The 57671-nt window shown below is 48.7% G+C and carries 52 protein-coding genes (2 of these 52 only partly in view); 31 read left to right on the top strand and 21 right to left on the bottom strand.

Annotation, left to right across the window (positions count from 1 at the left end; genetic code table 11):
* A protein-coding gene (locus tag FH974_RS22450) for a GGDEF domain-containing protein (RefSeq protein WP_047886370.1) crosses the window boundary here: on the bottom strand, positions 1 to 140 show its beginning. The gene continues 967 nt to the left of window position 1, outside the view; the window shows 140 of its 1107 coding nt (coding positions 1-140); its start codon is at positions 138 to 140; the stop codon falls past the left edge of the window.
* Between the two features lie 311 nt (positions 141 to 451).
* Here FH974_RS22450 and nrdD point away from each other — a divergent pair, with 311 nt between their 5' ends.
* The 4 genes from nrdD to FH974_RS22430 all read left to right on the top strand — a co-directional run bounded on the left by nrdD (position 452) and on the right by FH974_RS22430 (position 6403).
* Positions 452 to 2572, top strand: coding sequence for an anaerobic ribonucleoside-triphosphate reductase (gene nrdD, locus FH974_RS22445; RefSeq protein WP_207103781.1), 2121 nt, complete (start codon positions 452 to 454; stop codon positions 2570 to 2572).
* Between the two features lie 287 nt (positions 2573 to 2859).
* A complete protein-coding gene (nrdG, locus tag FH974_RS22440) occupies positions 2860 to 3351 on the top strand; it encodes an anaerobic ribonucleoside-triphosphate reductase-activating protein (RefSeq protein WP_047886018.1) in 492 nt (163 codons plus the stop codon).
* Between the two features lie 685 nt (positions 3352 to 4036).
* Positions 4037 to 6094 carry an EAL domain-containing protein gene (locus tag FH974_RS22435; protein WP_047886017.1) on the top strand — a complete coding sequence of 686 codons (2058 nt, stop codon included), beginning with the start codon at positions 4037 to 4039 and terminating at the stop codon, positions 6092 to 6094.
* 48 nt (positions 6095 to 6142) lie between these two features.
* Positions 6143 to 6403: a DUF2960 family protein gene (locus tag FH974_RS22430; RefSeq protein ID WP_047886016.1), complete on the top strand. Its 261-nt coding sequence runs from the start codon at positions 6143 to 6145 to the stop codon at positions 6401 to 6403.
* Between the two features lie 209 nt (positions 6404 to 6612).
* Here FH974_RS22430 and FH974_RS22425 read toward each other — a convergent pair whose 3' ends face one another.
* The 4 genes from FH974_RS22425 to FH974_RS22410 all read right to left on the bottom strand — a co-directional run bounded on the left by FH974_RS22425 (position 6613) and on the right by FH974_RS22410 (position 9677).
* On the bottom strand, positions 6613 to 7407 hold the full coding sequence (locus FH974_RS22425) for a hypothetical protein (protein WP_047886015.1): 795 nt from the start codon (positions 7405 to 7407) through the stop codon (positions 6613 to 6615).
* Positions 7367 to 7831, bottom strand: a complete 465-nt coding sequence (locus FH974_RS22420; protein WP_047886014.1) for a globin family protein — start codon at positions 7829 to 7831, stop codon at positions 7367 to 7369. The genes FH974_RS22425 and FH974_RS22420 overlap by 41 nt, the downstream gene beginning before the upstream one ends.
* A 227-nt stretch (positions 7832 to 8058) precedes the next feature.
* Complete coding sequence (gene rarD / locus FH974_RS22415) at positions 8059 to 8955, bottom strand: EamA family transporter RarD (RefSeq protein ID WP_047886013.1); 897 nt, start codon at positions 8953 to 8955, stop codon at positions 8059 to 8061.
* Positions 8956 to 9080: 125 nt separating this feature from the next.
* Complete coding sequence (locus FH974_RS22410; protein WP_047886012.1) at positions 9081 to 9677, bottom strand: class I SAM-dependent methyltransferase; 597 nt, start codon at positions 9675 to 9677, stop codon at positions 9081 to 9083.
* A gap of 202 nt (positions 9678 to 9879) precedes the next feature.
* On the opposite strand from FH974_RS22410, the gene FH974_RS22405 reads away from it, so the two are divergent.
* The 4 genes from FH974_RS22405 (at position 9880) to FH974_RS22390 (ending at position 12535) form a co-directional block, all read left to right on the top strand.
* Entirely contained in the window at positions 9880 to 10233 is a 354-nt protein-coding gene (locus tag FH974_RS22405; RefSeq protein WP_047886011.1) for a DUF2750 domain-containing protein, read from the top strand.
* 192 nt (positions 10234 to 10425) lie between these two features.
* Positions 10426 to 10674 (top strand): hypothetical protein, encoded by a 249-nt coding sequence (locus FH974_RS22400; RefSeq protein WP_047886010.1) that lies wholly within the window; start codon positions 10426 to 10428, stop codon positions 10672 to 10674.
* Positions 10675 to 10931: 257 nt separating this feature from the next.
* Positions 10932 to 11534 carry a TetR/AcrR family transcriptional regulator gene (locus FH974_RS22395; protein WP_047886363.1) on the top strand — a complete coding sequence of 201 codons (603 nt, stop codon included), beginning with the start codon at positions 10932 to 10934 and terminating at the stop codon, positions 11532 to 11534.
* A gap of 131 nt (positions 11535 to 11665) precedes the next feature.
* Entirely contained in the window at positions 11666 to 12535 is an 870-nt protein-coding gene (locus tag FH974_RS22390) for an alpha/beta hydrolase (protein WP_207103780.1), read from the top strand.
* 273 nt (positions 12536 to 12808) lie between these two features.
* Here FH974_RS22390 and FH974_RS22385 read toward each other — a convergent pair whose 3' ends face one another.
* Positions 12809 to 13567, bottom strand: coding sequence for a 1-acylglycerol-3-phosphate O-acyltransferase (locus tag FH974_RS22385; protein WP_047886008.1), 759 nt, complete (start codon positions 13565 to 13567; stop codon positions 12809 to 12811).
* A gap of 231 nt (positions 13568 to 13798) precedes the next feature.
* Between FH974_RS22385 and FH974_RS22380 the strand changes: the two genes are divergently transcribed.
* The 3 genes from FH974_RS22380 (at position 13799) to FH974_RS22370 (ending at position 17125) form a co-directional block, all read left to right on the top strand.
* Positions 13799 to 15580: an amidohydrolase gene (locus tag FH974_RS22380; RefSeq protein WP_047886007.1), complete on the top strand. Its 1782-nt coding sequence runs from the start codon at positions 13799 to 13801 to the stop codon at positions 15578 to 15580.
* 362 nt (positions 15581 to 15942) lie between these two features.
* A complete protein-coding gene (locus tag FH974_RS22375) occupies positions 15943 to 16470 on the top strand; it encodes an NlpC/P60 family protein (protein WP_242551911.1) in 528 nt (175 codons plus the stop codon).
* Positions 16471 to 16606: 136 nt separating this feature from the next.
* The gene (locus FH974_RS22370) at positions 16607 to 17125 is read left to right on the top strand and encodes an aminoacyl-tRNA deacylase (RefSeq protein ID WP_047886005.1); all 519 of its coding nucleotides are present in this window, start codon (positions 16607 to 16609) and stop codon (positions 17123 to 17125) included.
* A gap of 200 nt (positions 17126 to 17325) precedes the next feature.
* On the opposite strand, the gene FH974_RS22365 is transcribed toward FH974_RS22370, so the two are convergent.
* From FH974_RS22365 to ylqF, 4 genes are all read right to left on the bottom strand, one after another.
* The gene (locus FH974_RS22365; protein WP_207103779.1) at positions 17326 to 17859 is read right to left on the bottom strand and encodes a protein disulfide oxidoreductase; all 534 of its coding nucleotides are present in this window, start codon (positions 17857 to 17859) and stop codon (positions 17326 to 17328) included.
* Positions 17859 to 19934, bottom strand: a complete 2076-nt coding sequence (locus FH974_RS22360) for a protein-disulfide reductase DsbD family protein (RefSeq protein ID WP_207104253.1) — start codon at positions 19932 to 19934, stop codon at positions 17859 to 17861. The genes FH974_RS22365 and FH974_RS22360 overlap by 1 nt, the downstream gene beginning before the upstream one ends.
* A gap of 100 nt (positions 19935 to 20034) precedes the next feature.
* Positions 20035 to 20448: a hypothetical protein gene (locus tag FH974_RS22355; RefSeq protein WP_047886003.1), complete on the bottom strand. Its 414-nt coding sequence runs from the start codon at positions 20446 to 20448 to the stop codon at positions 20035 to 20037.
* 265 nt (positions 20449 to 20713) lie between these two features.
* Positions 20714 to 21664: a ribosome biogenesis GTPase YlqF gene (gene ylqF, locus FH974_RS22350; protein WP_047886002.1), complete on the bottom strand. Its 951-nt coding sequence runs from the start codon at positions 21662 to 21664 to the stop codon at positions 20714 to 20716.
* Between the two features lie 418 nt (positions 21665 to 22082).
* Between ylqF and FH974_RS22345 the strand changes: the two genes are divergently transcribed.
* Together FH974_RS22345 and groL are read left to right on the top strand one after the other, a co-directional pair.
* On the top strand, positions 22083 to 22373 hold the full coding sequence (locus tag FH974_RS22345; RefSeq protein WP_047886001.1) for a co-chaperone GroES: 291 nt from the start codon (positions 22083 to 22085) through the stop codon (positions 22371 to 22373).
* A gap of 33 nt (positions 22374 to 22406) precedes the next feature.
* Positions 22407 to 24002 carry a chaperonin GroEL gene (gene groL / locus FH974_RS22340; RefSeq protein ID WP_047886000.1) on the top strand — a complete coding sequence of 532 codons (1596 nt, stop codon included), beginning with the start codon at positions 22407 to 22409 and terminating at the stop codon, positions 24000 to 24002.
* A gap of 202 nt (positions 24003 to 24204) precedes the next feature.
* Here the strand turns inward: groL and FH974_RS22335 are convergent, their stop codons facing one another.
* The gene (locus tag FH974_RS22335) at positions 24205 to 24378 is read right to left on the bottom strand and encodes a hypothetical protein (protein ID WP_169776044.1); all 174 of its coding nucleotides are present in this window, start codon (positions 24376 to 24378) and stop codon (positions 24205 to 24207) included.
* A gap of 326 nt (positions 24379 to 24704) precedes the next feature.
* Here FH974_RS22335 and FH974_RS22330 point away from each other — a divergent pair, with 326 nt between their 5' ends.
* From FH974_RS22330 to FH974_RS22310, 5 genes are all read left to right on the top strand, one after another.
* A complete protein-coding gene (locus FH974_RS22330) occupies positions 24705 to 25568 on the top strand; it encodes a hypothetical protein (RefSeq protein WP_047885999.1) in 864 nt (287 codons plus the stop codon).
* Positions 25569 to 25854: 286 nt separating this feature from the next.
* On the top strand, positions 25855 to 29037 hold the full coding sequence (gene ileS, locus FH974_RS22325) for an isoleucine--tRNA ligase (protein ID WP_047885998.1): 3183 nt from the start codon (positions 25855 to 25857) through the stop codon (positions 29035 to 29037).
* Between the two features lie 293 nt (positions 29038 to 29330).
* Positions 29331 to 29885, top strand: coding sequence for a cysteine hydrolase family protein (locus tag FH974_RS22320; RefSeq protein ID WP_047885997.1), 555 nt, complete (start codon positions 29331 to 29333; stop codon positions 29883 to 29885).
* A 33-nt stretch (positions 29886 to 29918) separates the two neighbouring features.
* A complete protein-coding gene (locus FH974_RS22315) occupies positions 29919 to 30551 on the top strand; it encodes a LysE family translocator (RefSeq protein WP_047885996.1) in 633 nt (210 codons plus the stop codon).
* 133 nt (positions 30552 to 30684) lie between these two features.
* On the top strand, positions 30685 to 31062 hold the full coding sequence (locus tag FH974_RS22310; RefSeq protein WP_047885995.1) for a SpoIIAA family protein: 378 nt from the start codon (positions 30685 to 30687) through the stop codon (positions 31060 to 31062).
* A gap of 124 nt (positions 31063 to 31186) precedes the next feature.
* On the opposite strand, the gene FH974_RS22305 is transcribed toward FH974_RS22310, so the two are convergent.
* Complete coding sequence (locus tag FH974_RS22305) at positions 31187 to 31654, bottom strand: GlcG/HbpS family heme-binding protein (RefSeq protein ID WP_047886361.1); 468 nt, start codon at positions 31652 to 31654, stop codon at positions 31187 to 31189.
* Between the two features lie 222 nt (positions 31655 to 31876).
* Here FH974_RS22305 and FH974_RS22300 point away from each other — a divergent pair, with 222 nt between their 5' ends.
* Complete coding sequence (locus FH974_RS22300) at positions 31877 to 32557, top strand: response regulator (RefSeq protein WP_047885994.1); 681 nt, start codon at positions 31877 to 31879, stop codon at positions 32555 to 32557.
* The gene (locus FH974_RS22295; RefSeq protein WP_047885993.1) at positions 32535 to 34058 is read left to right on the top strand and encodes a sensor histidine kinase; all 1524 of its coding nucleotides are present in this window, start codon (positions 32535 to 32537) and stop codon (positions 34056 to 34058) included. The genes FH974_RS22300 and FH974_RS22295 overlap by 23 nt, the downstream gene beginning before the upstream one ends.
* Before the next feature lie 101 nt (positions 34059 to 34159).
* On the opposite strand, the gene FH974_RS22290 is transcribed toward FH974_RS22295, so the two are convergent.
* Complete coding sequence (locus tag FH974_RS22290) at positions 34160 to 34963, bottom strand: MetQ/NlpA family ABC transporter substrate-binding protein (protein WP_047885992.1); 804 nt, start codon at positions 34961 to 34963, stop codon at positions 34160 to 34162.
* A gap of 650 nt (positions 34964 to 35613) precedes the next feature.
* Between FH974_RS22290 and FH974_RS22285 the strand changes: the two genes are divergently transcribed.
* Entirely contained in the window at positions 35614 to 35997 is a 384-nt protein-coding gene (locus FH974_RS22285; protein WP_047885991.1) for a hypothetical protein, read from the top strand.
* Between the two features lie 130 nt (positions 35998 to 36127).
* Here the strand turns inward: FH974_RS22285 and FH974_RS22280 are convergent, their stop codons facing one another.
* Positions 36128 to 36706: a TetR/AcrR family transcriptional regulator gene (locus FH974_RS22280; RefSeq protein WP_047885990.1), complete on the bottom strand. Its 579-nt coding sequence runs from the start codon at positions 36704 to 36706 to the stop codon at positions 36128 to 36130.
* 127 nt (positions 36707 to 36833) lie between these two features.
* Between FH974_RS22280 and FH974_RS22275 the strand changes: the two genes are divergently transcribed.
* Positions 36834 to 37877, top strand: a complete 1044-nt coding sequence (locus FH974_RS22275; RefSeq protein ID WP_047886360.1) for an alkene reductase — start codon at positions 36834 to 36836, stop codon at positions 37875 to 37877.
* A 234-nt stretch (positions 37878 to 38111) separates the two neighbouring features.
* Positions 38112 to 38678, top strand: coding sequence for a sugar O-acetyltransferase (locus FH974_RS22270; RefSeq protein ID WP_047885989.1), 567 nt, complete (start codon positions 38112 to 38114; stop codon positions 38676 to 38678).
* 57 nt (positions 38679 to 38735) lie between these two features.
* Here FH974_RS22270 and FH974_RS22265 read toward each other — a convergent pair whose 3' ends face one another.
* Together FH974_RS22265 and FH974_RS22260 are read right to left on the bottom strand one after the other, a co-directional pair.
* Complete coding sequence (locus FH974_RS22265; protein WP_047885988.1) at positions 38736 to 39683, bottom strand: DMT family transporter; 948 nt, start codon at positions 39681 to 39683, stop codon at positions 38736 to 38738.
* Between the two features lie 102 nt (positions 39684 to 39785).
* Positions 39786 to 40505, bottom strand: coding sequence for a helix-turn-helix domain-containing protein (locus tag FH974_RS22260; RefSeq protein WP_047885987.1), 720 nt, complete (start codon positions 40503 to 40505; stop codon positions 39786 to 39788).
* A 376-nt stretch (positions 40506 to 40881) separates the two neighbouring features.
* Between FH974_RS22260 and FH974_RS22255 the strand changes: the two genes are divergently transcribed.
* The 5 genes from FH974_RS22255 to FH974_RS22235 all read left to right on the top strand — a co-directional run bounded on the left by FH974_RS22255 (position 40882) and on the right by FH974_RS22235 (position 45281).
* Positions 40882 to 41394 (top strand): DUF2799 domain-containing protein, encoded by a 513-nt coding sequence (locus FH974_RS22255; protein WP_207103777.1) that lies wholly within the window; start codon positions 40882 to 40884, stop codon positions 41392 to 41394.
* Between the two features lie 165 nt (positions 41395 to 41559).
* Positions 41560 to 42324, top strand: a complete 765-nt coding sequence (gene modA, locus FH974_RS22250) for a molybdate ABC transporter substrate-binding protein (RefSeq protein WP_047885985.1) — start codon at positions 41560 to 41562, stop codon at positions 42322 to 42324.
* Entirely contained in the window at positions 42324 to 43013 is a 690-nt protein-coding gene (gene modB / locus FH974_RS22245; RefSeq protein WP_047885984.1) for a molybdate ABC transporter permease subunit, read from the top strand. The genes modA and modB overlap by 1 nt, the downstream gene beginning before the upstream one ends.
* Positions 43010 to 44095, top strand: coding sequence for a molybdenum ABC transporter ATP-binding protein ModC (modC, locus tag FH974_RS22240; RefSeq protein ID WP_047885983.1), 1086 nt, complete (start codon positions 43010 to 43012; stop codon positions 44093 to 44095). The genes modB and modC overlap by 4 nt, the downstream gene beginning before the upstream one ends.
* Before the next feature lie 493 nt (positions 44096 to 44588).
* Positions 44589 to 45281, top strand: coding sequence for a CAP domain-containing protein (locus FH974_RS22235; RefSeq protein WP_207103776.1), 693 nt, complete (start codon positions 44589 to 44591; stop codon positions 45279 to 45281).
* Between the two features lie 190 nt (positions 45282 to 45471).
* On the opposite strand, the gene FH974_RS22230 is transcribed toward FH974_RS22235, so the two are convergent.
* The 5 genes from FH974_RS22230 to malT form a co-directional block, all read right to left on the bottom strand.
* Positions 45472 to 46479: an alpha/beta fold hydrolase gene (locus FH974_RS22230; RefSeq protein WP_207103775.1), complete on the bottom strand. Its 1008-nt coding sequence runs from the start codon at positions 46477 to 46479 to the stop codon at positions 45472 to 45474.
* On the bottom strand, positions 46460 to 47533 hold the full coding sequence (locus tag FH974_RS22225) for a DUF2817 domain-containing protein (RefSeq protein ID WP_242551910.1): 1074 nt from the start codon (positions 47531 to 47533) through the stop codon (positions 46460 to 46462). The genes FH974_RS22230 and FH974_RS22225 overlap by 20 nt, the downstream gene beginning before the upstream one ends.
* A 259-nt stretch (positions 47534 to 47792) precedes the next feature.
* Positions 47793 to 48074 carry a hypothetical protein gene (locus FH974_RS22220; protein WP_047885981.1) on the bottom strand — a complete coding sequence of 94 codons (282 nt, stop codon included), beginning with the start codon at positions 48072 to 48074 and terminating at the stop codon, positions 47793 to 47795.
* A gap of 348 nt (positions 48075 to 48422) precedes the next feature.
* Entirely contained in the window at positions 48423 to 49100 is a 678-nt protein-coding gene (locus tag FH974_RS22215) for a DUF4336 domain-containing protein (protein ID WP_047885980.1), read from the bottom strand.
* A gap of 34 nt (positions 49101 to 49134) precedes the next feature.
* Entirely contained in the window at positions 49135 to 51843 is a 2709-nt protein-coding gene (gene malT / locus FH974_RS22210; protein WP_207103774.1) for an HTH-type transcriptional regulator MalT, read from the bottom strand.
* 492 nt (positions 51844 to 52335) lie between these two features.
* Between malT and FH974_RS22205 the strand changes: the two genes are divergently transcribed.
* The 3 genes from FH974_RS22205 to glgB form a co-directional block, all read left to right on the top strand.
* Positions 52336 to 54792, top strand: coding sequence for a glycogen/starch/alpha-glucan phosphorylase (locus FH974_RS22205; RefSeq protein WP_207104252.1), 2457 nt, complete (start codon positions 52336 to 52338; stop codon positions 54790 to 54792).
* An 84-nt stretch (positions 54793 to 54876) separates the two neighbouring features.
* A complete protein-coding gene (gene malQ, locus FH974_RS22200) occupies positions 54877 to 57060 on the top strand; it encodes a 4-alpha-glucanotransferase (protein WP_047885977.1) in 2184 nt (727 codons plus the stop codon).
* A gap of 53 nt (positions 57061 to 57113) precedes the next feature.
* Positions 57114 to 57671: the 5' portion of a 1,4-alpha-glucan branching protein GlgB gene (glgB, locus tag FH974_RS22195; RefSeq protein WP_047885976.1), read on the top strand. The gene runs 1596 nt beyond the window's last position; only the first 558 of its 2154 coding nucleotides appear in the window; it begins with the start codon at positions 57114 to 57116; its stop codon lies beyond the right edge, outside the window.

Raw genomic sequence — 57671 nt, 5'->3', positions numbered from 1 at the left:
TCTCGTAGTGCATTGCCTAAAAATGTCGCGACAATAATGAACAACAAGATCAGTGACAAGGTGCATACCCAGCGCCAGCCACGGGTCAGTAGTTGATATAAAGCCTCTTCCTGAAAGGCTTCTCGAGAGAGCGTAGACATAAAAATACCGTTTTTTATCCGGTTAATAAGTCTACCTGATTGCGCAAGAATTCCCGCCGAATTTTTGTAAATATTCAGATTTGATGAATGTTTAATGTTGACTTTGTGAGCCAGGTAGGAATCAAAAGCAGAATTTTGAGAGCCTGTAGGAAACATCGGTTGCAACCTGTACGGTCATGGTAAAACCCTGACTCAGATCAATGTATTCAAAACTGAATTCTCGCTTAATACCCCACATCTTGTATTCCGCTTGTTATTGAATCCACTACATTTTGTGTTTTTCGTGACAGTGTCATTTTTAGGAGCCTTGTGTGAACCCGGTTGTGATTAAGCGTGACGGATGCCGCGTACCATTTAATACTCAGCGTATTAAGGAAGCTGTACTCAGTGCAGCTGAGTCTGTAGAAGCCATGGACGAAGCGTATGCACAGGATGTCTCTGAAGCCGTGCTGGCCCAGTTTTCAGAGCAAGCACTGGTCGATATTCATCAGATTCAGGACGCCGTTGAAAATCACCTGATGATGGGCCCTCACAAAGAAGTTGCGCGCGCGTATATTGAATATCGTCACGATCGGGACATTGCTCGCGAGAAAAAAAGTCACCTGAACAATGAGATACGTGGTCTGATAGAGCAGAGTAATGCCTCGCTGCTGAACGAAAACGCCAACAAAGACAGCAAAGTGATTCCAACACAGCGCGACTTATTGGCGGGTATTGTGGCTAAACATTATGCGAAGCAGCATATGTTGCCACGTGACATCGTCACGGCGCATGAGCGAGGGGATTTGCACTTTCACGATTTGGACTACTCACCCTTTTTCCCTATGTTCAACTGCATGTTGATTGATCTTAATGGCATGCTGACCCATGGTTTCAAAATGGGTAACGCCGAAATTGATACTCCGAAGTCGATTTCAACCGCAACAGCTGTTACGGCACAGATCATTGCGCAGGTGGCGAGCCATATTTACGGCGGCACAACCATAAACCGAATTGATGAGGTGCTGGCACCTTATGTAACGGTCAGCTATGAAAAGCAACTCAAGATTGCCCGTGAGTGGGATATTCCTGAACCAGAGAAATTTGCCCGCGCACGAACGGAAAAAGAGTGTTACGACGCGTTCCAGTCCTTGGAATATGAAGTCAACACGCTGCACACTGCGAATGGGCAAACACCGTTTGTTACTTTTGGATTTGGTTTAGGCACCTCATGGGAATCGCGCCTGATTCAGTCGTCTATCCTGAAAAACCGTATCGCCGGACTGGGCAAAAATCGTAAAACGGCGGTTTTCCCGAAATTGGTGTTTGCGATAAAAGACGGGTTGAACCACAAGCAAGGGGATCCGAATTACGACATCAAGCAGTTGGCGCTGGAATGTGCGTCAAAACGTATGTATCCGGATATTCTGAACTACGACAAAGTGGTGGAAGTCACCGGTTCTTTCAAAACCCCAATGGGCTGTCGTAGCTTTCTTGGGCCGTATGAAGAAAAAGGCGAGCTGGTTCATGAAGGGCGTAACAACCTGGGAGTGGTCAGCCTTAACTTGCCTCGCATTGCGTTGCAGGCGAAAGGGGATGAAACCCGTTTTTATCGTCTTCTGGATGAAAAACTGGACTTGGCCCGCCGCGCACTTGAAACCCGCATTAGTCGTCTCGAAGGGGTGAAGGCACGGGTAGCTCCGATTCTCTATATGGAAGGGGCGTGTGGCGTGCGTCTGAAAGCTGATGATAACGTGGCGGAAATCTTTAAGCATGGCCGTGCTTCTATTTCGCTGGGTTATATTGGTATTCATGAAACAATGAACGCGCTGTATGGGGCTGAGCGTCATGTCTACGATAGCGATGAGTTGCGCCAGAAAGCCATTGCGATAGTGCAGCACCTGAGAGCGGCAACGGATCGCTGGAAGGCAGAAACCGGTTATGGCTTTAGCCTGTACAGCACACCGAGTGAAAACCTGTGTAGCCGTTTCTGTGCAATTGACACGAAAGAGTTCGGCGTCGTTGAAGGTGTAACCGACAAAGGTTATTACACCAACAGTTTCCATCTGGATGTAGAAAAGCAGGTCAATCCTTACGATAAGATTGATTTTGAAATGCCGTATCCGGAAATCGCTAATGGTGGGTTTATCTGTTACGGGGAATACCCGAATATCCAGCATAACCTTGAAGCACTCGAAAACGTCTGGGATTACAGTTACAGCCGCGTCCCGTACTACGGCACCAACACCCCAATTGATGAGTGTTATGAGTGTGGCTTTACCGGCGAATTTGCCTGTACCAGTAAAGGGTTTACCTGCCCGAAATGCGGTAACCATAATCCGGCCAAGGTGTCGGTTACACGTAGGGTCTGTGGTTATCTGGGGAGCCCGGATGCGCGCCCGTTCAACTTTGGTAAACAGGAAGAAGTGAAACGCCGCGTTAAGCATATGTAGCGACTTTTACTGTGGTGCTGTGGTGCTGTGGTGCTGTGGTGTCGTGATGGCGATATGGCAGAATAGGCCGAATCACGGCAGTTCTTGGGTACCCTGAAATTTTGAAAGCGCTGTTTTTCGGCGCTTTGTTATTTTGCTTAGTAGCTTAGTAGCTTAGTAGCTTAGTAGCTTAGTAGCTTAGTAGCTTAGTTTTAAACCCGTTTTGTTAATATCTGGTTTTTACACGTTCGTTGTTTTGGCTCAGTAGTAGCAGGCAGGGGTGACAGACGGATGGGTAGAGTAAAGTCATGCATTATCAAAAATATTACCCGGTAGATGTGGTGAATGGGCCGGGAACGCGGTGTACCCTGTTTGTTTCCGGCTGTGAGCATCAGTGTAAAGGGTGTTATAACCAGAGCACCTGGCGGACGGACTCGGGCCATTTGTTTACGCAGGCGATGGAAGATCAGGTTATTAAGGATCTGAATGATTCCCGAATTAAACGTCGTGGCTTGTCACTTTCAGGCGGGGATCCTTTGCATCCGGTGAACGTTGCCGCGATACAACGCCTGGTTGAACGTGTAAGACGAGAATGTCCGGACAAGGATATCTGGCTCTGGACTGGGTATACACTGGCTAAACTTAATGACGCGCAGCAAGCCGTTATCCGTCATGTTGATGTTGTGATTGACGGGAAATTCGAACAGGAACACTACGATCCATCGTTGTTATGGCGCGGAAGTGCTAATCAGGTTATCCACTATTTGAATGAGCCAGAATCCGCTTGGTCAAAGAGCTAAAGTCGCGGTCAAATCGCCCCCAAAACCCCAGAAGAGCCATTGACGAACTAACGGCGAAAATCCTAGTACAGTGATATCGTCATTGGCTATTGTGACGGTACAGCTGAAAGTAGAATGTGCTTTGGCTCTGAAACGGTGCTGGCTTTTAATTCCGGGTTATTGAGCGTAGCGTTTATGCAAGCTTCAAGCTGTAAACACAGCGCCTTTTTCCAGAAAGCGGCTTTTTCCTTTCTCATTTTCTGACGTACTTACTTTTCCACTTTTCCACTTTTCCACTTTTCCACTTTTCCACTTTTCCACTTTTTCGCGATTGTCATTCCCTTCATTTTTTCACATTGCTGTTCCATCGCATTGTTGTTTGATTCAGGTCGGTGTCTTTAATACTCGGATACTGATTAAGGCAGCGCTTATATTGTACTGATATAACCTATCGCTATGGATAATAAGATAATTAGCTAATCAAATTTGAAATTTGTGGCTACATTTTCAGAGGTATTTTTTATGCTGTAAAAACACTAGAAGCGTTGCGAATATGTGTTATATGACTCGCAGAGTCAGTGAATGTTCGGGATAAAACCCCATAATAAAAATGGATTTTGTTATGATTCACTAGCACGTCGGCCGTCCGTTACAACGCCATCGGAATAAGCAAAGTCGTATAAAAATAACGCCTTATGGACAGGGAATGTTAAAAAAAATAGTGTCTCTGCTTTCAGAGAATCCGTACACCGTTGCGGTCAGTCATGTCTTTATTCTGGCTTTACCCATTACTATGCTGGCAGCCTGCCTGTTTCTGATGGCAGAACTGGCGGGTGTATTCGGGTGGCAGTCGGCCAGTGTTATTCTTAATTATATGGGGGAAGTGACCAGTTATCTTTTCCCTATACTGGTCAATTTCTACTTGGCCAGTTACTACGCCTCCATGCACAGAATCCACAAAGGGTGCGCCATTTTTTGTGCGCTGCTTGGATACATGTTCGTCTCATATCAGTGGGGACTGCTGGCCATTAAAGTGCCGATACCCAACAGTTTGGTTGTGGCATTGTTGACGGCGTATGCGTCCTGTCTGATATTGCATCGGTTCAAGCGATGCGCTCAGTTTCAACGGCTGACCGGCATGTGCGATATTTGGCTGAATGAGGATGGCCAGCAGTTGTACCGATTTGTAATACTGGCGGCTAGCACTCTGACAGCCCTGCTCCTTGGCAGTACCGCTCTTTCTCTGGTGCTATCGAGCGTCATCTCCCCCTCACTCAACTTGCCGTTACTGAATCCGTTGTCATTTCATGACGGGTTGATCTACGAGTTGGTACGCGGTTTCTTGTGGGGAATGGGCATTCATGGTCATGATTTCCTGCAATCTTATCAATCAGGATTATATGATCTGAGTGTTGCTAATATGGCAGATTGGCGGAATCTGGGTGATGAACTCAATATCATCAGCACCAACTTTTATGACTTTTTCACCGGAATTGGTGGAGCTGGCAATACCCTTGGGCTGGTATTGTGTATTTTGCTGTTTGGACGTTGTGAAGGGTATCGGCTGCTGGCAAAAATCGTACTGATCTTTAGCTTGTTTAATATTAATGAGCCAATTCTGTTTGGGATCCCGGTCATCCTCAACCCGATCATGCTGATTCCTTTCATGCTGACACCTTTATTGAGTTATCTGTTGGCGTATAGCGCGATTTCTTCTGGTCTGATTGCTCCACTCACCGAAGTGCAACCCTGGATCACGCCACCGGTACTGAGTGGTTATTTTGCCAGCGGCGGAGAGTGGTCTGTTGCTTTGTTTCAACTGGGGCTGATTGGCCTGAGTATGCTGTTTTACTACCCATTTTTTAGAATCATGGACAATCAGGCGGCCGGACACAGCATCACAGTACTGATGACAAACCGGATGATGAAAAATGATGGCGTCGATAGTCTTAATCGGGTAACCGGGCACTTTCCGTCGATGCAGTTGCACATGATGGCGCAGCGCGAGATAGACATGCTCAGAAAGCAGGGACAATTTGCACTGTATTATCAGCCTCAGGTGGATAGTCACAGCGGCAGGATTGTGGCTGTGGAAGCATTGCTCAGGCATATAGGGGCGGATGGTGCTGTGACGCCTCCGTCCTTCTTATCCTCGTATGAGCGGCTGGGGTTGATGGCCGAGGTTGATGACTGGGTACTGAAACACGCAATAGCTGATTTTGTGAAATTAGGGCGGCCATCCGGTTGTCGTCTTTGTATTAATGTTTCTTCTGCCAGTCTTGCTCAACCGGCGTTTGCTGATCGGGTCTGTCAGACGGTGGTTGAAAACGGACTGATCTTTTCCGATCTCTGTCTGGAAATTCGCGAAGAAGGCTTAGTACAGGATCCGCGTGAAACGGCGAAAATGATTGCTAAATTGCGGGCGAGGGGCATTGCGATTGCGCTGGATAATTTTGGCTCAGGCTATGCCTCTCTGGCGCATTTATCCCATTTTACCTTTGATCGCATCAAGATTGATCGCTCGTTGATTGGCAACAGTGGCAGTGACAAAGGAAAGAGCCTTTTTTCTGTCGCGGTTCAGCTGGGGGCAATGAGTGAAGCAGAAGTGGTGGTGGAAGGCATTGAAAAAGCTGAACAGCTTATGTTGGCCAGGGAGCAGGGTGCCGGCTGCGTGCAGGGCTATTATTTCTTTCAACCGATGCCGGTTCAGGCATTGTCGGCATTGAAGACATGGGATGCTGGCGAAGTGGCACTTTCATCTTGAGAAGAAACAGGGTAAATTCGCCCTCTTCATTCTGCAGTCGGAGGCGTTATGTCGCGCACTATTATCTACACCTATAAGAACCAAGAGAAGACACTGTCGTTTTCCTACTCACAATACCGCACAATTCATGAAGCCGTTGCTGCAGCAGAAGGCATTGATCTGAAGGAATTTCTAAAAATGGAGCAGCAGGTGGAAGCTGTTTCGACCCAGAAGGCGGCGCGTGATTATCGCGACAGCCATTTCCGGAAGCTGGGCTTTGGCAAAATCGCATTGGCTCAGAAAGAAAATCGTGGTGTTGGCCACAAGTAAGGGCCTGGGAACCTGGCTCCCTGCTTTCTATACTTTTTCTATTATTTATGACTATGTTATTGCCCGAGTGACATTTTCAGTCGGCAGTGCATGAGAAAAGTCCTGTCCTTATTGACGGGACTTTTTGTTATCTGCTTTAATTTGCTCTTTTAATTTAGCGTTTTTAATCCGCTGTTTTATAACTGCTGCCAGCATATCTCTTTCCTTTATCAGTGTGTTCGCCGGGCTCTTATTCGCCAGCCAACATACACCAGATAGCCCGCCCCAGCCGCAAGAAGATGTTTCAGACTGTGGCCACTAAATCCCAATAGATCGTAGATTTCCCGGTCGGCTACCTCTGCCAGTTTGGCCAGCAGATATAGTCCCAGTGCCATGAAGTAATATCGTGTGGTTGCAGGTTCAGCACTCGGGTAAAACCATAAAATCATCGGTATATGAATAATGGGTAATAGTTGGACCAGAATGTACGGCGCCAGGTTGCCTTGCCCTGCAGGAATGTCTGTCATGTACCAGTAATTGACAGACAGGACACCGTAGCCAAGCAGCGGCCAGATCATCGCTTTAGCCAATTGGAGGGAAAGGTGTTCAGCCACAACAATGCCATAGAGGCTGATGAAACTGATCGCAATAGGGATACGGTCAAGGACCAACGTGAGAGGACCAGGTTGATAATGGTAAACCGCAGACCCCAGTGATGTGAGTAATAACCCGATAAAAAACAACTGATAGGCTTGTCCGAAGGTAGGAATAATTGTGAGGTGGCTTGTGTACAGGTGCCATAACCCCGTCAAGGCCACCAGGGCAAACCCGAGATTAGTGAGTACGTTCAGGAAATTGGGGATGCCAGCAAACGTGCGTTGGTCTGCATAGTCATAAAAATCAGCGGGTTGATACACAGGAGAGAAAAGCAGCGTGAGCAATCCCAGAATAACGGCAACAGAGACCAGCAGGCCGTAGCGCCAGTCATAAATCTGGGTGGATTTCGCTGGTGGAAGTTTGTTCATCGGCACGACGGCTTACCGTTTCACATTCTTCCTTCATTATAGCGATACCCGACGCAAAACAATGTCTCCAGGCTGCAGCGACCGATTCATCAAATTTGGGATCACACAGTTCCACCGTGTCAATCAGGCAGTCGAGCCAGATATCATAATCGGCGGCGGTCGCACCAATACCGCCCGGGCCACTTGAACCGTGACGGCAGCCGTATAAGCGAATCGCTTCTCTGGCATTGGCCGAGGTGGCGCAGAGCATGAGCATGGAAATGGAGAATTTCAGCATTTTGATTTGCCTTGCCATGTCCACGCCTTTGAACATCTTCCGGAACCTCTCATCCCGGCACCAGAAAATGTTATAGAACACGTCAAAAAAACGCTCGTGCTTGAGGCAGCGGCGGTAGCTGTCATTAAAAATTTGGTGAGAATGCACTTTCACTCCCTGGGAAAGCGTCAGCCCATGCTATGAGTATGGCAATGCAATAACGATATGCAACTGAATCCACTTAGTGCAACTGAATCTATTTGGTGCAACTGAATTCACTGCGTGCAACTGAACAAGTTTTATTCTAACAGCGAAATGAACCGAAAAGAGTGAGCCAGCTCCGGCCTTAAGGCCGGAGTGGGAAGGCTTAAGTAATACGCCCAATTGGCAGGTTTTTAGCTGGCGCGGAGTTTGTGGTGGAGGTGGCCACCTAAAGCTTCCAGGCTGCAAATCACAAGCCCCAGCCAGATCAAACCGAAACTGATCGCCTTTGCGGGTTCAAACATTTCACCAAAAAGCCAGACTGCCAGCATAAACTGCAACGATGGCTCAATGTACTGCATCAGTCCGACCATGGTCAGGCTGGTTCGCTGAATGGCCAGGGCAAAAAAGATCAGCGGCAGCAAAGTGACAGGTGCAGAGCCTATGTATAGCAGCAAGGTTGTGGTGTCAGACGACAGCGCTGTGCTGGTTCCCTGGAACCCGGAGAACAGCAGAAACAACAACGCAAACGGTGATAGCAGCGCGGATTCCAGGGTAACGGATGTCAGCGCATCGTACCGGATGAATTTCTTGCATAGCCCGTACAGGGCAAAAAAACTACCCATGATGAGTGACAGCCATGGCAGCTCACCGTAGTACCAGACCTGATAGCCGATGCCCGCAATAGCCAGCAGTACCGCAACGAACTGGGCGGCTGATAACCGTTCCTTGAGGAAGATGACACCCAGAGTGACGGCAAAGAGTGGGTTGATAAAGAAACCCAGGCTGGCGGCCAGAACCTGTCCGTGGGTCAATGACCAGGTGAAGGCATACCATGATATGCACATGATAAGACCGGCAAGGCCGGAAACCGCCAGTGAACGTTTGTCCTGCCATAAAGTATGGAGGCTTGGGAACGGGCGCTTTAGCATCCCCATTACCAGTAACATAAAGGGAACGGAAAACAGGATACGCAGCGCCAGCAGATCATTGATATCTGCTTCCGGTAAAAACTGGTAGTAAAGGGGAAGAATGCCCCATAGCACAAACGAAAAAGCGGCCAGCGCATTGCCGACACGTTGAGTACGCATAAACGGTGAACCAAACAGAACAGGGGGAGGAAAGTGGCGTTATTCTGACATGAAAAAAGTCAGAGACAAAGCTGTACGCCCAGAACGAAAACGCCAGAGCTGGCAAGTTTTCTGGTCAGGTGAAATCACTTTTTCATGGCAATGATAGTATGAACAAGCCACAAACGTCGTTTACCGGTCAGGTTGGCTGAGTATTCCTGTTTTTTCTTCCACGAAATGATATAGAAATCAGACAATATCCGTTCCAGCTCTTTGGTACTGTGGGTCAGGATAGGCAGTTTCTCGTTTTCTTCCAATGTATCACTACCCAGGAAATGACCGCAGAAAATCCCGTCTTTATGAAGGCTTTTACAGATGTTGCGCCACAGAATGTCAAAGTCGGCCTGTGTACTGAAAAACAGGCAGGCGCTGGCATTGATCAGATGGGCTTTAGGAAAGCGGTATTCGGCAAAACTGCTGATTTGAATATCCAGATTCGGATTGGCGCCGGTGAGTGGGTGCTCAGATAATGTTTCCAACCGAGGGATATCATTGTCAAAGGCAAAAACCCGGTATCCTTTTTCAAGCAGGTAGACTGTATCGCGCCCGGATCCACAACCACAATCCACTGCTACCTGGCCATCGCCATTCCCGCCTATGAACTCGAGTGCTTCAACCAGATGCGACCGAGGTGTTAACAGCGTTTGATTGTTCAGGTTTGTTAGCCAATCAATGGTTGCCATAGACTTACTACTCCAGCACGGCCTGAAATTGCTGTGAAATGATGTTGCCAAATCAAGTATAGCGAATTGGCAGTCTGCAACGCTGATTTCCTGCGCGATTACTATAAACAACAAAGAGTGTTGTACATGTTGAACAGGAAAGTCTGATAAACTTACACCGCATCAGGCTGTTGATGCCTATAGATTATCAAGAGAGAAGAGAATGACTAAGCTAACCGCAGATCTGAAAGCAAACGATGAACTGTTTGTGACTGAAACGAAAGAGACTCAGCAGGTGTGGGGCCTTTGTAATGAAGAAGGTGACTGGCTGTCTGTTGACTCAAGCGAGTTCGAGGAATCTGAAGTGATGCCGTTCTGGTCAAACGAAGCGGACGCTGCGGTGCATTGTGTAGATGAGTGGACAGAATTTACTGCGGTAATGATCCCACTGGATGTATTTGTTGAAGACTGGATGATCACTCTGGCTGAAGATGGTGTACTGGTTGGCCTGAATTGGACTGCTCAGCTGGAAGGTAGTGAGCATGAGCCATCAGACGTAGCGAAGATGTACCTGTAAGGTATCTGAGGCATACGTATTTCCGAATGCATGCATTCTGCAAGAGGCTACCGAAAGGTAGCCTCTTTTGTTTGCGGCGGAGAGTGAATTTTTTATCGCTATGAAGGCTGACTTCAACTAGTGAGGAACAGACCATTGCTATAATTGATCTGACTACACTAGTAATGACTAGTTTGTCATTTGGAGGTGACTATGGTTCTTTCAGAATGTCGTCAGCTTATGTCTCAGCATTCATTTGTTGAAGCACGTCTGGTGCATGATTTTCTGAGTGCGGGGTGGAGCATCCATTTCATTGATTATGAAGGGAATGATGTCCCGCTGACTGATACTTACGGTATTCCATGCAGTTTTGATTCGCTGAAACAGGCTGAAGATCAGGTAAATCAGGTTGGTGAATGTCCTGTTCGTATTGACAGCCTGTTCCGGTTTGCCGAACGCTAATCCAAAACGTTCGTAGCTAAAGAAAACGGTGGAAGAGATTCCAGACAAAGAAGCGAAAGGGTAGAGAGCATCTTCACTGTGCCGGAGAAATGTAACGACATTGGAAATGTCTCTTTTTGTAATCGCAATGCCACGGAAAAGCGGACAGCGACGGGAAGAGCATCCAGAGAATGATTATCGACACAGTGAAGATTTTTCTTGAGTTAAAAAGTACGATCGTGCTAAAAGATGCTAAGTTATTTCTGCCGCGAATGATAATGAACAAGAAGCAAGCAACACGCGAACATATCTTACAGACAGCCTTTGAGTTGGCGAGTACAGATGGTCTGGATAGTCTGACTATCGGACAACTGGCCAAAGCATCAGGAATGTCAAAAAGCGGGTTGTTCGCACATTTTAATTCCAAAGAGAATTTGCAAATCGCGGTATTGGAATATGCTGGGCAGCTTTTTGCCGAGCGCGTTATTCAACCAGCCCGACAAGCCGTACCTATGGGCATTGAGAAGAAGCTACGCTTTCTGCTCCGCCTGTGGCTGGAATGGAATCAGTCGTTTCAGGGCAGTTGCATGTTCCTTGATGCCTGGAAGGAGCGGGGGGATGACGACAACGCCGTACAGGCGGCGCTGACTCAAGTGACCCGCCGCTGGCTCGATTATCTTCACCGTCAGATTGAACGGGCTAAAGCAGAGGGAGAGTTTGTCTCGACGTTGGATAGCTGGCAGTGTGTCTATCGCTTGTATGGCGTTTATCTGAGCAGCCATTTATTCCGTTCTATGGGGCTGGAAACCGCGGAACATTTACGCTTCTGGCAGGGAATTGATGATCTGTTCGTACAATGGCGTGCCGATCGCAACGAGTGATCTGATAGATCGCGATGTAATGTTTTTCAATGCCCGTTTATTAAGCATCAACTATTAATCATCAACGGGTAATTTCATGGATTTAAAAAGCACGACCGTTCGTTTTATTTCGGTTGTGAGGAGACAATGCGATGAGCAGCAAAATCTATTTCAGTCAGCGTCAGGCTTTCAGTTTTCGCCGTCAGTTGATCAACCTGACGACACGGCTTCACCACACGCTGGCTCCCGGTCATGCATGTAAAGTGGCCAAAAAAGTGTTACTGACCCCGGATCGCAGTAAACGTAAAGTGGATGAGCCAGCAGGGCTTATCCGCCGTAAAGTAAAAACCTCAGAAGGTAACATGATGACATATAGCCTGGGTACGGGACCGACCTGGGTACTGGGCCATGGGTGGTCAGGGTCATCCAGCCAGTTCTTCAGTCTGATGGAACACATTGCCGCATCCGGTTTTACTGCTCTGGCGTTTGATAATCCGGCACATGGTGAGAGTGAAGGGCAGTATGGCCACCTGCCAGGTTTTGTGGCTGCTCTGAATGATATTCTGGCCCAGCAGGAAGCCATTGTTGGGGTGATCGCTCACAGTATGGGAGGAGCAATGGTGCTGGAAAGCCGTCATCCGTTATTGGAAGATAAACCAGTGTTGCTGGTCGCTCCTGTACTCAACTATACCGAGAACCTGTTTAGCACTGTGGAGCGCTCCGGGTATTCAATGAAATTGTTTAATTCGGTGGTCGACGACATTGCACAGGCTTACCAGTACCCACTGGATCGTATTAACCCAGCGGCTCGTCTGGAACAACGTCTGGCTGATGTGGTGATTGTTCATGATCGTAAAGACCGGTTCGCGTCATTCAGCCATTCCGAAAAGATCGGCGAGTTGGAGCATGTTACTTTGTTTCCGACCGATGGCCTAGGACATGGCCGTATTTTGCAAAGCGACCAGCTTAAACGTGGTTTTGATCATCTGGTGGCACTCACGGAGGCTTCCCGAGCCGCATAAGTCCTTGACTTTTCTACCGACCCCGCTGTGTAACAAAGTGATATCTGGATACAGGATCTTGATTAGCAAGGCTTCACTAAACGTCAGGTAATAAACACCAGGTGCAAAGCGCCAGTTAAGATGAATCAGCCAAGCGCCATTTGTAAAAAACACGAGGCATGCTCGAACAGGGCATGCCTCGTGTTATTGATAGACTTTGTGTTGCTGCGCCCGACACCACACTAGGGCGTGGATCCTATCTCACGCTCATCAAGGATAAGTTAGGCAGCCCTGTTAGCTGACCCGAACTTCTTCTCGGTTACGTGCCTGCTCAATCTTCTCGACTTCTTTATCTAGCTCAGCAATTTTAGCTTCCATCATTGCATGGCACATATCGGCCAACTGACGGGCATCCTGCAGGGTGTACCCGGAAACATCAATCGGCGCCATCATTTCGGCAATCACTGTGCCGTTGTCGCGGTTAGAGAGCGCAATTTTGTTGTGTGTGGAGCTGACACAGACCGGCACAATGGGTACGCCGGCTTCAATGGCCATGCGAAATGCTCCGGTTTTAAAAGGCAGCAGACCGCGACCTTTACTGCGCGTGCCTTCCGGATACATCCAGACAGAGAGATTACGCTGGTGGATGGCTTCGACCACTTGCTGGATGGTACTCCGGGCTTTCGATTTGTTTTCCCGATCGATAAGTATATTGCCGGTGATCCAGTACAGCTGACCAAAAAAGGGGATCCAGAGCAGGCTTTTCTTACCTATGGATACCGTGCGCGGCATGATCATACCCGGCGATGTGACGAAGTCGAAAATATTCTGGTGGTTGGAAATATAGACCGCTCGCGGTACATCGGCGACTTGTTCTTTGCCGCGGTGAATCAGCCTCAGGCCGATGATGTTATGCAACTGGGCAAACCAACGACTGAAGGTGTACACATGACGAGGATTGCGGGGTGTAAACAGGCAGCAATAAGGCAAGGCACACAGCGTTGTAACGATAATAAAGCAGGCGGCGAGGAAAATGCGGACAATAGAAAGCACACTGACTCCTTGACGGAAAATACAAAACTTTGTTCATTATGGGATCATTTAACTCATAAGACCAGTTGCTAACGTTTTGATTTATTGTTTTCATAGCTGAAGTGTCAGTTATTGACCGCTTTGCGTGAAGCCTTGCAGAAAATATGCATGAATGTCTCAATTTGAGAATCCGGACTTTTGGCAAGCTGTGTAAAAAACGGGGTTTTTCATTACCCTAGAGTGAGGAAAGTCATGGACGAGTTACGAATGGAATCAAAAGGTTCGCGCTGGATAACCGTGTTGGCACTGGCCGCCAGTTGTTTCTGGGGTGTCAGTGGTGCAACACAAGCCAGAGAAACGTTGGATATGTTGATCACCGGCGGCAAGGTGTACAAACAGGCACCCGGTACAGTGGTTGGCATCAGCGACGGAAAAATCAGTTACCTTGGTCCCATGATTGGCGCTGAGCCAATGGTGACCAAACAGACCCGTATCGTGGATGCGGAAAAATCGGGTGTCTATCCCGGTTTTATCGAGTTACATACCCACTACCTTGATACCGTTGCCTTCACTCATATTGCCTGTGAAATCAATCCGGAAGCTGGTGATGCCGGTACTCAGGCGTGTAAGAAAGTCGCGCGCCGACTGAAATCCAACCAGTGGCTGGTAGGTTTCAGCGCTGGGCTGTTTGATAAACCATTGAAACAGCAATCCCCACGCGAATGGCTGGATACACATTTTCCGAACGTCCCAACTGTGGTGATTGAGCCTCATGCGTCACTGGTATGGGTCAACAGTAAAGGACTGGATGAAATGCTGGTGACACGCCACGGGCTGGATCCTATTGGTGGTAAAATTCTTCGTGGTGGCGATCAGCAACCCACAGGCGTGATTCTGGGATCTGTCGCTGAAGTTGTGATGGAAAAAGCGCTGGAGTCTCACCGTGCCACGCTGACTCAGTTATACAGTCAGGTCGCAAAAACCGCTTCCTGTTTTGAGCGGCACGGAGTGACCAGCTTAGGCGATGCAGGAAGCCTTTGGTTTTATGGCGGCATCGATTTCTGGCAACAACTGGCTCGTGATAACCGGCTGAATGTTAGGGTGTCGGTGCGGCCAAAACTGTCACCCTATAAAGGTGTCAATGCGCAACTGGAAGGACTGAAGGAACTGTATCGGAACGATTTGAGTGACCGGTTGCTGATCAACCAGGTCAAGCTACATGTTGACGGACAATACCATCTGGGCACTGCTCGGTTATCGGTGCCATACAGTGAACCGTCCATAGACAGTGAGCCTTACGGGTTATTTTTCTTTTCGCCGACGGAATTGAATACCTGGCTGATGAGGTTGAATGAAATCGGATATGGAGCATATATTCACGCACAGGGGGATGAAGCCATCAAGGCTGCGCTTTACTCCATTCAGAACGTTCGTCGTGAAAATGATGACAGTCGCTTTACGTTAAGCAATATGCGGTTCATCCATGAGCCGCTATATAAATTGCTGCATGATCTGGATGTGACCGCCAATTTTTATCTGCTGAATCCGGAGTTTTCTCGCCAGCAACCACCATCACACATTTTGGATAAAAAAGAAGCAGTTTCGATCTCCGAGTTACTCAAACACAAAGTGAGCGTGGCACTGGGCAGTGCCGGGTTATACACCAACAAAGTTGTTCCATTAGCCAGGATCAGTGAATCATTGCAGAAGCCAGAGATTGGGATTGACGATATTTATCAGGCTATCGACAGCTATACTATTGAACCCGCTAAGGCGCTTGGGATTGAATCGATCACTGGTAGCCTCGTGGTCGGAAAATCGGCTGATCTGGTGATCATCAATCAGGATTTGACGGCGATTCCGGCGGAAAAAATTGCTCAGGCAAAAGTCATGATGACGGTTTTACAGGGGCAGGTGACATTTGAACGCGGTAACGCTGGTGCTTCAAATCAAACAGCAGGGTTACATAAATCGGTGAAGAGAGATAAAACCGATGAGCCTAATAAAGTCGCTGCATTGAAAAATAACAGTTGAGACGTATTTTGACCGATTTGAGAGATAATTGGACGTTTTTCTCGTGAAGCCAATCGCAGTTGTTAGATAAGCGTTAATAAACAACTGGATATGAAAAGTTATAACAGCGATAAAGAGCGGGAGGGATAATTTGTCTTCTCAGACACATGCATTGATGATGCTATCTTTCTCTTCTGTTGTGTGGAATTTTAAGGCTGACTGACGTCGGCCTCTTTTTTTGGTCGTATTCTGCGCACTGAATGTCAAATCTTCCCCTAAATCATGGTTGCCGGCCGCCTGAATTGCTATTATTCACTTTGACCAACAAAAAAATGCAATAAAATAGTCATTACTGACTGATAGCCAGTTGAGGACATTGGTTCGTGAAATATGCTGTATTCCCTATATTGGTGGCTCTAATCGCGTCAGGCTGCTCATCAACACCTGAGACAACCGCAGAAGCCGAAACAGAAGTCAGCCAATCACAAAACGGGTATGATTTCGTCCCGATGAACGTACCGCTCAATAACGATCCGTCGTTTGACGCTGTATACCGCGAGTGGCGGGGAACGCCTTATCGTCTCGGTGGCTCCACCCGCCGAGGAATCGACTGCTCTGCCTTTGTTCAGGTTGGTTTTGCCAATGTCATGAAAGTGAATCTGCCGCGAACAACGGAAGAGCAGGTGCGCCGGGGAAAATGGGTTGATATTTCTGACTTAAAGAAAGGGGATCTGGTGTTCTTTAAGACAGGTCGCCGTTTGCGTCATGTTGGTATCTACCTGGGCGAGTCTCGCTTTCTACACGCCTCTACCTCGCAGGGTGTTACCATTTCTAACCTGAATAACCCTTACTGGCGCAGCGTCTACTGGCAGGCCAGACGAATTCCGACGAACGGCCCATACCGCACCTAATAATGTGTGACATAAAGTTTACGGTATTTTTACTGTGTTTTAAGTCGCGAAATGACCCATCCCCTCCCATAATGAGGCTATAGCTAGCCACCGGATATACCTTCTGTCTGGTGGCGTTCGACACGGGAGGTGACCCATGGCTATGGCAACTCGAGTCGGGCAATTCCTGAATAGTCACAATATCGACTTCAGTCTGACCCGACACAGACATACCGATACATCATTCAGCTCTGCCATCTCGGCGCATGTGCCTACAGCGCAAGTCGCAAAAGCCGTTATGCTCAAAGATCAGAATGGTGATTTGTTAATGGCGGTTGTACCGTCTAACCGACGTGTGATGATTGATAAAATCAATCGGATGATGGGACGACAGTTCTTCCTCATCGGTGAACATGAACTCTCCAAACTCTTCCAGGATTGTGAACCGGGTGCGGTGCCGAGTATCGGACAGGCATACGGTGTGAACATGCTGGTGGATGATATGCTGCTTGACCAAAACGAGCTGTATATTGAGTCCGGTGACCATGAAAACCTGATTCATCTGGATAAAAAACAGTTCGGTAAAATCATGCACGACATTCCCCATCAGAACATCAGCGGCTATCGCATGATGTTTGCACAAGGGCATGAAGGCCGTCACTGGGAATGGGAATAGCGAGTAAAGTGGGGATATCGAGATATACGAAGTAATCGGCACGGATTAAACCAGTCAACAATGAGCCGGACGTCAGCTCATCTGCTGAAGTTAATCGATTTAGTAAGCTCATAAACCAGTAAGCCCATCAAGATTGATGGGCTTACTGGTTTTATATCACTGGTTTACATAGGGATCAAAGCCCTATGCAGTGGGAACGGCTACTGCTTTGATTTATTCACCGCCATTCTCAGCCACAATCCCGGCGGTGAACTGAAACCGGTTGTGACTGTTTGTACCTTGCCGTTTTTGATGATGGCTACGGTCGGTAACGCAGTGATCCCCCATGCCTGCATCAACTGGCCGCGGTTGTCATTGATAACAGGAAAACGGTAGCCATGATGATTCATGTAGCCGTTTATCCGTCGGTCATCACCCGAACTTACCGCGACCGAAACCACATCATGGCTGTTGTTTAGCCAGTTAATGGATGGGCTCACAAAGCGACAGACCTGACACCAACTGCCCCAGAAGTAGACCAGTACAGGCTTTTCTGAACTGAGGTTTACCAGATCAATACTTTCTCCGAGTGTCGACTGTAGCGGGACAGCCGGTACAGGATCGGAGGGTATCGTGCGGCTTCTCCAGACATCCATCGCCACGCTGACGGCAATCACTATTGCCGTCATCCACAGTATCTCTTTCAGCCAGCGGCGAACCTTGGGCTTGGCCGTTTTTTCCGGTTGCTTCGGCATTACGAACGCTCTCCACTGGCTTTCTGGATCGCCTGTAACACCTCGTCGCTGGTCAGAATAACAGGCAGGGCAATGCCCTGTGGTGCTGCCGGGCCATAGACAATATTAAACGGCACACCATAACGGCCATGTGAACGCAGATACCCGGTGACGTATTCAGATGGTTTGGTCCAGTCGCCACGCATCAGAACGATATTCTCGGCATCCAGCGCACTGTAAGCAGGCTCTCGCAATATGACGCTGACTTTGTTGACTTTACAGGTGATACACCATTCCGCCGTGACATCGACAAAGACAGTCTGTCCATTGCTGACTGCCTTGCTGATGGCATCGGTATTGAGTGGCTGCCAGTGATGATCGGTCGCAAGTGGTGTTGACCAGCGATCAGCGGTCATACTTCCGGCGATTAATCCGCCGCCCGAGGCGAGCACCAGAAATGCCAGTGTATAAATTACCGGTTTACGGCCTTTTACCCGTCCAAGTTGCCATAGCAGGGTAAGCAATAGGGCGGCCGCGAATGCAGCCACCATGGCTGGGCTGAAGAAGCTGGTCATCAGGCTGATAAGCCAAAGACTGGTGGCAAGCATCATCAGGCCAAACAGGGTTTTGACCTTGTTCATCCACATGCCAGGTTTCGGAAACAAGCCGGCTAGGTGGGGGAAGGCCGCAATCAGTAGCCAAGGCGCTGCCATACCTACCGCCAGCGCAGTAAAGATGGCGATCAGGGTAAGAAAATCCGCGCCCAGCGCAAAGGCAACAGCCGTGCCCAGAAACGGTGCACTGCAAGGTGTCGCAAGCAGGGTTGCAAACATCCCCTGAACAAAATGTCCCAGATAAGAGTCATCCCCTTTGGTCGCCATCCAGGTGTTGGTGTCGCTGGACAAACGAATCTCAAACAAGCCCAGCATGTTTGCGGCAAACAGTCCGGTGATAACTACCATGGCGCCGATAAAATACGGACTCTGGAACTGTACCCCCCATCCTAAAGCCTGTCCGGACAGTTTCAGGGCAATCAGGAATCCTGCCAGTAGCCAGAAAGAGACCAGAATTCCTAGTGCCGAAGCCATAAACTGGGCACGGATCTGGCGGCGAGCCAGGCCCTGAGCGGTGATTACACTGCTCAGTTTCATTCCCAGTACGGGTAATACACAAGGCATCACGTTGAGGATCAGGCCCCCAAGCAGAGCGATAGCAATGATCTCCGGCAGGTTTTTGCTGCCTGCGATGGTAATGGCCAATGGCTGGTCGCTCACAATAGCGGTTTCTTCGCTGGCAAAATCCTTGTCTGTCAGCGTGATATTGACTGTTTCACCAAGCAGTTTCGGTACCCCGAACCAGCTATTTACCTTCATTGTTGCGATCAGGGTTTGACCATCAACTTGTACGGTAGGTTGAAGGAATGATGCATCCTGGACATTTTGTGACTGACCATCAACAAAAACATCAGGTTGCTGCCAACCTAGTGTATTTGTCGCGACCAGAGACAGCGTTTGTTTATCCGGGTCCCATGAGACGTTGTTAATTGAAACGGCTTCCTGATTCCGTGGAACATGGCTCATGCCCTGGTTATACAGGTGCATAGCTTCTTCGGACGCGACCAGCTGGGAAGGGGTAAAACTCAGCGATACATCATAATCGGTCAGTACACAAATATTGGTGCAGGAGGACATTGTTAGCGTGCCAGCCAGAAAGACCGCTTTGTCCATGTCTTCGACATGAAGCGTCATCGGGAACAGAATATGGTGTTTGTACCCCAGAGTTTCTACCCCCAGAAACTCATAGCGTTGAGGCAGAGGCCAGTGCCAGTCTGTTGCTGTCAGATTGTCAGCCAGATCCCACTTGAGCGACGGAGCAACACCGCCTTCGCCTGGCGTTCTCCAGTACGTTTTCCAGTCTTCAGCAAGTTTGACTTCCAGTAGCGCTTCTACCGTTTTGGCATCAGCATCAGTCTGGCCCGTCAGCATAAACCGTAGTTCGACTGGGGGATGATCAGGGTTTGTCAGCCAGCCGGTTGAATAGTCAACAGCCCGGGCTGGAAAGGTGAACAAAAAACCGATAAGCACCAGCAGGCTCATCAGCGTAGTAAACAGGGAATAAGGTGCTTTTTTCACAATCAATCTCCAAGGATAAACACAACAAAAGTGCCGGCGGGTGCCGGAGTAACTCAAGCCGGTGTCATTCCCGGAATACACATAATGTCAGGTGGCGCCTTCGTGTTGGCGGAATCGGCTCCGTCAATACCGGCGTGATCAGGCTGGGCCCTGCCAGGATTGCAAAAGCCAGAAAAATTACAAAGGATTGCAGAATGGCAAAATCCAGTTGGTGCTGATGAAGCTGCAACAGGTGATCGGCTAGCGAGCAAGGTTCATGGGGCTCATGATCCGATGTTGCCTGAATGGCGGTCTGGACGGAAATGGCAGCCTTTGCTGAAAGCTCACTCACCAGATTTTCAGACGGGTGGCCAGCCGCTTGCTTTGCCGGGCACGACGTTACCAGCCCCATTCTCTGCCCGGAGCAGATGAAGAGCACGATCATGACCAGACACAATGCTACTCTGGCATGTTGGTAACGGCTGGTGTGGCTACGCATGCATGGGTCCTGTTAATGGCCAATAGAAATCAGCGGATTACGCTCATCATTACCCGATAGGGCAGAACAATCAGACCGGATTACTCAGGATAAGTTTCCGTGTCACAGGCATTTTCTTTGATTGGGCCTGATATAACAACCCCCGATGAAAACCGGGGGCAGGTAAAACGGCAAGCATAGTGCTGACATATCATTGTTAGCTGAAAGACAGAGCAACTTCGTGTCAGGTTTCAGGCAGCCGAATCAATTAACAAATGTCAGAAACTTATCGTTTATTACGCAGGTAACGTTTACGGCGCTCTTCTTTCTGTTTGGCTTTTTCTTCTGCTTTACGCTCAGCTTCAACGGCTACGTCGATCAATTCCTGAGTGATCATCTCCGGACGCTCCATTGTGATGCGTCCCAGCGTACCGTTGCGAAGCTCATTGATCAGGATCTCAGAGGCTTTGTGCAGATCAACACGGCCACCAGCCTTCAGGCAACCACGCTTACGACCAATGGCTTCCATCATTTCGATATCTGATTCCGGCAGGTCGTCATCCAGATCGTAACGTGCTTTAATCAGCTCAGGGTAGGCTTGTGCCAGATACTCAATGGTAAAAAACGCCACATCCACATAATCCATCGCAGTGTCTTTAACGGCACCGGTAGCAGCCAGACGAAAACCACTGTGCGGGTTTTCCACTTTTGGCCACAGGATTCCCGGTGTATCAGACAGCACAATACCGTTTTGCAGGTTAATACGCTGTTGTTGACGTGTCACCGCAGGTTGGTTACCGGTGACGGCGACACTTCGACCTGCCAGCGTATTGATGATGGTTGATTTGCCCACATTCGGAATACCCATGATCATAGTGCGAATGTTTTTGCCCATATCTTCACGGTTTGGCGCCAGTTTACGGCAAAGCTCCATAATCTGGTGCACTTCATTCACGTTTTCCGTCGTGATGGCAATGGCTTTTACGCCTTGCTCTTTTTCTAGATGCGCAATCCATAACTGGGTCATCTCCGGATCAGCCAGGTCACGTTTGTTCAGTACTTTCACCACTGGCTTATTCGATTTTTCGCGGAAAGTTTTTATTAACGGGTTTTCACTGCTGAATGGAATGCGGGCGTCCAGTACTTCGATGATCACATCGACTTTTGGCAGAACTTCTTCAATCTCTTTACGTGCTTTGTGCATGTGGCCCGGAAACCACTGAATAGTGTTGCTCATTGGGAAAACTCTTATTGTGCTGTCATTACACTGCCTTAAGCCAAAGCGGCAGAGACAGGCTATGTCAGTAAGCCACGGCCAGTTATGGCATCGCAGCTGACCAACGGATTATGAATAACTTGTGCCAAGTTTAACGTACCGTGCGAAATACATAAACGCTTTTGCGAGATTGAAGGTAACGTGACCACTTCATGTCCACTTTACCCGCAGTGGACCCATGCCTGATACGCCGCTGGTCAGCCCGTTCTGTTGGTTAACAATGAAATTGCTCAAGGTGATAAAAATTTTTTATTAAAAATACCCCTTGAACTTGTTTTAAATGACCTTATTTTCTTTCATCGAGAGCATCGGACTGGCTCTTACTAATCACTATTCAATCTGTCTTTTATTTTTCGGTATTTAAGTAGGAGGCACCTTAATGAACATTCGTCCTTTAAATGACAAGCTGATTGTTGAAAGACAAGAGGTGGAAAATAAATCTGAAGGAGGAATCGTTTTAACCTCTCAATCGGTCAAGAAATCTAATCGAGGAAAAGTGCTTGCGGTTGGTAAGGGGAAACGGCTGGAAAACGGTGAACACGCGGTCATGGAAGTGAAAGTGGGCGACGTGGTTATATTCAATGACGGCTACGGTGTAAAAACTGAAAAAATTGATGGCTCAGAATACCTGATTTTGTCTGAGTCTGATGTGTTAGCGATTGTCGAATAATCTATTTTGTAGTGATTTTCAGAGGAGTTTTTTATGACTGCAAAAGACGTTTTATTTGCTGATGACGCACGTCAAAAAATGCTGAAAGGGGTGAATTTGCTGGCGGATGCAGTGAAGGTTACTCTGGGTCCTAAAGGACGTAATGTCATACTGGACAAATCCTACGGTGCGCCGACCATTACAAAAGATGGCGTCTCTGTTGCGAAAGAGATCGAACTGCGAGACAAGTTCGAGAACATGGGCGCACAAATGGTGAAACAAGTCGCCTCCAAAGCCAACGACGAAGCAGGTGACGGTACTACCACCGCAACCGTACTGGCTCAGTCTTTCATTAACGAAGGTTTGAAAGCGGTGGCGTCTGGTATGAACCCAATGGACCTGAAACGCGGTATCGACAAAGCAGTTGATGCGGCGGTTGAAAAGCTGCGTGAAATGTCACAACCGTGCAGCGATAAAGAGTCTATCACTCAGGTCGGTAGCATTTCTGCAAACAGTGACCGTGAAATTGGTGAAATCATTGCTGAGGCCATGGAAAAAGTGGGGCGCAACGGTGTAATTACCGTTGAAGAAGGTCAGGGGCTGAAGAATGAACTGTCTGTTGTTGAAGGTATGCAGTTCGACCGTGGCTATTTATCGCCATATTTCATTACCAATCAGGATGCCGGTTCTGTTGAGTTGGACAATCCGTACATCCTGCTGGTGGACAAAAAAGTCAGCAATATTAGGGAATTGTTGCCAGTACTAGAAGCCGTAGCTAAATCTGGCCGTTCACTGTTGATTATTGCCGAAGATATTGAAGGCGAAGCACTGGCAACGCTGGTGGTGAACAACATGCGCGGTATTGTTCGTGCGACTGCGGTGAAAGCGCCTGGCTTTGGTGACAACCGTAAAGCGATGCTGGGTGATATCGCTACTCTGACTGCCGGTACGGTAATTTCAGAGGAAATTGGCCTCGAGCTGGAAAAAGCAACGCTGGAGCAATTGGGTAGCGCAACGAAAGTCACCATCACGAAAGACACCACAACCATCGTTGGTGGTGCCGCAGATGAAGATGCCATCAAAGATCGTGTTGCCTCGATTGAGAAAGCGTTGGAAAACACCACTTCTCAATACGACAAAGAAAAACTGCAACAGCGGATTGCCAAACTGTCTGGCGGCGTCGCCGTGATTAAAATCGGGGCTGCGACAGAAGTCGAGATGAAAGAGAAGAAAGACCGCGTAGATGATGCACTTCATGCAACCCGTGCTGCGGTTGAGGAAGGTATTGTTGCCGGTGGTGGTGTTGCATTGACCAAGATTGCTAAGGAACTGGCGGAACTGAAAGGTGATAACGATGACCAGAATGTGGGTATTCGTGTTGCCCTGCGTGCCATGGAAGAACCACTGCGTCAAATTGCCACCAACGCGGGTGATGAAGCATCTGTTGTGGCGAATGCCGTAAAAGCGGGCGATGTCCATTACGGCTATAACGCGGCAACGGGTGAATACGGCAATATGATTGAGATGGGTATTCTTGATCCTGCAAAAGTCACTCGTTCAGCACTGCAGTTCGCGGCCTCTGTGGCGGGGTTAATGATCACCACCGAAGCTATGGTCACCGATCACGTTGCAGACAAAGAGGAACGCTAATGCACCTGCTCTGGTCCAGTTGAAACTGGCCCGATAGCCTTTTTCAAAGAGCAGTCTGCTCAGTTAATCAAGTATTAGGTAAATAGCAATATGCTACTCTCAGCGGGCTCGTGTGAGCCCGCTGAATTTTTAGTGGTATGACTTAAACGCTGATGAGTTGATGAAAGGCGCGCAGATCTGTTTGATACAATCAGCTTCGACATCAGTCATTATCACTTCGCAGGTCTTTTTGTGGTGGGCACTCATCGTGCCAGTGCTCGAGCTCGCCGTTATCGCGCTTTTCGTGCAGGGCATCAATTAAGGCTTTTTCCTGTTTCGCAAAATAGAGGTCTTCTTCGGCTTTGCCGCGCAATTTCAGCTTTTCGGTAAAGTACATGGCGTGATCTCCATTGCTTCGCTTAATTTAAGGTTAGCCGAGGAGGCGCATCACGTGGTGCCAACACGTCAAACTTTGATCTCAGTAGGAGTCTTGGCGATCATGAACGGCAAAAACTGTTCTGAAAAGCGTTTCAAAAAAGTATCTATTGAAGTTACTCCATCGACGGTTCTCTCATTCCCTTTTCAGTTGTAGGCTCCGAAAGAATGCTGATAACGGGCAGTGTTGCCGCAATATGCAACGTGGAGTTGGACTGGTATTGCCTTTAATCACTCGATAAAGTATTCGCCGGAAGGAGTAACAATCTGAATCATAGGGAGTATTGAGTGCAGATTTGTCACGATGAAGTGTTTGGAGTACTGACTGTTTCACAGGCGGGTTACAAGTTTCGTCGCACCAAAAACCATACGCAGACCTACTGGCCTGTTGAAATGTTTATCAGACATCGGGAGAGATTTAACCGCCCGATCGTATTGGTGATTGAAAGTCCACACATCAAAGAGTTTCAGGTCCGTCATGTCACTAATGCGCTGAATGGGTTACCGGTTTATGCTCGTCCGGCCAATGGGGCGACCGGAGAGAATATTTGTACGCATTTTGCTGCATTACTCGCGACATTACCTCAGGTTCTGGCTCAGGGACACTATCCGGTTGTAGTGGTTAACGCTATTCAGTTGCAATGCTCACAGGGGGAGGACACCTGCCTTTACCGTACCCGACGATTCATTGAACACTGGCCGGCGCGCGTTGATGATTTAACTCAGCGTCTGCGAATGCTTGATCCGGTCATTGCGATCAATGCTTGTACCAAAGGGGACTTTTATATCCGAGATGAAGCCGGACAGCTTATCCGAACAAAAGCGTTTGATGCCGGTTTCAACCCGCAATTTAATCGCTTGTTAGAGCAAGAGTTTGGTTATCAGCAAGAGCTAACCCAGACAAGAGGGCAGTCAGGAGGGGAGTGTGCTGTAGTAACCCCACCGGAAGACGATGACACTGACAGCCTGAGGTTCATGAACACTATCGATTTATCCGGTTTAGTTATGTTTCAGCTTCATCAAGCCTATAAGCAGACCGATACATTATTGTGTAAAACGACACATCCTGCTGCCTGGTTGTACCGAGTGCCAATGTTTACACGTTTTCGTCAGGAACTTTTCACTTACACCAAGTCAGCCCCCAGACCATAGTCAATCGGGAGCCAAGCCGAAAACTAACCCTGTCATTAAGCCAGAGTCAAACCTGAAACCAGGCCGTGATCCGAAATTACAGGCTGATTAGATGTTGACCAATTCATAACGTTGTGCAACATTGAGTATATGACTATGTATTTACTTCTTCAGCCAGCACGAATTATTACCATCATTCCATAGGAATGGTGGGTTTTGGGCTGTTTGTCGAAAAGTAAGAAACCCGCCCAGGAGGCGGGTTTCTTCTTTCTGCTTCCTTGGCCTACCAAGAAAGCGGAGAAAGTGTATGGCTAATGTCACCAGCGAACAATCATCGCCTTTTTCTTTTGTGGAAGCTGAACATGAGATGCTCAGCTTCTGGAAAGAAAGGGAAATCTTTCAAAAATCACTGCAGCAAACACGAGATTTACCGCCTTATGTGTTTTACGATGGGCCGCCGTTTGCAACAGGTTTACCTCATCATGGCCACTTGGTCGCATCCACCATTAAAGATGTAGTGCCCCGTTACTTCACGATGAAAGGGCATTACATTGAACGCCGCTTTGGCTGGGATTGCCATGGATTACCCATCGAGCATGAAATTGATAAATCGCTGGGGATGTCTGCGCAGGAAACGGTCGCAAAAATCGGGATTGCTGGCTATAACGATGCGTGCAGAGGCATTGTGCAGCGGTATACGCAGGAATGGGAGAAAACCATCACGCGAATTGGTCGGTGGGTTGATTTTGACAATGATTACCGCACCATGGAGCCCTGGTATATGGAAACTGTCTGGTGGGTATTCAAGCAGATTTGGGAACAAGGACTGGTCTATCAGGGTGAAAAAGTGGTGGCTTATTCAACTGAGCTTTCCACAGTGCTGTCAAACTTTGAGGCGACCTCAAACTATAAAGATGTACAAGACCCGGCCATTACAGTGCTGTTCAAGCTTGAGGATGAAAATGCGTATCTGAGCGCCTGGACGACAACCCCTTGGACACTACCGTCTAACCTAGCTCTTTGTGTTAATGGTCAGGCCGAGTATGTCAAAGTGCTGGACGAAACCCGCAATCTTGCTTTGTGGGTAGCCCGTGAACGACTTGACCATGTTCTGAAAGGTCAGCCTTATCGCGAACTTGCGACCTGTAAAGGTGATGATCTGGTTGGAAAAACCTATTTACCGCTTTTTTCTTACTTTAGTGAGCTGGCAGCAGAAGGCGCATTTTGTGTCGTTGCAGATGATTTTGTTTCAGGGGATAGCGGAACGGGAATCGTTCATATGGCACCGGCTTTTGGTGAGGATGACCATAGGATCATGAAGTCAAAAGGGATCACGGCAATGCCTTGCCCGCTTGATGAACGGGGTCGGTTTACTGATCAAGTACCGGATCTGACAGGGCAGTATGTCAAGGATGCAGACAAATCCATTATTGCTATGTTGCGACAGCAGGGCCAGTTATACCGGCATGACACTCTGGTTCACAGTTATCCGTTTTGCCCACGTTCTGATACGCCTATCATCTACCGTGCAGTGCCTTCCTGGTATATCGGTGTTGAGCAGATTCGTGATGAATTGGTGAAAAACAATCAGCGTATTCGGTGGGTGCCGGATCATCTGCGTGACGGCAGAATGGGGAAATGGCTTGAAGGAGCAAGAGACTGGGCTGTGTCACGTAACCGATACTGGGGAACACCGCTACCGTTATGGGTGAATGATGTCACCGGTAACATCCTCTGCATCGGATCACGTGAAGAATTACAGACATACAGTGGCGTCTGGCTGGATGATCTGCATCGTGATTATGTCGACGATATCCGCTTTAGTTTGCCGGAAGAAGAGGGGGTATACCAGCGTATCGATGAAGTGTTCGACTGTTGGTTTGAGTCGGGTTCAATGCCTTATGCGCAGGTGCATTACCCCTTTGAAAATCAAGACAGTTTTGGGGCCGGTTTTCCTGCTGAGTTTATCGCGGAAGGGGTAGACCAGACCCGGGGGTGGTTCTATACCTTACAGGTGATCAGCCACTGTCTTTTCAAACAGCCGGCATTTAAAAATGTGATTGTAAACGGGATCGTGATGGCGGAAGACGGCAAAAAAATGTCTAAGCGCCTGAAAAACTATACGGCTCCTGACATTATCATGGATACATACGGTGCTGATGCTTTGCGGCTGTATTTGCTGAACTCCGGTCTGGTGAAGGCAGAAGAGCAACGATTTTCGGACTCGGGTGTTCAGGAAATGGTTAGGCGTATGCTGTTGCCTTGGCTTAATGCGTTCAAGTTTCTGAATACATACTGCGCAATTGATCGCTGGCAATATGACGCATCGTCAGCAGGGAGCCAGAACCCGTTTGATCAGTGGATTTTAGCTCGGCTACAAACCTTAAAGCAGACAGTCAGTGAACAGATGGAGTGTTATCAACTGTATAACGTTGTTCCGCCCTTGTTTGAGTTCATGGAATCGTTGACAAACTGGTATATCCGCCTCAACCGCTCACGGTTTTGGGGAGAGCAAATGACTCCGGATAAGTCCTCGGCATACCGTACTCTGTTCATTGTGCTGGACGAGTTCGGGAAACTGATGGCACCATTTGCTCCTTTCTTGGCTGAGTATTTGTACCAGTCCATGCAGCCGTTACGACAGCAGGCTGACTCCTCACCTGAATCCGTCCATTTATGTGCTTACCCTGATGTGGACAACGCTTTGACGAATGCGGCTCTTGAACGTTCTGTTAATCGCTTGCAGGGGATCATTTTGCTTGGCAGACAAAAGCGAAACCAGGCCGGTATTAAAATGAAAACTCCCTTACCCAAGCTGATTGTCTTACATGGTGATTCGCAGGTTTTGCATGATTTGGCCCGGTTTGATCACTATATTCGTACCGAGCTAAATGTTAAAGATGTCATTTACAGTACTGACGAAGCGGACAGTGTGGACTTTTACGCCAAACCCAATTTTCCTGTGCTCGGTAAGCGGTTTGGAAAGTCATTTAAGCAATATCAGGCGTTAATTGAAGCTCTGGATCATCAACAGCTTTATCGATTTCAGGATGAGGGCTGCGTGACTCTGGCTGGTGAAGTGTTTGGTGAACAGGATATCCAGCTATTTCGCAAACCGAAGCCGGGGAGCAATGTGGTGTCTAATGCCAGTATTTCGGTGGATTTGGACTGCCAACTGACCGAGGCGTTGATCGGTGAAGGGGTTGTCAGGGAGGTCGTGGGGTTCATTCAGAAATCACGCAAACAATCGGCATTTAAGGTCAGCGATCGCATTGAAGTGCGCTTTCAGGCCACCCCAAAGCTGAAAAGCTGGCTGCTTGAACACCGTACATTCATTGAGCAGGAAACGTTAGCACTGCGTTTTGAAGAAAGTGAGGCTAAAGAGTTCGAGGTTGAAACGGACAACGTTGAAGAGCACGGTTGGCAATTTTCAATTGATGAGCATTACCTGTCAGTCAGCCTCAAGCGGGTGACTGATAGCAGGACATAACACCAGCAAGAAAAAAATGCAGAAAACGGCAACAGTGCGGGGAATGGTAGTGTCCCCGCACTGCTCCTCTGAGGGATCGGATTTTGAGTACTGATTGGCTCTTTATTACGGATTAGATTATAAGGGCGGTAAAGATGCCGTCAGGTCTGCTCGGCAATAATGTCTTTATGATAAGTGTGTGGTGTCATATATTGTTCCCCATTCGAAATGCAGACTTATCGCGTGAAGAGAGTCAGACAAGCGTCTGTAGTACTGCATTCAGGACACCTAGTTACTTCCTTGGGAGGGAATCCATGAAATCAGCCGTATTAGTGATTGATGTTCAGACCATCGTATTTGATGTCGATCCTCAGCCTTTTGAAACACAACACGTTATTTCCAGAATCAACACCATTACCGCCTGGGCGAGAAAACAGCAAAAACCGGTGATCTTTGTTCAGCATGATCAGCCGGATACACCGATTGCTTATCAAAGTGAAGGTTGGCAACTGTATCGTGAGTTAGTCACTTGTGAAGGCGATTTGTATACCCGAAAGTCCACTCCTGATTCTTTTTTGAACACCAACCTGAAAGAGCTGCTGGAGGAGCTGGGTATCGAAAAGTTGATTGTGTGCGGCTATGCCTCGGAATTTTGTGTGGATACCACGGTACGCCGCGCGGCCGGGCTGGGTTATCCGGTTGAGTTGGTATCAGATGCTCACACCACACAGGATAAGCCACATGCAAACGCGGCAGTGATTCGTGCACACGAAAACAGCACGTTGTCGACCATGTCGAATTTTGGCATGCCGATTCGCTGTGTTTCTACAGCAGAACTGTTGGCTACGCCGGAGTTGCTGACGCAATAATTTTTTCTTTTTACACCACAAGGAGCTGCTGAAATGGAATTCCAAACCTTACTTTTATTTACCATCGCGTCACTGTCTATCAACCTGATCCCAGGGCCGGACGTCGTCTATATTGTGTCAAATACCATGAAAGGCCGTATGCAGGCTGGCTTAAAAGCCGCAATGGGGCTGGGTGTCGGTTACTTCCTGCACACACTAGCGGCCGTGTTTGGACTGTCAGCACTTATTCTGAGTTCCGCTGTTGCATTCAGTGTTGTGAAATACCTGGGTGCGGCTTATCTGCTTTATCTGGGGATTTCATCTCTGCGCAACATGCTGCGCGGGCAATCTTCACTGACGATGACTGCGGCCTCTTCATCGGCTAATGAAAGTATATTCCGCCAAGGTGTGGTGGTGAGCGTACTTAACCCGAAAGTGGCGTTGTTCTTTTTGTCTTTCTTGCCCCAATTTATTGAAGTAGGGCAGGGGTCAACATCGATGCAGTTGCTGATGTTTGGCTTGCTTTTCAGTGCGTTAGCGACAGGGTGTAATGTCGTTTATGCCCTATTGGGCAGTTGGCTGTTCAACAATCCGAAAGTGGCGCGTTATACCCGCGTCATTGAAGGTGTGTCTGGCGTACTGCTGATTGGTTTGGCGGGGAAAATTGCACTCAGCAAAGACAGTTAAGGGTATGGCGTACTACACTTCTATCGCAAATACTTAGTAATACAGCTGGTCAATGACCGGAATATACTGTTGAACGGCGAGCTGTCAATTTGCCTTGAAACGGTATACCACCACTCCCACTAAGGAGTCAGCCATGTTTGAAGTGAAACGGGTAGGCGACAACCGATTAGACATTGAAATGAGTGGCAAACTGGATGCAGAGCAAATGGGCAAAGCATTGGATGCTCTAACCGAGCAAGCCGACGGCATTGAGAATGGTGTCATGTTATTTGATGTGGTGGATTACCACTTACCCTCTCTCGGCGCTATTGGTGTAGAGTTGGGCCGGTTTCCCAAAATGATTCATTTCATTCGGCAGTTTGATCGGGCGGTGGTATTAACCGACAAAGACTGGATTAAAACTGTCAGTGAATTTGAAGGAAAGCTGATTCCGGGGCTGGAAATTAAAGGGTTTGGCCGTGATCAGAAAGAAGAGGCCGAAGCCTGGCTGGAAACTGGCCGTTCATCTTAATTTCCTTCGCAAGTGACCTGCCACTTTACCGGAATGCAGACACCAGTATTACGAGAGCGAAACGCTGATATTTGAAAGGTGCGGAAGACTCAGTCTCCTGCACCTTTTTCATTTAGGCTGGTATTTACTGTTCCAGTACTTTCGCGATGGCTGCTTCAGCACATTGCTGATCCAGATGGCCACCCGGTGCACCGCCAACACCAATTCCCCCAATAATCGTGTCATTCACGCTGAGTGGCAATCCTCCCGCCAGTAACAACAGATTGTCATCCATATCTTTCAGCGGTTGCAGGATCGGTTTGTCCGCGATGGTTTTCATCAGGTCGGCCGTAGGTTGTTTCAGACTGACAGCAGTAAACGCTTTCTGGCGAGAGCTTTCCAGCGTGTGGCGTCCGGCCAGATCAGAACGTAACTGGGCGATGACATTACCGGTAACGTCCACAACGGTTGCTGTGACGCGGTAGCCTTTGGCTTCACACTGCAGAACCGTTTCTTTGGCAAGTTCAAAGGCTGTATGTGATGAAATCTGAGTCACTGAAATGGTTTTGTTCTGATTTTCAGTGGCTGCAGATGTACTGAAGGTCGCAGCCATCAGGCCTGAAAGTATTAGCGATGTTGCGCATTGTGTGAATGATTTCATGTCATGCTCCGTTATAGGGTTTTCAACGTTTATGATTTGGATTTGTGTATAACACTTTAGCGCACTGGCAATTGCCGGATGCTTTCAGGACCATTACAAAGGTGTAATGTTTATCATCGACTCACTGAAAAGCTGATAAAGTGGTGCGTAACGAGCAGAAGATGGCAGGGTTAAGTGAACGTTTTACTGATTGAAGATGATCGCCACATCGCCAGGTTTATTGCCCAAGGGTTTTGTCAGGAAGGGTATACCGTTGAATTAGCAGACAACGGCGTTGACGGTTTACATCTGGCAACCACTGAGCAGTTTGATCTTATTGTGCTCGACATTATGCTGCCGCAGAAGGATGGGCTAGAAGTGTTGACTGAATTACGCGGCATGGGGTACCGCACACCCGTTATCATTCTCAGTGCCCGGCATTCTGTTGAGGAACGTGTTCTTGGCCTGAAATCCGGAGCCGATGATTATATGGTCAAGCCGTTTGCATTCACGGAACTCGCTGTCCGCTGTCAGATCTTAACACGCCGCGATCAGGCAAAATCTCTGCAGTCACATCAGCTGAGCTATCAGGATCTGACGCTGGATGTGCTGAAACGAACACTTTTTCGTGCCGGACAATCGATTCAGCTGAATCAGCGTGAATTCAGCCTGATGAAACTGTTGATGGAACAACCGGAAACCGTGCTGTCAAAAACGACCATCCTGGAGCAGGTCTGGGGGTATCAATTTGACCCGCAGACTAATGTTGTTGATGTGCTGGTTTGTCGGTTAAGAGTGAAAGTGGACAGAGACTTTGAAGAGCCGCTGATTCATACCATCAGAGGAGTGGGTTATGTCCTCAAATCAGAGTATTGATCAGGCCTTAACACGTACCCAGCGCCATCTGTTTTATCGGTTCATGGGTATTTTACTGGTTTGCCTGACGCTGATTGAAATGGTGGTCGGTGCGCTGTTTTTTTATGATCTTTACCGGGCCGAGCGAAAAATCCTGCACTCGCTGTCTGCTGAATATCAGCGAATTCTTCGTTTTGAGTCTGATGAAAAACTTATCCATGTTCTTAAGGCAAACCCCCAACGCCTGACCGAAAATAATATCGCGGCGATGGCCACTCAAATATCCTCTGATAAACCTGCCAGTTACATAGCCGGTGATAACCAGCTACCGGTTGAGCTGGTGCTTACGGAATACCTGTTGGGTGAGCAAAACTGGTTGAATGCCTTCATTGTGAAACCGTATATGACGTTGAAAATGGAGGGGGATAAACAGATCTTTTGGCTGGTGCTGGATAACCGGGCGCGCTATGCAGTGGCGACGCGACAATGGATGATGACTTTTATGGCTTTCTGCGTACTGGTGCTGTTTACTGCTGTGTTTATTCATCGTTTAATCCAAAACACGATGTCGCCACTGGCAACCTTGGGCAATCAGCTTGATAAGCTCAGCCATCACGCTTTGGATTCATTTTCCGAGCAAAACGAGATAGAACCTCCACGAAAAGGAACGTTTTCTAGAACGGACGCCATGCAACAAGATGGCTTGGCCGCCATTAACCAGAGCGTGTATCAGGCGGTTTCACGGTTACATCAGGTCATTGCAACAATGGATACCACAGTGGATGCCATTGCCCATGATTTACGAACACCGTTGTCACGGATCCGGCTGGCCGCTGAAGGGGCATTGGTGTCTCCCTTGAAGGGAGCAGAGAAACAGAATCTGCAGGAGCATGCCTTAAGTGACTGTGCTGAGTATGCGGTGCAGGCCGGTAACATGCTGACAGCACTGATGAAACTGAATGATGAACTGGCCGGAAAGCGCATTGTTAGGCTAGCTCCAACGGAAGTAAAAATGGCGCTGGAGCGCGTGGCTAGCTGGTTTGAAGATATTGCCGAAGAAAAGGGGATTGAGCTCCATTGCACCTGTTCTCCCGGTATCATCATTCTGTCTGATGCTGACAAACTGACGCAGGTATTGGTTAATCTGGTTGATAACGCATTGAAATACACCCCGCCGGGAGGATCGGTTCGGTTATCTGCGTCCACGATTGCTCCCTCTTTGCCACCGGTTGAGCATCACGCTGTTAACCAACCGGAGAAAACAGCCCAGCTAGTCATCAATGTGACTGATACAGGGATCGGGATTGCCCCGGAGCATCAGGACTTAGTGTTTAAGCGTTTATATCGGGTGGATAGCAGTCGGAGTAATTCGGAGGGCTATGGACTTGGTCTGGCACTGGCTTCTGCAATGGTCACCAACCTGGGTGGTATCCTGACGGTTGAGTCTGTACCACAGCAGGGTAGTACCTTCACCATTCGTCTTAATGTCGACGAGTCTGAAACTCAAAGTAACTGCCATTAGCAACACTTACCCGGTATGAGTGTTGCAGCCACCACAATCACCGGAGTAAACGGAATACACGCTGATGAAGGGGGTGGCTGCAATACATGTCCTGATTTGGCTTAGAAAGCCGGTTCGATGGTACCGTTGAATGTTTGCTGCAGATAGTCGCGAATCGGTTGTGACTGATAGATATCAACAAACTTTTGGTATGCCGGGTTGTTTTTATCTGCTTCACGCGTCGCAATCACCATGACTGCCAAGGGGGCATCTTTTGGTTCCAGATAGATCCCCTGTTTCTTCGGATCCAGACCGGCAGACATGACATAGTTCATCGTAATCGTTGCCACATCGACATCGTCCAGACTGCGTGGCAGCTGCGCGGCTTCAACTTCAATAAATTTCAGGTTCTTCGGATTATCGACCACATCTTCAATGCTGGCCTTGAAACCGACACCGGGTTTAAGTGTGATAAGCTTGGCGTCCTCCAGCAGAAGCAGACCACGTCCACCATTCGTCGGATCATTAGGAATCGCAACCTGCGCATTATCCGGCAGATCGGCCAGAGAGGCGTATTTGTTCGAGTAAATCCCCATGCGCATCAGGATGGACTCCCCAATCGAGACCAACTTCGAGCCATTATTGCTGTTGTAATTCTGTAAGAAAGGCTGGTGTTGGTAACTGTTAATGTCCAGGCTGCCGTCAGCCAATGCGCCATTCGGGGTGATGTAATCAGAAAACTCAACGACTTCGACTTTGAGCCCTTGCTTTTCTGCTTCTCGTGCAACGGCTTCAACGACCTGAGCATGAGGGCCTACCGTTGCCCCGACTTTAATGACAGTGCTGTTTTCCTGTCCGCAGCCGGTTAAGCCTGCAAACAGCAGGGTGCCGAGAATCCATTGACTGACTGTTTTACGTTTTTTCATCATGCTTTCCCTATCATGTATTTCCATACGCGAAAAATGGTATTGGGTGGTATGGGTGTTTAGATGGCTGTACGGCCATATTACATTGAATGAACTGAGATGCAACACGATTTTTCAACACACAGAGGAATAGCCAGCTGAGCATGTGAGAACGTGCTGTGCCGTCGTTGCAGCAGCAAAATACGTTAAAAGTGCGACGGTAAAATCCCAGTTGTGCTAATAGCAATCAGAAGAACCAGCAAGCAGAAGTTCCAGTACTCAGAAGCAAATCATGAGATTTATTTGGTCTTTGGTTGCTGCCTAATGTGTTCTCATTCATGTGCCAGGTCTCTGCCGCACCGTTTAAACTGGCGCATTGTTGTTGCATGGTTTGAGTGACGTTGCTTTATGGTCTGAATGGCAAAGTTGATCTGTCCAGCCTAGCCTTATGAAGGTGAATGCCAATTTATTTCAGTAAGAAACTGCTTTTACTTTATCCGTGTTTGCGTTGAGGGCGGGAGTGGCTTTTAAGGCTCACGCTGGTTTTTATCTCATGATTTAGGGCTATTCAGCGCCAAATATTACAGAGCTTAACATTTCAGCGCTCAATATTTCAGCGCTCAATATTTCAGCGATCAAGTTGGTGAAGTGTCGCCAGTTGGAGGGAGTGGATGGACAGAAAATTCATATTGTGCAGTTTTGGATACGCCATTTTAGGGCTTTTACTGGGCATCTACATGGCGGCCTCTCATAACCACGGTCAGCTCGTTACGCATGCACACACGATGCTGGCAGGCTTTGTTGTCTCGTTCATTTACGGGCTTTGCCACAAGCTGTGGTTGAAAAATGGCAACAGTGCTTTGGCTCATGTGCAGTTCTGGGTCCATCACCTGAGCGTACTGATATTGATTAGTGGATTATTTTTGCTTTATGGCCAGTTTATTGCGCCGGAACTCCTGGACAAAATTCTGGCTTTGGCTTCTATGATATTTCTGGTTGGGATGGTTTTAATGACTGCTTTGTTTGTTTTGTCTCCCAAACACGGCACCAGTTAGCTGAGTGACGGTAATCATGAACTGGGTGACGTAACCAACTCGGTGCCTGGCTGGGAAAATGCAAACATACATACTCAGCCAGGTCTGTCAGGCTGAGTATGCATTCTCAAAGGACAGAGATAGCCTGAATTTACTGCGATAAATGAGCAAACAGTTGATCGGCCAATCTTCGCAATGTGCCTTTTTCTGGCTGTGTGTGTGAGAAGGTACGGATACCGTATATCCCCATAACCAGAAACTGAGCCAGCTCAAGCGGATTTCTGTCAGCCGGAATGTCCCCTTCTTGTTGAGCTTGCTGTAATTTCGCTGCAATAGACGCTTGCCATTGATTAAGCATGTGGGCGATAAGCGCTTCGACCTCTTCGTCCTGCTGAGAAAGCTCGCTTAAAGCTTTTTGCAGCAGACAATCTTTGATGGTTTCACACTCACATTCCTCAACAACATGATCGAGATACAGTCTTAGTCCCTTTAATGCAGAAGGGGATTGATCAAAAAAACGTTGGAAATCCGCTTTGCTGTCAGAGCGGTATTGCTCAAGTGAAGCCAGAAGCAGGCCGCGTTTATTTTCGAAGGCACAGTAAATGGACCCGGGATGCAGGCCGGTAGCTTGTTTCAGATCTTGCATACTGGTTTTGCTGTATCCCTTAGCAATAAAGGCATCCATTGCAGAACGTAAAACTTGTTCACGATCGAACTCTGCACTGCGCATAGCATCTCTCTGGTGAATGGAAATTGCCTTGATTTTACCAGTGTTTGAACATTCATTCAAAAAAGTTCTTGAACAATTATTCAAGAATGCCTATCTTGAATATACGTTCAAGATAGAGGTAAGAAAAATGACGGACATCCTGTTCCAGCCGTACGCCCTGAATGGCACGCTGACGCTTAAAAATCGAATTCTAATGGCGCCGCTGACTCGTTGTATGGCTGACGATGATTTGGTCCCGACGCAGGCGATGGTTGACTATTACGCCCGTCGTGCGGAGACGGGGTTAATCATTTCTGAAGCTACCATCATTCGTCCCGATGGTCAGGGGTATCCGAATACTCCGGGTCTGTATACGCCTGCGCAAATTGATGGCTGGCGCAAAGTCACAGATGCCGTACATGCCAACGGCGGTAAAATTTTTGCGCAACTGTGGCACACGGGCCGAGTGGCTCACCCGCATTTTTTTGGTGGTGAATATGTGCTTGCGCCTTCAGCGATTGCCGTAGAGGGAACGGTGCCGAGAATGCGCGAGTTGGTTTATACCGTACCAAAACCGGCGACCAAAACAGAGATTGAACAACTGGTTGCAGACTACGCTCAGGCTGCGGCTAATGCGATTGACGCTGGCTTCGATGGCGTTGAAATCCACGGTGCTAACGGCTATCTGATCGATCAATTTCTGCATTACTGCAGCAACACACGTGACGATGAATTTGGTGGTACACCGGAAAATATGGCGCGTTTCCCGCTGGCGGTGATTGATGCTATCGCCGATCGTATTGGCGCGGATCGCACAGGTCTGCGACTATCTCCGGGGGCTTACTTCAATATGGAAGGTGATGCCCGTGACCGCAATGTGTCAGATTATCTGTTGGCAGAACTGGAACAACGCGATCTGGCTTTCCTTCACATAGGGATCTTCGATGACAGCATGGAGTTCGACTATCTGGGTGGTACCGCTTCGGCCTATGTGCGTCAGCGCTACAGTAAAACACTGGTTGGTGTAGGGAGTTATTCTGCTGAATCTGGCAGTGCAGCCATTGTAAACAATCAGTTTGATTTGTTGGCGATTGGCCGTCCATTGATTGCCAACCCTGACTATGTTGCAAAGGTCAAAAACGGCGAAGCCTTGGTGGAGTATACGGATACTATGCTGGCAGAGCTTGTGTAAGTCATTAAGGCCGACGCTACTGAATAGGCGTTGCTGAATATAAGAGGGGAAGCTTAATAAGCTTCCTCTTTTTATTTGTATCGCATGTATTGAAAACTGACTGATATGGGACACATCAGTCATGTTCCCGTGCTGTTCATGTTCATGAACAAGCGAACTTAGCGGTATCAGTTAACTGAGGCAGACAGTAAGATGCAGTAATTCTTTCCAGTCTCAGCAATGAAGGAATACACATTGACGGAAAAAGAAAAAATGTTGGCAGGACTGCATTACAACCCGGCTGACCCGGAGTTGGTCGCGCTGCGTTTACGAGCTCGCCTGTTGACGGAGAAACTGAATCAAACCAGTGCGGTTGAGGCTGAAAAACGGGTGGCGATGGCCAAGTCCCTATTTGGGTCTACCGGGGAGCAGATTAACATCGAGTCATCTTTTCATTGCGATTATGGCCAAAACATTCACGTGGGAGAAAACTTCTTTGCGAATTTTGGCTGCGTGATTCTGGATGTTGCTGAAGTCCATATCGGCGATAATTGCTTTATTGCGCCGCAAGTCGGTATTTATACCGCGGCGCATCCAATTGATCCTGTTGAAAGGGCTAAGGGCGTTGAGTTCGCCAAACCCGTCTCGATTGGTAATAACTGCTGGATTGGCGGGCACGCGACCATTAATCCGGGGGTGACATTGGGTGACAATGTGGTTGTTGCTTCGGGGGCTGTGGTGACGAAGAGCTTCGGCAATAATGTGGTGATTGCCGGGAATCCGGCGAGAATACTGAAAACGATAGAGGGCTCGTCATACTGATTGCTCAGGCCACTCCCCCCAGAACAAGTGGGGGGAGCCATGCATTGGATTCACTGTTTACTGATGTGATTTAACGGACAGCTTGTGTTTATCGGCGGGGCTTTCACGGGTTTGTATGGTGAGGCACAGGATGATGAGTACCATGCCAAACCATCCCTGATATGGAATAACTTCGCCGACGATAGTGACGGCAAAAACGGCTGCGACGACAGGCTCGAACAAAGTTAACAGTGTCGCTTTACTGGCGTTAATGTGTCGTAACCCATAGCCAAACAGAAAGTAGCCGAGAAACATCGGAATCACTGCCATGTAAATCATCACCATGGCATTGGACAGTGATGCAAACATCTGATTGCCGGTGAAGAATAAGGTGGGCAATAACCCGATAGCTCCTAAACCAAACAGGCTTCCCATTGCGGCTGAGGATTGAATGCCTGTTTCAATCATCGCTTTAGCAACCCAGCTATACACAGCGTAAGCACAGCCGGCTATCAATCCCAATAAAATACCGGTCATCTTTAACGTGCTGCTTTCATCCAACTGCGATGTGGCAGGCTCGGCATAGGTCAATAAAGCCATTCCGGTTATTCCCAACCCAAAGCTGATCATCCAGCGTTGCGTCAGTGTATTCTTTTTGCTGATGAGACACTCTAGGATGGCCGTGGCAAAAGGCGCAGACGCAATGGAGATTACAGTGCCAATGGCGACGCCGGCTAGTCGCATAGAGGTATAAAATGCCAGTGGATAGACGGTGATGGCCACAGCACCGATCAGCAGCCGTTGTTTCTGTTGAAGCAGCCGGGGAATCTCTTGTACGAGGCGGGTTTTGGCAGACAGCGCCTGAATCAGGCCGCCAAATCCCATAGCAAAAGCGCCAATGGCTAAAGGACTGACATCCGGGGCAAAGCTTGCGACTGTGCCGGTTGTCCCCCACAGCAGGGATGCCAGCAGAATTGCCCAGATGCCGTAACGGGCAGAAGAAGCAGTTGTAGGATAAACAGTCATATCACAAAGGTCTCATTCAACAGAACAGTATTGTGATAAAGAATAATGGAACCTTACCGTTGATATTGTGCTGAACGGACGCAATGGTTGGCTGATAGGGCGCTATTGGGGGGATTGGTGCACAAATTCACGCGGCGATAATCCGAAGTAACGAGAAAACCGGCGGCTGAATGCTGACAGATCACGATAGCCAACCTGCTCGGCAACTAACTGGACGGGCAAATCAGTATGGCTTAGCAAAGCTTTGGCTTTTTCCATCCGTTGTTGCGTAATGTATTGGTGAGCACTGATACCAATGTGCTTTTTAAATAGCTTCTTAAATTGTGTCGGGCTCAGGCAGGCGACTCCGGCCAGGAGGTTGATCTCAAGCGGTTCACAAAGTCGCTCGGTGATATAGCTTTGAGCAGAGCGAATGCGCGGATCGACCGGATGAGTGAAGCCTTGTTGCTCCAGCAATTGGTAAAAGATCGCCAGAACCGATTGTTCAAGTCTGTCGTCTACCTGATATTCCAGCTGTTTTTCAATAAAAAAGAGAAAACTGAGTAGCGGAGGCGTCACACAAAAGACAGCATACCCATTTATGGTCAGATTTGCAGGCAACTCGTTCAGGTCGGCCACGATAAAACGTGCGGCTTCATCGGCCCTGAAGTAGTGCTGTTGTCCTGCTTGAATCACAACACATTCGCCTACAGAGACTTTTCCGGTGTAACCCGATAATTCAATGTTGATTGTTCCCTGTATGGGTAATACCAATTGATGATAGGTATGTGTGTGGCCACGGCGCTGCCGATTGTAGGAACGAATGCTGAGGCTGTTTTCCATGAAATCAAAAAGTCCTGTTTAACGCTGACGTTATATTACACAACCAAACAGAGAATTGCCGTTTCCAATGCACTTTCTATTGTTGTTTGATCTTTTTATATAACCATTCTTCTAATGGCTTTGACCGAGTAGGGCCAGCTAATTAATGCTGGGAACTTGCTGTTCGAAACGTGTTCCTGAGACACTGTGCTTAGCCACGCTTTGATGACTGCTTTCACGGATAAACCAATCACCTTCTTTATCAAACAGATTGTAAATTGGGCAAGTTAGCTAAAGGTTGGGAGTAACTTTCTGCTTTTTAATGAACGCTGTTTGATTTAGTATGTCGGCTTGCTTTGTTTTGACATGAGGTTTTATGTTTAGGCGCTCCCTTTGTATGTTGTTATTGGCGCAGCTTGTCGGATGTTCAAGCATGTCGGTGGAAGAGTGTCAGGTTGCTGACTGGTACTCTGTCGGGCTTCAGGACGGGCAGAATGGCGTACCCTCAACAAGAATCAATGATTATGCGCAGGACTGCCGGGAAGCCAATGTCATGGTTGACCACCTCTCCTGGGGGAATGGTTATGAGCTGGGGTTGACCCATTACTGCATGCCGGACAACGGCTATCGCGTAGGCCGTTACGGCGGTGTGTACAACGGTGTTTGCGACAACCCGCAGTTCATTGAGCAGTACAACCGTGGTATTCAGGAATACCGTGTCGAACAGCGGATTCAGGAAATAGACAGAGAATTGTCGACCATTGCCTATCAGGTGCAGCAGTTGAACAAGAAGCAGAACGGCAACAGCGAAGAAGCCAGGTATCTGCGTAAAAGAGAAAAAATGCTGCGTTCGGAAAGGCAGGCTTTAATCGTGCCGACGTATCAGTACCAATATCATTTTTCATTCTAAACTCGCCTTCATCATGTGATCTGAGGTTGTTGCTCAGATCACCTTCACCCAGTGTCGTGATAAATGGCGCAGCAAGCTATTACACCTCGCAGGGAGTATTGCTCGATACCGATATGTACAATAGTATATATCGGTATTTTTATTGTCACGATATGGAGAGAACAGATGAACTGGAGCCGAATTGCCCTGTTTGGGCTGGCCTTGGCGGGTACAAACAGCTTTGCTGCAGACAAGATCACGGTGTTTGCGGCGGCCTCACTGACCAATGCGTTGAATGATGTGGCAAAAGCCTATGAGGACAAAACCGGCGTCTCGACAACGCTTTCTTATGCTTCTTCTTCAACGTTGGCACGTCAGATTGCTCAGGGGGCTCCAGTCGATATTTATCTGTCAGCGAGCGAAAAATGGATGGACTATCTGGCAGAGCAGCTAGCAATCGACGCTTCATCCCGTAAGTCGTTGTTGGAAAACAGCCTTGTCATGATTGCGCCGACCAGTTATCCGGCTGACAACATTGAAATTACCGCCAACTGGAATCTGACCGAAGCCTTGAAAGGGACCCGTTTGGCTATGGGCGATCCGAATCATGTGCCGGCGGGTATGTATGCCAAGGAATCTTTAAGCAATCTGGGCTTGTGGCCACAGGCAGAGAAAGCACTGGCGGCAGCGAATAACGTACGTTCAGCGTTGTTGCTGGTGGAACGGCAGGAAGCGAATCTGGGTCTGGTTTATAAAACGGATGCCATGGTGTCAGAAAAAGTGAAAATGGTGGGGGTGTTACCTGCGGACAGTCATACACCAATCACTTACCCGGTGGCGATGATTAAAGGCAAAGCAGAAGATCCACAGGTAAAAGGGTTCTACGATTATCTGATGACAGATGAAGCGGCAGCTATTTTTGAAAAATATGGCTTTGGAGAATCACGCTAGTGTTATCCGACTACGAGATCCAGGCATTGCTGTTGAGCCTGAAAATTTCCGGGGTGGCTGTGTTAGTGAGCTTACCTCTGGGAATGGCGTGTGCCTGGTTGCTGGCTCGTAAAAATTTCATGGGTAAATCGGTACTGGATGGGCTGATTCACCTGCCTCTGGTGTTACCGCCGGTTGTTATTGGCTATCTGTTGTTGGTGATGTTGGGTCGTCAGGGTTGGCTCGGGAAAGTCTTATATGACTGGTTTGGGCTGACTTTCAGTTTCAGCTGGCGCGGCGCTGTGGTGGCGGTGGCCGTGGTCTCTTTCCCGCTGATGGTCAGGGCTATTCGGCTGGCATTGGAGAATGTCGATCCTAAACTGGAGCAAGCAGCGAGGACCCTTGGCGCGAGCCCTTTGCGTGTTTTTCTCACGATTACATTACCGCTGACTATCCCCGGTATTTTGACTGGCTCGGTACTTGCCTTTGCTCGCGCCCTGGGGGAGTTTGGGGCCACCATTACGTTTGTCTCGAATATCCCCGGCGAAACTCAGACCATTCCACTGGCCATGTTCTCATTCATTGAAACTCCGGGTGCAGAAAGTCAGGCAGCGCGGTTATGTGTGATTGCGATTGCCATTGCACTGGCATCACTACTGGCCTCTGAATGGCTGGCTCGACTTGCCCGACGACGTCTGGAGGCACAATGATTAAGATTGCTGTGAAACAAACACTGGGTCAGCTGAAGCTGGATGTCGATTTGATGCTGCCTATGCAGGGCATCACCGCGGTGTTTGGTCGTTCGGGTGCCGGTAAAACGTCACTGATCAACGTCCTTAGCGGATTAACCCGGCCTGATGACGGGGTGATCGAGATCGGGGACAAAACCATTGTTGACACTCAGCGCGGGATTAACCTCCCTCCCGAAAAGCGTCAGATTGGTTATGTTTTTCAGGATGCCCGGCTGTTTCCCCATTACAGTGTGGAAGGCAATTTACGTTATGGCTGTGTGAATCAGTCTCCTGATAATTTTCAGCATGTTATTGATCTGCTGGGCATTGCGCACTTATTGAAACGCTATCCGGCCTCATTGTCCGGAGGGGAGAAGCAACGTGTCGCCATTGGTCGGGCGTTATTGTCGAACCCAAGCATGCTGCTGATGGATGAACCGTTGGCGTCTCTGGATTTACCCCGCAAGCAGGAATTAATGCCATATCTGGAAAAACTGGCCAGAGAGATCAAAATTCCGATTGTGTATGTGACGCACAGCCTGGACGAAATTCTTCGTCTTGCTGATCATATGGTCATGATAAATCAAGGGAAGGTGGTGATCTCCGGCCATATAAACAGTGTGTGGGGCTCACCGGCGATGCGCCCTTGGCTGCCAAGCAAAGAGCAAAGCTCATTGCTTAGTGCCAGGGTGAACTTTCAGCATCCGGACTATGCATTGACACAGGTGATGCTGAATCATGATGCCTATCTGTGGGTCAAACGGCTGGAACGTGCCCGTGGCGAGTGGGTACGAGTAAGAATCCATTCTAACGATGTCTCTATTGTCCGCGAGCGACCAACTCAAACCAGTATTCGAAATGTGCTCGCTGCCCGAATTGATAAACTTCACTCGGTTGATGAGGAAGAGCGGGTGGAAGTCCGGTTACGAATTGGCGAAGCTCAGCTTTGGGCCAACATTACCTTGTGGGCAGCTGATGAGTTGGAACTGAAGGTTGGTGATCAGGTTTATGCGCAGATTAAAGGGGTGAGTGTTACTCAGGATGACTTAGTGGCACTGTAATTAACATTATGAGGTAATTAAAAAATGCTGCAATTACGCAGCATTTTTTTTATTGAGTCCATATAGGCTTTTTTCATTAATAAATATTTAACAATTAATAATATTTTGACAGAGATATTTTATTAAAATCAAAGATTAGACTTATTAATATCGACAGGGCAATGGAGTGTGACTTATTTATTAGTCATTATTGTTAGTTTTTCTGTTTATTTTTATCTCATGTTTGAGATGTTTTTAATTTCATTTAAAATCAATGAATAACAACCATGTTTGGTCAAATTTCAACCAGATTTATTTGTCAATTATCTGTCAATATGGCTTAAAAATAACCGTTGCATATTGAATCGTTCAGTCCCAAGTCAGTATAGTGTGCCTCGTCTTCTTGATATTCAAAATTATTAATCGTGTTTTATTAAGCTAAATTATTTATAGCAACTCATGAACCATTGAGCTTAATAAAACATATCTATTGTATTCTACAGCTAGGTATATTATGAAAGTTCTTCCTTTGTTCGTATTGTCGGCGTTAATTCTTACGGGATGTGGTGGTTCAGGCGGTGGTTCTGATTCATCGGGAACGACCTCAACCGGGACTGGTAACAGTGGTAGTGCGATTAATACGGGAAATAACACCGGAAGTAACAGTGGCAGCACAGACAGCGGAAGTACTGATAGCGGCAGCACTGGCGGTAACACGGGTACCACAACGCCGGATAACGGTAACAACACCGGTGGAACCACTGAACCGACTACACCACCAGATTCCACTGAGTTTGCAGACTTGATGCTATACGCGGTGAATCAGGCGCGTTCTCAACAGCAAAACTGTGGCGGTGAAATTATGCCAGCGGTGTCAGCGCTAACGTGGGATTATGACCTGGAAGCGGCGGCATACGGTCACTCCAGTGATATGGCTAACGGCAACTTCATGAGTCATACCGGCTCTGACGGTAGCTCGCCAGGTGACCGTATCGATGCGACAGGTTATGTATCTAGTGCATGGGCTGAAAACGTGGCTGCAGGTCAGAAAGACATTGATGCCGTTATGGCTTCCTGGATGGCCAGCCCGGGTCACTGTAAGAACATCATGAGCGGTAACGTAACGCAAATGGGTTCAGCGGCTGTAGAAAATCCGGACACGCAGTACGGTATTTACTGGACTCAGGTCTTTGCTCGTCCGCGTTAATCGCTGAGCCTTAGCAACCGGACCAGATTAGGGCATAAGTCAGAATCAGGTCACAAGCCATGCATACAAACGGTGTGCAAAGATGAAGAAAAAGGTCGCAGATTATCATGCGGCCTTTTTGCGTTTTACCCGAGTATGGCTTGTGGTTTAAACAGAAATTGTTCAATCGTCTGACTGTGATGACACCGGGCTACCGCGGTTTTGCCCCGGGTTCGGATTGCTCATGTAACCGGAAAAATGTGGTGACCCGGTTGAGTACCCACTCAGGATCATCCAAGGGTAAGTCGTGACCGGCAGCCGGATGTAACAACAGCGGGACGGCCCAGGCTTTTGCCAGTGCTTTGCTGCAGGCAACATCGACCAGTTTGTCCTGCTTGCTGGCTAGTAAAAGGGTAAAAGCACTGGGCACGCCATGGTGAGTGAAGCGGGCTGCAGCAAATAACTGGCGTAGGGCATTTCGCGATGAAACCGGGCATTGGGCCCTCCACTGGCACCATTGTTCAAGATGTTTAGCGGGTGCCAGACGTGTGGTCAGTCGGAAAAATGTCGCCTCTCTGTCATTGGCTGTTTGAAACAGTCCACGCAGAATGGCCGGATAGTTTTGCCAACGCAGCCGGTGATAAAAGGGGGAATAGGGGCGGGCACTGGTATTAATGAGCACTGACTGATGAATCTCTTCCGGGTAGCGGTTCATCCACTCCATTGCAATCATTCCCCCCATCGAGATGGCGATAATATCTGCTGCCAATTTGGGGGATTGCTGGCTTGGATGAGGCTTTGTTTGAACCGGCTGTTGTGTATGTTCCAGATCCTGCTTTTGAGCTTGAGCTTGAGCTTGAGCTTGAGCCTGAACATCCGTGCCTGCGGGGGGCGTTGTGGTTGTTTCGTGTGCCGGGTGGGTCGCTAGTGATAACGCTAGTTGCTGGCGTAAATCTTCAACCATCTCAGGTAACTGCGAGGGTGATGCTTCTTCAAACCGTTTGCCGTTTCCGGCTAGATCGAGGCAGATTACCGGCCTTGAAGGGTAGTGTTGCTCTAGCATCTGTGTAAACGCTCCCCAGTGTCGGCTCTCGCGAAGCAACCCGCGCAACAAAATAATGGGGCGAGCACTTTCATTGGCTCCGGATGTCGCGGAGGAAGTGGTTGTTTCAGATGACGCAGTCTCTGAATATGACGACTCAGGTAAGGCTATGCTCATTGTCAGTTAAATCCGATTGAGGGTACCAAAGCGAAATGGCTTGCCGGGCATAATCGGCATTGGCATCGCTTAAAAACCAGCTGGTGTAAGAATAGGCTGCACTCATCATAAATTCCGTTAAGGTCAGGTGGGTACGCAGCACTCTGTCGACTCGATGAGGTTTCATAGGATGAAATAATCCAATCCGATCGAGCAACTGTAACGGGTTCTTTCTCACCCAGCGCCAGGATCCCATTTCCAGGGTCAGCGGCAGCAGTGACTGATGCCGGGCCGAAGCCAGATCATAAAGGTGATCCCAGAGATCACCGTGACAGGTGTAATGTTTGGTTTGTGGTTCAAACAGGTAGTTCTGATGCGGAAACGCATTGAAGAACAGTGTTTTTAAGTGAAACAGTGCACCGATATCCGCAATTGGCTGGAGACGGCTTTTGGCATAAGGAAACCAGAGACGGTCTTTATTGCCGAATCCAGAATGAAAATCCAGCGCAATCGTCAACGGGCTTTGGCGAGTTTCACTGAGCACGGCTTGGATCAATGCTCGCGACTCCAGTTCCATTGGTGCACCTTCGGCTCCGCGATACCAAGGGAGAAAACGTGATATCCGGTGACCGCCAACCAACCAAGCTGTGCGTTCAGCACTGTCGACCGGGGCATTCCTCATTAAATCCACATGATTGCCATTCGAACGATACCGTTTTGCCATGCCGACAGGGTTCAGCAGTGGAATAAAAACCAGTCGCAGGCGTTTGAGACGGGTTTGCAGTGCTGCATCCCAATGGAGCCGTTGGCACAGACTGTTGAGTAACGACAGCACCACCTGGCTGCCTATCCGCTCCAGGCCATGTACCCCACCAATAAACATCAGGCAGGGAGTATCAGGATGGGGATTACCGAGGGCAATTTTATAGATGGGAAGTGGAACGTTTTCGAGTTCGGTCACTGCCAGTGTGTTGACTGATACAGGCACACTCTGAAGGTGTGTGACCTGATGGTTAACCAGCGTTTCGAGTTGCATCATTTCAGGCAAGCGCCGGTAAAGATCATACTTATTCAAACGCTTAACTCCCTAACGCTGCTTAAGGTTATGAAGGCCATGTGTCTCATACTAGCCAGTTCCCCTTACAATAATATGTCACTCCGAAAACGAAGAGAAAACCGATAATGGCTGGGCATCGTACAAGCGGCAGGCGAGAACTTGCCTGATAGGAAAGGGAGGGTACGGGGAGCCGAAGGCTGAGAGTCTAATATTCATGGGCGTAAAAAGCCCCTATGCGGGGCTGAGTTAGGGATATTATTGGCTAAAGGCCTGTAGGTTAGTGAGTCTGACTGAATCGTTTGGCACTTTGTAGTTCATACTCCTCCACATCATGAATCCATTTCGGACGATTGATAATTTTCGCAAGAATCAGTGATGGAATGATGCAAAATAACAGCGGTATCGCTTCATGGAGGTAAGTGCTGGCAAACGCCTCTTCATGGGAAAGGTAATTCAGACCAGCTAAACAACTGAAAATAATGCCCATCATCACCGAAATTGCACTCACGACAAGAACAATTCCAAGCAGGTCCCTCAGAAAACATTTAGAAGCATTCATTTCCATTTCCTCACAAGAAATACGATATGAATATACGCCACTTTTCGGGTAAATGTGTGAGTTTTATCACATATGGTCATGATGAAACCACAACTCGATAATTCATTGATTAAAGACAATAAATCAGGCGCTCTTGAACCAAACGGTAAACCATATCACCTAAAAATGGGAAATGACTTGTGAGGAATTTCGCTATGGGTGATATCAACGGCTTGGCAACGGACTGCTTATTTTCATTTCGTCGGCTTATCTCTTGATAAGCTATTCGGCTGTCACGTCAGAGGTGAACAACGTGACAGCAAAAGAGAAAATCGGCAAGAGTTTCGGTTTCAGGTTTCGGTTTAGGGCTTAAAACGCCCATCGAAATGCATGGTGAAACACGGCTTTGCCGTTCTCGGTAATATTTTCGCCGTGAGACAAAATGATGCGATCAAATGGCCAGGTCAGAATTTCCTGTAATGACTGCCGTAACCGGGTTTTGTCTTTAAAGGTATGCCGCCAGTAATAAGGCATGGCCGGTTGCCAGTAACAACCGCTCGCCACCCCTAAGGCAACAGTAAGCGGGTGGCAGGCGTGGCGTAGCCAAGCCAGAGTGTCGCCCACAATCAGGGTGTTGGACTCCGGATCGCAGAAGACCACTTCTTCCATTTGGTCACTACCACGCAACAGGGTCTGATAAAGCTGATGGCGCCAGATAGACGGACTATTGGCACTTAATGCATCATCAAACACCAGATCGGTGCGTTTGGTTTGTAAGCCCGGCGGGGCAAAAAAATAGGCTTTCGGATAGGCCAGCCACCATTCCGAAAGATAGAGATGGTGATTCATATTGGGGCTGACAATGGCATACACACTGCCCAGTTTGGTCAGCTCAATTTGCATTTGGGTAGTGAGCTGGATAGGGGAATGAATCAGCAACTTCCCGTTATCCAGCTTAATGACGGTCATTCTGGCACCCACAGGTATGCCGTGGAACCTGAACGGCATATCCTGAAACCAGATCCTGTCTTTGCTCCATTCTTTCATCGGTCATCCTTAACCCGAGATGAAGCCCTGAGGATCAGAAGCCCATCAGTTTCAACAGATTCTCAGCAGTCTCAATCGCTTGCTGGCGATTGGCTATGTTGAGTTTTTGGTACAGATTGCGGATATGAGTTTTGATCGTGGTTGACGCCACATCCAGCTCAGACGCAATTTGTTCATTGCTGTAACCGGCATAAATCAGTCCCAGTACCTGCCACTCCCTTTGTGTCAGTGGACTGGTGCGAATCAGTTCAGGTACATCCGGTAGATTCAGCAGCTTTTCTACAAACTGCTCATCAAAATGGACGGAACGGTTTCGCTCTTTGCTGGTCATTTCTCTCAGCAGCTGGCGTGCGCGATGAAGTTCCAGTTCATTCAACGCTTTGGTGTCTGCCAGTTCCTGCAGTAAATCACAAATTTCATTACCGTCACACAAGAATATTCCAACCATTCCCGTGCTGTTGGCAAGGCTAAGCGCTTCTTTTAACTGGGCCAGCGCCTGAAGACGGTTACCTTGCTTTTTACTCAGCACAGCTTGTACCACGAGATTTCGGTTTTTGTCTGTGACCAAATTATGTTTGTTACAACTTTCTTCAAGCATAGCAAACACTTGTTCAGCCCGTTCATACTGACCAACGTTGACGCTGGCACGCCCGATGTTTCGCCATTGCAGCTGTTGGAAGTGGTTACATGCACCATCTGGCTTTTCCGCCTTTTCCAGCCACAGTCGGATGCTCTCCGTATCGCCGGTGGTTTGCCAGTAGAGCAAATTGGCCAGGTCGGTATTGGCGCGCCAGTCAATGTGGTAGACGGAGCGATCCATCAGGCTGTTACACAGTTCCAGGTAGCGGGCCGCTTTGTCATGTTCACCACGGGTTACGGCAATGCGCGCCAGCATGGAGTAAGCATGCAAGAATTTGGTTTCATCATACGGAGCCAGCACTTCCAGGCTTTTTAGTGCCGATTCTTCAGCTTCGTCCAGACGGTTCCAGCACCATAGGATCTGCGCCCGCAGACGCAACAGGAACTCGTGCAGCGGCACCTGTTGCAGATGCTGTTCTCGCACCAGTTTAAAGGCTTGATCCAGCAGTTCAAATGCCGTCTGGACATAACCTTGTGCCAGATTAATTTCGCTCTGCTGAAGCAGTGCCCACAGCGCCTGATGGTAAACATGATACTGACGAGCCATTTTCTCCGTTTGCTGCATCATTGGCAGCGCACGGCTCAGGTTGCCGAGGCAGTGGTGGACTTCGCCAACAACGGATGTAGCAACGATACGACTACGGTAGGTGGTGGATGGCAATTGCCCGAGCGCCTGCTCCGACAAAATCAGGGCATCTTCCGGCTTGCTCTGGTTAATTGCCACCTGGGCTCGCAGGGCATTGAATTCGCCCTGCAGCGCATCATCCAGCTCAATATGTCGATTTGCCAGTTCTTGCTCTGTATGGGTCATCATATCGCCGACATCGTTATAGCGATGCTGACTTTGCAGAAGCCACATGCGCAGCAGGCTCAGGCGCGGCTGGGTATACAGGTGATCACTGTCCAGTGCGGCAATGGCATCTTCCAGCAGTGTCATTTCACCGTGATGGAACATTTCCCAGCCGTAGCTGCAAAGGATATCGATGACCAGTGATGGATCGTCTGCTTTCTGGGCGTGCAACAAGGCCTGCTGTGGTGAGCGTTGTTTGAGCCAGGCTTTTGCCGCCAGTGCGTGTAATTCGCCACGTTGCTGGGGAATTTGCGCGTAACGCTGGTGGCGCAGAAATTCAGCAAACAGATTGTGGAATCGATACCAGTTGTTGTCGCCTTCCAGCGTATTGAGGAACAGACCAAAGCGGTTGAGGGACTCCAGCATCGCCAGTGCGTCACTCCGACCGGTCAGGTCGGTTACCAGCTGGGCGTTGAACATATCGAGCACTGAACACTGCAACAGAAACTTCTGGGTTTCCTGATCCAGCAAATCAAACACCTCTTCGGCCAGATAGTCCCACAAGTGGCCCCGGTTAAAACTGGCCATGGACTCAGCTGACTCAACCAGATGCATCGGTCTTTGCTGAGCGTGAAGGGCAATCAGCTGTAAGGCAGAAGGCCAGCCTTCAACCTGCTGGTGAAGCGAGCGGAGAATGTCCACTTCGACTTGTTCAGACAGCCGTTTTTTGAAGAAGCGGGTTGTTTCCTCTTCATCGAAGGCCAACAAATCGTTATCCACTTCAATCAGCAGATCCCGGACGCGCAAATTGGCCGTGCCCAGCGGCGGCATGGTACGGCTGGTAACCACCAGAGTCAGGTTATCCGGCATGTTTTTCAGGAAAAAGCGCATCCCGTCGTGAATGTCATCGTTAGTAATGAGATGGTAGTCGTCCAGCACAAGATAAGTTTGTTCATGGTAATCCACCAATTCGGCAAACAGTTCGCCAAACAGGGTAGACAGACAGGCAAACTGACGACGTTCAGCCATCGCCTGTGTTTTCGGGCAGGCCAGTTGCGAGGCTTTGTTCAGCGCTTGCAGGAAATAGTTGGCAAAACGGAACGAGTCATTATCGTTTTCGTCGATATTAAACCAGCCGGTGTGAGGGTGTTCGTTCAGCCATTGCGCTGCCATGGTGGTTTTGCCATAGCCGGCAGGAGATCGAAAAAGAACAAGACGATAGTAAGGGGCCTGATTAAGGGCATCCAGCAAACGGGGACGCATGATGGCGTTATGAAGGCGTGCCGGACGGGTTAATTTCGATGGTATCCACATAGTCTTGCTATCTTACTCTAAGGTTACAGTTCCGTTGTACTCTGCATACTGATGATAGAAACACGCTTATTCCTGCGCGTGATCAGCATGGAGAGGCTCTCGGGCGACCGACATCTTGCATGAAATGTTTCACGCAACTTTTGATCTGTCCCATAACTTTACCTCCCAAAATGGCGAGATCAGCAAATCTCGTGCTCTCATCCCCATATTTATGAACCAAATCACACAATTAAAAACTTTCACAGAGAAATCATCATGGCTTTGCACATTAAAATTTAGGATGATTATGTGAGCCTAATTGCACTTGGGGCGGCTGATTAGTGCTTCTCCACCTCGATTTTTTGCAGGCTGTCACACAATGATGGGGAGAAAACGGACTACGCCCCTAATACTCCTCCCTCATCCCTCCCTACACGGGAGGATGTTTTGCCGGACTAAGGCAGGCAACATAGGTATCAGTTGGAAATAATCCTAGAGCGAGATTGAACCATGATTAAGAATGGTCAGACACAACAGTTTGATAAAGCAGCATTTAAAGCCGCTGTAGAAAAACATCTCACCACGACTTATGCGTACACGACCGAGAGTGCCACGCCTCATGCCTGGTATCTGGCTATGGCTCGTGCACTGGCTGAAATCAGCACGGGTAATCTGCTGGCGACCGAACAAAAACTCGCAAAAGAAAAAGCCCGCAGCGTGAATTACCTGTCTCTTGAATTCCTGATTGGCCGGCTGACAGGTAACAACCTGATTAGCCTTGGCTTGTATGAAAACGTAGCTTCAGCAATGGAAGAACTGGGCCAGAACCTGACTGATTTACTCGAAGAAGAGCGTGATCCGGCTCTGGGTAACGGTGGTCTGGGGCGTCTGGCTGCTTGCTTTATGGATTCGCTGGCTGCGCAGGAATACCCTGCGGTCGGTTACGGCTTGCACTATGAGTACGGTTTGTTCCGTCAGTCATTTGAACAAGGACGCCAGGTTGAAACACCGGACGGCTGGCGTGGTGTTGAAGGCTACCCTTGGGAAGTGGTTCGTCCTGAACTGACCCAAACTGTCAGCCTGTACGGGTATGTTGAAAGTTATCTGGACGAAGACGGCAACAACTATCGTCGCTGGGTTCCGGGTATGACGGTTGACGGTATTGCGTGGGATTTGCCGATTGTTGGCTATGACAACAACTCCGTTTATCCGCTCCGCTTGTGGGAGTGCCGTTCACCGGCACCGTTTAACCTGGCCCGTTTCAACGACGGTGACTACGTGGGTGCACAATACCCGGCACTGGAAGCGGGTAACGTGACCAAAGTGTTGTACCCGAATGACAACCACGATCAGGGTAAAGCGCTGCGTCTGATGCAGCAGTATTTCCACTGTGCCTGTTCCATTGCGGATATTCTGCGTCGTCACCATGCCGCCGGTAATGAGATTGAGGATCTGGCGAAACTGGAAACGATCCAGCTGAACGATACGCACCCGACCATCGCCATTCCTGAGCTGATGCGTGTTCTGATTGATGAATACAAAATGGGGTGGGAAGCCGCATGGGCGATCTGCTCGCAGACTTTTGCCTACACTAACCATACATTACTTCCGGAAGCGCTGGAGACATGGAGTGAAGCCCTGATTCAGCAAATGCTGCCTCGTCACATGGAAATCATCTTCGAGATCAACCACCGTTTCCTGAAAGAAGTAGAAGCGGCTTGGCCGGGGAATAATGATGTCAAACGTAAGTTGTCTATTATTCAGGAAGGCCCGCAGCGCATGGTTCGCATGGCTAACCTCTGTGTGGTCAGCACCTACGCCGTAAACGGAGTGGCGGCGCTGCACTCAGAATTGGTGAAGCGTGACTTGTTCCCTGAGTTCAACGAACTGTATCCGGGACGTTTGACTAACGTGACCAATGGCGTCACACCTCGTCGCTGGATCAAATACTGTAACCCGGGTCTGTCTGAGTTGATCAGTGAAAAAGTGGGCAGCGACTGGCCGGTTCATCTGGAAAAAATCGCCGGTTTGGCGGAATTTGCTGATGACGAGGCGTTCCAGCAACGCTTCATGGCCGTGAAAAAACAGAACAAGCAACGTCTGGCTGACTGGGTGAAAACCAACATGGATATCGATCTGGATACAAATGCCATTTTCGATATTCAGATTAAGCGTCTGCACGAATACAAGCGTCAACACCTGAACCTGCTGCACATTCTGGCGCTTTACCACCGTCTGCTGAATGATCCGACGTTTGATATGCATCCACGGGTGTTCTTCTTCGGGGCGAAAGCTGCACCAGGTTATGCGCTGGCAAAAGATATCATTTTTGCGATCAACAAAGTTGCCGAGAAGGTGAACAATGATCCGCGTCTGGGTGGCAAGCTAAAAGTGGTCTTTGTACCAGACTACCGTGTCAGCCTGGCGGAAATCCTGTTCCCGGCGGCAGATGTGTCAGAGCAAATTTCAACCGCCGGTAAAGAAGCATCCGGTACCGGTAACATGAAGTTCGCCATGAACGGTGCATTGACAATCGGCACCATGGACGGCGCTAACGTAGAAATGCGTGAAGAAGTAGGCGATGACAACATCTTTATTTTTGGCTTGCTGGTTGATGAAGTGCAGAAGCTGAAACAGGAAGGGTACGATCCTTACCGTTACTACAACGCCGACAGCATGCTTCGCGCGGCGATGGATCTGCTGGATTCTGACGAATTCACGCCAGGTCAGCCGGGTCTGCTGTCCGCTATTCGTCAGAACCTGCTGGAAGGCGGTGATCCTTACCTGGTGCTGGCAGACTTTGCCGATTACGTAAAAACCCATGAGAAAATTGATGCGGCTTACCGCGATCAGAAAACCTGGGCCCATAAAGCGATTCTCAATACCGCACTGATGAGTAAATTCAGTTCTGACCGCAGTATTCGTGACTACGCCAATAATATCTGGAACCTCAAGCCAGTGAAGTGCTGAGCGAGTCCAGATATAACGAAACCGAATTGATATCAGCAACACCCAAACATCGTAGCGGCCGCAAGGCCGCTAACGGAGAGAACGATGAAAGATGATCAAGTTTTAAAACAAGTTGCTGACATGGTCGGTATCGCCGACAACTATGTCAGTGCTTGGGGAGAAGAAGCTCATGTAGACAGCGATACGATTCGTCGATTGCTGGCTGCACTGGGTTATGACACAAAAAGCGACGAAGCGCTGCTCGAATCGGCCACCAAAAAGCTACGTCCGGATGTACTGGCTCCGGTTAAAGTGGTGCGAAGTGGCCAGCCTGTTCATGTTGATATGTATCTGGGGCAGAGCGCCCGTGTCAGCGATTTCAGCTGGCGTCTGGAAACCGAGCAGGGTGAAGTACTGGAGGGCTGGCTGCAGTCTCAGTTGGTCGCCGATGACCGCGAAAACGGCGGGACACTGGTGTTCTCACTGCCAAGTGATTTGGCGTGGGGCTATCACAAACTGCAGATCTTCCGTAAGCGTCGCAAATCTCCGTTTGAAATGACTTTGATCATCACTCCGCAATCTTGTTACAAGCAGGAGCCACTGCTCAATAACAAGAAATTGTGGGGCACCAGCGTTCAGCTTTACTCCGTCCGTACGAATCACAACTGGGGTATTGGTGACTTCGGGGATCTGAAACAACTGGTAGCGGATATTGCTGCCCGTGGCGGTGACTTTGTCGGGCTTAACCCGATTCACTCGCTGTTTCCGGCAAACCCGGAAGGCGCGAGTCCTTACAGCCCGTCGTCTCGTCGCTGGCTCAATCTCATGTACATTGATGTCAGCTCAGTCAGTGAGTTTGCTCAGTGTGATGAAGCGCAGCAACTGGTTGGCAGTCCGGAATTCCAGAAGCGTCTGAGCGATGCCCGAGACACTAACTGGGTTAACTACAGTGAAGTGTCATGCCTGAAGATGGCCGTATTGCCACTGTTGTTCGAAACGTTCTGCGAGCGTCATCTGACTAACAATACCGCCCGTGCGCAACAGTTCCTGGCCTTTGTGGAGAAGGGGGGAGAAAGTCTGTTGCATCAGGCCGCGTTTGATGCCCTGCATGCACAGCTGAAACAGGAAGATGACAACGTCTGGGGCTGGCCGGTATTCCCTGAACAGTACCGTCATTTTGATAACGCCGCTGTTCAGCAGTTCATTAAGTCGAACTACAAACAGGTTCAGCTTTACATGTATCTGCAATGGGTCGCAGACAGTCAGTTGGCAGAAGTGCATGAACTGGCACAGGAAAAAGGCATGGTCATCGGCCTGTACCGCGATCTGGCGGTGGGCGTGTGTGACTCTGGCTCTGAAACCTGGGCCGATCACGGCGCACTTTGCCAGGATGTCAGCGTAGGTGCGCCGCCGGATATTCTTGGTCCGCTTGGTCAAAACTGGGGTCTGCCGCCACTAAACCCAGAGACGCTGAAAGAGATGGCTTACGATCCGTATATTCAGCTGCTGCGTGCCAACATGCGTAACTGTGGCGCGCTGCGTATTGACCACGTACTGGGCCTGCTGCGCCTTTGGTGGATTCCAAAAGGTGACTCTGCGAAAAACGGTGCGTATATGTACTATCCGGTCGATGACCTGATGGCCATTCTGGCGCTGGAAAGTCATCGCTACCAGTGCACGGTTATCGGTGAAGATTTGGGAACCGTACCGGATGAAATCGTGGATAAGTTGGCAACGGCAGGTATTCACTCGTACAAGGTTTTCTTCTTTGAAACTGCAGAGGACGGTGGTTACTACTCTCCGGCGCACTATGCCGATCAGTCGATGTCCGCGTTGTGTACACACGATATGCCGACGCTACGGGGTTTCTGGCACTGTGATGACCTGAAAATGGGTGAAGAGTTAGGACTTTACCCGGATGCAGAACAGCTCAAAGGTTTGTTCAATAGCCGTGCAGAAAGTAAACAAAAAATCCTTGATAGTTTGGCATGGCATGGTTATCTTCCAGAAGGTATTGGCCATGATGCGTCATATATTCCTATGGATCAGCACCTTAGTGAAGCCATGCAATTGCATCTGGCCGCAGGTTCCAGTGCTTTACTGAGCCTGCAGTTGGAAGACTGGCTTGAAATGGACAAGCCTGTGAACATTCCTGGCACGGTAGATGAGTATCCAAACTGGCGTCGTAAGTTGTCCACGACACTGGATGACATCTTTACCCGTCAGAACATCATTGATTTGACGCGCCGACTAACTGAGACGCGAGAAAAAGCCTCACAAAAACAGTAATCAGGAGTAATGCGTTGGACACATCAAACGTGACACGCAGTGAAAAGGAATACATGCAGCTCGAGAGAGCTGCATTTTCAGATCCGTTTTCATTTTTAGGGCCTCAATACCAGACTGAGGACTTGGCACTCCGGGTCTTTATGCCGGGTGCAGACAAGGTTGAAGTACTCACCGAACGTGGTGATCGTTACTCGCTTCAGCGCGAAGCTGACAGTGGCTTTGTGTTACGGGGTCACTTTGATTTTTCAAAAGCCTTGTACCAGCTGGTTATTCATTGGTCAGATGGTCCTCAGACTCTGTATGATCCTTACCAGTTTCACAATCTTATCTCTTCATCTTCTGCACTTTCTGACCCATCACAAATGCATGGTGAAATGGGGGCGCAGCTGATCACCCTGAACCGTGGCAATAAGCCTGTATCAGGAGTACGTTTCCTGGTTTTTGCTCCTAATGCGTCTGCCGCCAGTGTTGTTGGTGACTTTAATGGTTGGGATGGGCGTCGTCACCCAATGCAGCGACTGGATGACGGGCTGTGGGGACTATTTGTACCGGGATTGGATGCCGGGACACGGTATAAGTTTGAATTGAAAGACAGCCAGGGGAACGGTCTG

Origin of the sequence: Photobacterium ganghwense (assembly GCF_017329545.1) — a bacterium.
Lineage (GTDB): Bacteria > Pseudomonadota > Gammaproteobacteria > Enterobacterales > Vibrionaceae > Photobacterium > Photobacterium ganghwense.
This window is presented reverse-complemented; position numbering and strand designations above follow the sequence as displayed.

Excerpts from the sequence above, each read along its gene's own strand:
- FH974_RS22260 (WP_047885987.1), bottom strand. The coding sequence starts at position 40,505 with ATGGAAAACAGCCTCAGCATTCGTTCCTACAATCGGCAGCGCCGTGGC.
- FH974_RS22370 (WP_047886005.1), top strand. The coding sequence starts at position 16,607 with ATGGCTATGGCAACTCGAGTCGGGCAATTCCTGAATAGTCACAATATC.
- FH974_RS22380 (WP_047886007.1), top strand. The coding sequence starts at position 13,799 with ATGGACGAGTTACGAATGGAATCAAAAGGTTCGCGCTGGATAACCGTG.
- modC (WP_047885983.1), top strand. The coding sequence starts at position 43,010 with ATGATTAAGATTGCTGTGAAACAAACACTGGGTCAGCTGAAGCTGGAT.
- FH974_RS22220 (WP_047885981.1), bottom strand. The coding sequence starts at position 48,074 with ATGAATGCTTCTAAATGTTTTCTGAGGGACCTGCTTGGAATTGTTCTT.
- nrdG (WP_047886018.1), top strand. The coding sequence starts at position 2,860 with ATGCATTATCAAAAATATTACCCGGTAGATGTGGTGAATGGGCCGGGA.
- ileS (WP_047885998.1), top strand. The coding sequence starts at position 25,855 with ATGGCTAATGTCACCAGCGAACAATCATCGCCTTTTTCTTTTGTGGAA.
- FH974_RS22430 (WP_047886016.1), top strand. The coding sequence starts at position 6,143 with ATGTCGCGCACTATTATCTACACCTATAAGAACCAAGAGAAGACACTG.
- FH974_RS22305 (WP_047886361.1), bottom strand. The coding sequence starts at position 31,654 with ATGGCTGCGACCTTCAGTACATCTGCAGCCACTGAAAATCAGAACAAA.
- FH974_RS22365 (WP_207103779.1), bottom strand. The coding sequence starts at position 17,859 with ATGCCGAAGCAACCGGAAAAAACGGCCAAGCCCAAGGTTCGCCGCTGG.
- FH974_RS22405 (WP_047886011.1), top strand. The coding sequence starts at position 9,880 with ATGACTAAGCTAACCGCAGATCTGAAAGCAAACGATGAACTGTTTGTG.
- FH974_RS22280 (WP_047885990.1), bottom strand. The coding sequence starts at position 36,706 with ATGCGCAGTGCAGAGTTCGATCGTGAACAAGTTTTACGTTCTGCAATG.
- malQ (WP_047885977.1), top strand. The coding sequence starts at position 54,877 with ATGAAAGATGATCAAGTTTTAAAACAAGTTGCTGACATGGTCGGTATC.
- FH974_RS22435 (WP_047886017.1), top strand. The coding sequence starts at position 4,037 with ATGTTAAAAAAAATAGTGTCTCTGCTTTCAGAGAATCCGTACACCGTT.
- FH974_RS22215 (WP_047885980.1), bottom strand. The coding sequence starts at position 49,100 with ATGAAAGAATGGAGCAAAGACAGGATCTGGTTTCAGGATATGCCGTTC.
- FH974_RS22255 (WP_207103777.1), top strand. The coding sequence starts at position 40,882 with ATGTTGTTATTGGCGCAGCTTGTCGGATGTTCAAGCATGTCGGTGGAA.
- FH974_RS22355 (WP_047886003.1), bottom strand. The coding sequence starts at position 20,448 with ATGCGTAGCCACACCAGCCGTTACCAACATGCCAGAGTAGCATTGTGT.
- FH974_RS22425 (WP_047886015.1), bottom strand. The coding sequence starts at position 7,407 with ATGAACAAACTTCCACCAGCGAAATCCACCCAGATTTATGACTGGCGC.
- rarD (WP_047886013.1), bottom strand. The coding sequence starts at position 8,955 with ATGCGTACTCAACGTGTCGGCAATGCGCTGGCCGCTTTTTCGTTTGTG.
- FH974_RS22265 (WP_047885988.1), bottom strand. The coding sequence starts at position 39,683 with ATGACTGTTTATCCTACAACTGCTTCTTCTGCCCGTTACGGCATCTGG.
- malT (WP_207103774.1), bottom strand. The coding sequence starts at position 51,843 with ATGTGGATACCATCGAAATTAACCCGTCCGGCACGCCTTCATAACGCC.
- FH974_RS22335 (WP_169776044.1), bottom strand. The coding sequence starts at position 24,378 with ATGTACTTTACCGAAAAGCTGAAATTGCGCGGCAAAGCCGAAGAAGAC.
- FH974_RS22315 (WP_047885996.1), top strand. The coding sequence starts at position 29,919 with ATGGAATTCCAAACCTTACTTTTATTTACCATCGCGTCACTGTCTATC.
- groL (WP_047886000.1), top strand. The coding sequence starts at position 22,407 with ATGACTGCAAAAGACGTTTTATTTGCTGATGACGCACGTCAAAAAATG.
- FH974_RS22275 (WP_047886360.1), top strand. The coding sequence starts at position 36,834 with ATGACGGACATCCTGTTCCAGCCGTACGCCCTGAATGGCACGCTGACG.
- FH974_RS22290 (WP_047885992.1), bottom strand. The coding sequence starts at position 34,963 with ATGAAAAAACGTAAAACAGTCAGTCAATGGATTCTCGGCACCCTGCTG.
- FH974_RS22320 (WP_047885997.1), top strand. The coding sequence starts at position 29,331 with ATGAAATCAGCCGTATTAGTGATTGATGTTCAGACCATCGTATTTGAT.
- FH974_RS22295 (WP_047885993.1), top strand. The coding sequence starts at position 32,535 with ATGTCCTCAAATCAGAGTATTGATCAGGCCTTAACACGTACCCAGCGC.
- FH974_RS22410 (WP_047886012.1), bottom strand. The coding sequence starts at position 9,677 with ATGGCAACCATTGATTGGCTAACAAACCTGAACAATCAAACGCTGTTA.
- FH974_RS22400 (WP_047886010.1), top strand. The coding sequence starts at position 10,426 with ATGGTTCTTTCAGAATGTCGTCAGCTTATGTCTCAGCATTCATTTGTT.
- FH974_RS22230 (WP_207103775.1), bottom strand. The coding sequence starts at position 46,479 with ATGAGCATAGCCTTACCTGAGTCGTCATATTCAGAGACTGCGTCATCT.
- FH974_RS22360 (WP_207104253.1), bottom strand. The coding sequence starts at position 19,934 with ATGAGCCTGCTGGTGCTTATCGGTTTTTTGTTCACCTTTCCAGCCCGG.
- FH974_RS22395 (WP_047886363.1), top strand. The coding sequence starts at position 10,932 with ATGAACAAGAAGCAAGCAACACGCGAACATATCTTACAGACAGCCTTT.
- FH974_RS22390 (WP_207103780.1), top strand. The coding sequence starts at position 11,666 with ATGAGCAGCAAAATCTATTTCAGTCAGCGTCAGGCTTTCAGTTTTCGC.
- FH974_RS22345 (WP_047886001.1), top strand. The coding sequence starts at position 22,083 with ATGAACATTCGTCCTTTAAATGACAAGCTGATTGTTGAAAGACAAGAG.
- modA (WP_047885985.1), top strand. The coding sequence starts at position 41,560 with ATGAACTGGAGCCGAATTGCCCTGTTTGGGCTGGCCTTGGCGGGTACA.
- FH974_RS22235 (WP_207103776.1), top strand. The coding sequence starts at position 44,589 with ATGAAAGTTCTTCCTTTGTTCGTATTGTCGGCGTTAATTCTTACGGGA.
- FH974_RS22285 (WP_047885991.1), top strand. The coding sequence starts at position 35,614 with ATGGACAGAAAATTCATATTGTGCAGTTTTGGATACGCCATTTTAGGG.
- FH974_RS22310 (WP_047885995.1), top strand. The coding sequence starts at position 30,685 with ATGTTTGAAGTGAAACGGGTAGGCGACAACCGATTAGACATTGAAATG.
- ylqF (WP_047886002.1), bottom strand. The coding sequence starts at position 21,664 with ATGAGCAACACTATTCAGTGGTTTCCGGGCCACATGCACAAAGCACGT.